The sequence below is a fragment of the Vibrio sp. TRT 17S01 genome (genome assembly GCF_050113695.1).
Classification (GTDB): domain Bacteria; phylum Pseudomonadota; class Gammaproteobacteria; order Enterobacterales; family Vibrionaceae; genus Vibrio.
Window position 1 is genome coordinate 1 of record NZ_JBNJOG010000016.1, and the last position, 57,671, is coordinate 57,671.

General features: G+C 45.4%; 48 protein-coding genes (1 of these 48 running past the window's edge). 26 read left to right on the plus strand and 22 right to left on the minus strand.

What is annotated here, in order from left to right; all coding sequences use genetic code 11:
- Window positions 1-204: 204 nt before the first annotated feature.
- Entirely contained in the window at window positions 205-822 is a 618-nt protein-coding gene (locus ACQEXS_RS18765) for a uracil-DNA glycosylase family protein (RefSeq protein ID WP_427014818.1), read from the minus strand.
- A complete protein-coding gene (locus ACQEXS_RS18770; RefSeq protein ID WP_427014819.1) occupies window positions 797-1,723 on the minus strand; it encodes a D-2-hydroxyacid dehydrogenase in 927 nt (308 codons plus the stop codon). Before ACQEXS_RS18770 ends, ACQEXS_RS18765 begins: the two co-directional genes overlap by 26 nt.
- A gap of 69 nt (window positions 1,724-1,792) precedes the next feature.
- Here ACQEXS_RS18770 and ACQEXS_RS18775 point away from each other — a divergent pair, with 69 nt between their 5' ends.
- A complete protein-coding gene (locus tag ACQEXS_RS18775; RefSeq protein ID WP_427014820.1) occupies window positions 1,793-2,380 on the plus strand; it encodes a YjaG family protein in 588 nt (195 codons plus the stop codon).
- Between the two features lie 30 nt (window positions 2,381-2,410).
- On the opposite strand, the gene ACQEXS_RS18780 is transcribed toward ACQEXS_RS18775, so the two are convergent.
- The gene (locus ACQEXS_RS18780; RefSeq protein WP_427014821.1) at window positions 2,411-3,505 is read right to left on the minus strand and encodes a CNNM domain-containing protein; all 1,095 of its coding nucleotides are present in this window, start codon (window positions 3,503-3,505) and stop codon (window positions 2,411-2,413) included.
- 349 nt (window positions 3,506-3,854) lie between these two features.
- Here ACQEXS_RS18780 and hupA point away from each other — a divergent pair, with 349 nt between their 5' ends.
- Both hupA and ACQEXS_RS18790 read left to right on the plus strand, forming a co-directional pair.
- On the plus strand, window positions 3,855-4,127 hold the full coding sequence (hupA, locus tag ACQEXS_RS18785; RefSeq protein ID WP_367987515.1) for a nucleoid-associated protein HU-alpha: 273 nt from the start codon (window positions 3,855-3,857) through the stop codon (window positions 4,125-4,127).
- Between the two features lie 50 nt (window positions 4,128-4,177).
- Window positions 4,178-4,873: a DUF1481 domain-containing protein gene (locus tag ACQEXS_RS18790; RefSeq protein WP_427011838.1), complete on the plus strand. Its 696-nt coding sequence runs from the start codon at window positions 4,178-4,180 to the stop codon at window positions 4,871-4,873.
- 53 nt (window positions 4,874-4,926) lie between these two features.
- On the opposite strand, the gene purD is transcribed toward ACQEXS_RS18790, so the two are convergent.
- Together purD and purH are read right to left on the minus strand one after the other, a co-directional pair.
- Window positions 4,927-6,216, minus strand: coding sequence for a phosphoribosylamine--glycine ligase (gene purD / locus ACQEXS_RS18795; RefSeq protein ID WP_427014822.1), 1,290 nt, complete (start codon window positions 6,214-6,216; stop codon window positions 4,927-4,929).
- A 284-nt stretch (window positions 6,217-6,500) separates the two neighbouring features.
- Window positions 6,501-8,093 carry a bifunctional phosphoribosylaminoimidazolecarboxamide formyltransferase/IMP cyclohydrolase gene (gene purH / locus ACQEXS_RS18800; protein WP_427014823.1) on the minus strand — a complete coding sequence of 531 codons (1,593 nt, stop codon included), beginning with the start codon at window positions 8,091-8,093 and terminating at the stop codon, window positions 6,501-6,503.
- A gap of 270 nt (window positions 8,094-8,363) precedes the next feature.
- Here purH and zntR point away from each other — a divergent pair, with 270 nt between their 5' ends.
- From zntR to ACQEXS_RS18880, 16 genes are all read left to right on the plus strand, one after another.
- The gene (gene zntR / locus ACQEXS_RS18805) at window positions 8,364-8,762 is read left to right on the plus strand and encodes a Zn(2+)-responsive transcriptional regulator (RefSeq protein ID WP_367987512.1); all 399 of its coding nucleotides are present in this window, start codon (window positions 8,364-8,366) and stop codon (window positions 8,760-8,762) included.
- A 167-nt stretch (window positions 8,763-8,929) separates the two neighbouring features.
- Complete coding sequence (cadC, locus tag ACQEXS_RS18810) at window positions 8,930-10,504, plus strand: lysine decarboxylation/transport transcriptional activator CadC (protein WP_427014824.1); 1,575 nt, start codon at window positions 8,930-8,932, stop codon at window positions 10,502-10,504.
- Between the two features lie 315 nt (window positions 10,505-10,819).
- Window positions 10,820-11,188 carry a hypothetical protein gene (locus ACQEXS_RS18815; RefSeq protein WP_427014825.1) on the plus strand — a complete coding sequence of 123 codons (369 nt, stop codon included), beginning with the start codon at window positions 10,820-10,822 and terminating at the stop codon, window positions 11,186-11,188.
- Between the two features lie 83 nt (window positions 11,189-11,271).
- Window positions 11,272-18,510, plus strand: a complete 7,239-nt coding sequence (locus tag ACQEXS_RS18820; RefSeq protein ID WP_427014826.1) for an RHS repeat-associated core domain-containing protein — start codon at window positions 11,272-11,274, stop codon at window positions 18,508-18,510.
- Between the two features lie 12 nt (window positions 18,511-18,522).
- Window positions 18,523-18,858 carry a hypothetical protein gene (locus ACQEXS_RS18825; protein WP_427014827.1) on the plus strand — a complete coding sequence of 112 codons (336 nt, stop codon included), beginning with the start codon at window positions 18,523-18,525 and terminating at the stop codon, window positions 18,856-18,858.
- 681 nt (window positions 18,859-19,539) lie between these two features.
- Entirely contained in the window at window positions 19,540-19,914 is a 375-nt protein-coding gene (locus tag ACQEXS_RS18830) for a hypothetical protein (RefSeq protein ID WP_427014828.1), read from the plus strand.
- 35 nt (window positions 19,915-19,949) lie between these two features.
- Entirely contained in the window at window positions 19,950-20,291 is a 342-nt protein-coding gene (locus ACQEXS_RS18835) for a hypothetical protein (RefSeq protein WP_427014829.1), read from the plus strand.
- A gap of 37 nt (window positions 20,292-20,328) precedes the next feature.
- Window positions 20,329-20,667, plus strand: coding sequence for a hypothetical protein (locus ACQEXS_RS18840; protein WP_427014830.1), 339 nt, complete (start codon window positions 20,329-20,331; stop codon window positions 20,665-20,667).
- Window positions 20,668-21,065: 398 nt separating this feature from the next.
- Complete coding sequence (locus ACQEXS_RS18845) at window positions 21,066-21,788, plus strand: trypsin-like peptidase domain-containing protein (protein ID WP_427014831.1); 723 nt, start codon at window positions 21,066-21,068, stop codon at window positions 21,786-21,788.
- Between the two features lie 128 nt (window positions 21,789-21,916).
- Entirely contained in the window at window positions 21,917-22,498 is a 582-nt protein-coding gene (locus tag ACQEXS_RS18850) for an acyl-homoserine-lactone synthase (protein ID WP_427014832.1), read from the plus strand.
- 205 nt (window positions 22,499-22,703) lie between these two features.
- Window positions 22,704-23,450, plus strand: coding sequence for a LuxR family transcriptional regulator (locus ACQEXS_RS18855; RefSeq protein WP_427014833.1), 747 nt, complete (start codon window positions 22,704-22,706; stop codon window positions 23,448-23,450).
- A gap of 227 nt (window positions 23,451-23,677) precedes the next feature.
- On the plus strand, window positions 23,678-24,634 hold the full coding sequence (locus ACQEXS_RS18860; protein ID WP_427014834.1) for a hypothetical protein: 957 nt from the start codon (window positions 23,678-23,680) through the stop codon (window positions 24,632-24,634).
- Window positions 24,635-24,778: 144 nt separating this feature from the next.
- Window positions 24,779-25,453: a phosphoribosylanthranilate isomerase gene (locus tag ACQEXS_RS18865; RefSeq protein ID WP_427014835.1), complete on the plus strand. Its 675-nt coding sequence runs from the start codon at window positions 24,779-24,781 to the stop codon at window positions 25,451-25,453.
- Window positions 25,454-25,480: 27 nt separating this feature from the next.
- Window positions 25,481-26,146 carry a uracil phosphoribosyltransferase gene (gene upp, locus ACQEXS_RS18870; RefSeq protein ID WP_427014836.1) on the plus strand — a complete coding sequence of 222 codons (666 nt, stop codon included), beginning with the start codon at window positions 25,481-25,483 and terminating at the stop codon, window positions 26,144-26,146.
- Window positions 26,143-27,057 carry an EamA family transporter gene (locus ACQEXS_RS18875; protein ID WP_427014837.1) on the plus strand — a complete coding sequence of 305 codons (915 nt, stop codon included), beginning with the start codon at window positions 26,143-26,145 and terminating at the stop codon, window positions 27,055-27,057. The genes upp and ACQEXS_RS18875 overlap by 4 nt, the downstream gene beginning before the upstream one ends.
- A 16-nt stretch (window positions 27,058-27,073) precedes the next feature.
- Entirely contained in the window at window positions 27,074-28,159 is a 1,086-nt protein-coding gene (locus tag ACQEXS_RS18880; RefSeq protein WP_427014838.1) for an alkene reductase, read from the plus strand.
- A 35-nt stretch (window positions 28,160-28,194) separates the two neighbouring features.
- On the opposite strand, the gene ACQEXS_RS18885 is transcribed toward ACQEXS_RS18880, so the two are convergent.
- Complete coding sequence (locus ACQEXS_RS18885) at window positions 28,195-28,602, minus strand: GNAT family N-acetyltransferase (protein WP_427014839.1); 408 nt, start codon at window positions 28,600-28,602, stop codon at window positions 28,195-28,197.
- A 320-nt stretch (window positions 28,603-28,922) separates the two neighbouring features.
- On the opposite strand from ACQEXS_RS18885, the gene ACQEXS_RS18890 reads away from it, so the two are divergent.
- From ACQEXS_RS18890 to ACQEXS_RS18905, 4 genes are all read left to right on the plus strand, one after another.
- Window positions 28,923-32,789: an amino acid adenylation domain-containing protein gene (locus tag ACQEXS_RS18890; RefSeq protein ID WP_427014840.1), complete on the plus strand. Its 3,867-nt coding sequence runs from the start codon at window positions 28,923-28,925 to the stop codon at window positions 32,787-32,789.
- A gap of 9 nt (window positions 32,790-32,798) precedes the next feature.
- A complete protein-coding gene (locus tag ACQEXS_RS18895) occupies window positions 32,799-33,035 on the plus strand; it encodes a hypothetical protein (protein ID WP_427014841.1) in 237 nt (78 codons plus the stop codon).
- Window positions 33,036-33,037: 2 nt separating this feature from the next.
- Complete coding sequence (locus ACQEXS_RS18900; protein WP_427014842.1) at window positions 33,038-33,979, plus strand: pseudouridine-5'-phosphate glycosidase; 942 nt, start codon at window positions 33,038-33,040, stop codon at window positions 33,977-33,979.
- A 92-nt stretch (window positions 33,980-34,071) separates the two neighbouring features.
- Window positions 34,072-34,860, plus strand: coding sequence for a 4'-phosphopantetheinyl transferase family protein (locus ACQEXS_RS18905; protein WP_427014843.1), 789 nt, complete (start codon window positions 34,072-34,074; stop codon window positions 34,858-34,860).
- A gap of 24 nt (window positions 34,861-34,884) precedes the next feature.
- On the opposite strand, the gene ACQEXS_RS18910 is transcribed toward ACQEXS_RS18905, so the two are convergent.
- Window positions 34,885-36,252, minus strand: a complete 1,368-nt coding sequence (locus ACQEXS_RS18910; protein WP_427014844.1) for an MATE family efflux transporter — start codon at window positions 36,250-36,252, stop codon at window positions 34,885-34,887.
- A gap of 327 nt (window positions 36,253-36,579) precedes the next feature.
- Between ACQEXS_RS18910 and ACQEXS_RS18915 the strand changes: the two genes are divergently transcribed.
- Window positions 36,580-37,368 carry a helix-turn-helix domain-containing protein gene (locus tag ACQEXS_RS18915; protein ID WP_427014845.1) on the plus strand — a complete coding sequence of 263 codons (789 nt, stop codon included), beginning with the start codon at window positions 36,580-36,582 and terminating at the stop codon, window positions 37,366-37,368.
- A 50-nt stretch (window positions 37,369-37,418) separates the two neighbouring features.
- Here ACQEXS_RS18915 and fis read toward each other — a convergent pair whose 3' ends face one another.
- The 9 genes from fis to ACQEXS_RS18960 all read right to left on the minus strand — a co-directional run bounded on the left by fis (window position 37,419) and on the right by ACQEXS_RS18960 (window position 47,437).
- Window positions 37,419-37,715: a DNA-binding transcriptional regulator Fis gene (gene fis / locus ACQEXS_RS18920; protein WP_000462885.1), complete on the minus strand. Its 297-nt coding sequence runs from the start codon at window positions 37,713-37,715 to the stop codon at window positions 37,419-37,421.
- 153 nt (window positions 37,716-37,868) lie between these two features.
- Complete coding sequence (dusB, locus tag ACQEXS_RS18925) at window positions 37,869-38,831, minus strand: tRNA dihydrouridine synthase DusB (protein ID WP_367989216.1); 963 nt, start codon at window positions 38,829-38,831, stop codon at window positions 37,869-37,871.
- Between the two features lie 286 nt (window positions 38,832-39,117).
- Window positions 39,118-40,005 (minus strand): 50S ribosomal protein L11 methyltransferase, encoded by an 888-nt coding sequence (prmA, locus tag ACQEXS_RS18930; protein ID WP_427014846.1) that lies wholly within the window; start codon window positions 40,003-40,005, stop codon window positions 39,118-39,120.
- Between the two features lie 132 nt (window positions 40,006-40,137).
- Window positions 40,138-41,481, minus strand: coding sequence for an acetyl-CoA carboxylase biotin carboxylase subunit (gene accC / locus ACQEXS_RS18935; RefSeq protein WP_367987498.1), 1,344 nt, complete (start codon window positions 41,479-41,481; stop codon window positions 40,138-40,140).
- 15 nt (window positions 41,482-41,496) lie between these two features.
- Window positions 41,497-41,952, minus strand: coding sequence for an acetyl-CoA carboxylase biotin carboxyl carrier protein (gene accB, locus ACQEXS_RS18940; RefSeq protein WP_427014847.1), 456 nt, complete (start codon window positions 41,950-41,952; stop codon window positions 41,497-41,499).
- A gap of 61 nt (window positions 41,953-42,013) precedes the next feature.
- Window positions 42,014-42,463: a type II 3-dehydroquinate dehydratase gene (aroQ, locus tag ACQEXS_RS18945; protein ID WP_427014848.1), complete on the minus strand. Its 450-nt coding sequence runs from the start codon at window positions 42,461-42,463 to the stop codon at window positions 42,014-42,016.
- A 354-nt stretch (window positions 42,464-42,817) separates the two neighbouring features.
- On the minus strand, window positions 42,818-44,770 hold the full coding sequence (acs, locus tag ACQEXS_RS18950; RefSeq protein ID WP_367987495.1) for an acetate--CoA ligase: 1,953 nt from the start codon (window positions 44,768-44,770) through the stop codon (window positions 42,818-42,820).
- A gap of 199 nt (window positions 44,771-44,969) precedes the next feature.
- Window positions 44,970-45,602 (minus strand): 3'-5' exonuclease, encoded by a 633-nt coding sequence (locus ACQEXS_RS18955; RefSeq protein WP_427014849.1) that lies wholly within the window; start codon window positions 45,600-45,602, stop codon window positions 44,970-44,972.
- 8 nt (window positions 45,603-45,610) lie between these two features.
- Entirely contained in the window at window positions 45,611-47,437 is a 1,827-nt protein-coding gene (locus ACQEXS_RS18960) for a DUF294 nucleotidyltransferase-like domain-containing protein (RefSeq protein ID WP_427014850.1), read from the minus strand.
- A gap of 220 nt (window positions 47,438-47,657) precedes the next feature.
- Here ACQEXS_RS18960 and ACQEXS_RS18965 point away from each other — a divergent pair, with 220 nt between their 5' ends.
- Both ACQEXS_RS18965 and ACQEXS_RS18970 read left to right on the plus strand, forming a co-directional pair.
- On the plus strand, window positions 47,658-48,848 hold the full coding sequence (locus ACQEXS_RS18965; RefSeq protein WP_427014851.1) for a 3-phenylpropionate MFS transporter: 1,191 nt from the start codon (window positions 47,658-47,660) through the stop codon (window positions 48,846-48,848).
- A gap of 123 nt (window positions 48,849-48,971) precedes the next feature.
- Window positions 48,972-52,403, plus strand: coding sequence for a PAS-domain containing protein (locus ACQEXS_RS18970; protein ID WP_427014852.1), 3,432 nt, complete (start codon window positions 48,972-48,974; stop codon window positions 52,401-52,403).
- 43 nt (window positions 52,404-52,446) lie between these two features.
- Here ACQEXS_RS18970 and ACQEXS_RS18975 read toward each other — a convergent pair whose 3' ends face one another.
- The 6 genes from ACQEXS_RS18975 to ACQEXS_RS19000 all read right to left on the minus strand — a co-directional run.
- A complete protein-coding gene (locus ACQEXS_RS18975; protein WP_427014853.1) occupies window positions 52,447-52,935 on the minus strand; it encodes a hypothetical protein in 489 nt (162 codons plus the stop codon).
- Window positions 52,936-53,089: 154 nt separating this feature from the next.
- Window positions 53,090-54,817, minus strand: coding sequence for a sodium:solute symporter family protein (locus tag ACQEXS_RS18980; protein ID WP_427014854.1), 1,728 nt, complete (start codon window positions 54,815-54,817; stop codon window positions 53,090-53,092).
- 12 nt (window positions 54,818-54,829) lie between these two features.
- Complete coding sequence (locus ACQEXS_RS18985) at window positions 54,830-55,093, minus strand: DUF4212 domain-containing protein (protein WP_367987488.1); 264 nt, start codon at window positions 55,091-55,093, stop codon at window positions 54,830-54,832.
- A 302-nt stretch (window positions 55,094-55,395) separates the two neighbouring features.
- The gene (locus tag ACQEXS_RS18990) at window positions 55,396-56,031 is read right to left on the minus strand and encodes a response regulator (protein ID WP_367987487.1); all 636 of its coding nucleotides are present in this window, start codon (window positions 56,029-56,031) and stop codon (window positions 55,396-55,398) included.
- Window positions 56,032-56,201: 170 nt separating this feature from the next.
- Complete coding sequence (locus ACQEXS_RS18995; RefSeq protein ID WP_367987486.1) at window positions 56,202-56,552, minus strand: putative quinol monooxygenase; 351 nt, start codon at window positions 56,550-56,552, stop codon at window positions 56,202-56,204.
- A gap of 73 nt (window positions 56,553-56,625) precedes the next feature.
- Window positions 56,626-57,671 carry the 3' portion of a protein-disulfide reductase DsbD gene (locus ACQEXS_RS19000; protein ID WP_427014855.1) on the minus strand. Its footprint extends 751 nt past the window's final position, so only the last 1,046 of its 1,797 coding nucleotides appear in the window; its start codon lies beyond the right edge, outside the window; the stop codon is at window positions 56,626-56,628.

Below are 57,671 nucleotides of genomic sequence, written 5' to 3' on the forward strand. Positions count from 1 at the left end.
GTAGTTCAGTTGGTTAGAATACCGGCCTGTCACGCCGGGGGTCGCGGGTTCGAGTCCCGTCCGCTCCGCCACTTATTTAGAAACCCAGTCTTCGGACTGGGTTTTGTCGTTTTAGGCATATCGATTTTTCTTTTTAGGAAATGATGCGTCTTGAGCGTAAGCGTCCTGCCCCTTTCCTCCATTTTTCAAACCTTAACAGATATGCTATTTCTTAGGTTCATTTAGCTTTAAGTAGCTATGAACATATTCTCGAATGAAGGGGAGTACTTCTGCCTCAAACCAAGGGTTGTTCTTTAACCAAAGTGTGTTTCTTGGTGAAGGATGAGGAAGAGGTAGGTACGAGGGAGCCCAGGTTTGCCACTGTTTCACCGTTTCAGTAAGCGTTTTAGGTTTCTTATTTAAATAGTAATTTTGCGCATATTGGCCAATTAACAATGTCATACCGACATGCGGCATCATCGATAGTACTTTTTGATGCCAGAGTGGAGCACATTCTTTTCTTGGGGGTAAATCGCCATTTTTTCCTTTTCCTGGGTAACACAGGCCCATCGGCATGATGGCGATATTTTGGCTGTTATAGAAATCGTCTTGGTCCAGCTGAAGCCAATCTCGAAGACGGTCTCCGCTTGGATCATTCCAAGGAATTGATGTTTGATGGACACGTGTTCCTGGCGCTTGGCCGATAATGAGTAATCGTGCAGTCGGGCTCGCTTGAATGACTGGGTTTGCGCCAAGAGGAAGATTTCGGTCGCATACTTTGCACATTCTGACCTGTTTTAATAGTTGTTCCAAACCTTCAATACCCTTTACTGAGATCGACATTGTGCATCAGGCTAAAGCCATCACGCCACAGCAGGTAATTTTCTGAGAAGACCTCGAATGCCTGTTCTGGGAAGCTCAATGCAGCAATATGCGGTGTAACAGTGATGTTAGGATGATTCCAAAGAACATCTTCTGGTTTAAGTGGCTCCTGGCGGAAAACGTCAAGGAAAGCATGGGCTATGTGGCCCATATCTAATGCGTGAAGAAGTTCTTGTTCCTTTAATACGCTGCCACGTCCAACATTAAATAAAACCGTACCCTGACATTCTTTAAGTATCTGGATATCAATCAGAACTTGAGTTTCACTAGTTGCAGGGAGTGTGTTGACCAGAATATTGGCATTGTTTAATGCCAATTTTAGCTCTTGAACGTGAAACACTTGCGAAAAAGGCGACTCTTTGGGAGGGATACCACTTCGGTTGATGCCGATGACTTCAAGGCCAAACACTTGCGCGACCTTAGCCAGATGGCAAGCGATAGAACCAGTACCTAGTATCACCATTATTTTATTATTTAACGACTCATAATCATGAGGCTGCCATTGTTTGCTTTGTTGCTGCTGTTGATAAGTGCTGAAGTGACGATAAAAAGCGATACTATTTCCTAGTACGTACTCAGCGATTTGCTGTCCAAAGATCCCTTTTACGTTTGTCACTTGGCAATTCTGACTAATTTTGACCTGTTGAAGTGCATCAACGCCTGCATAGATAGACTGTAGCCATTGGAGTTTAGGGAAGTCCGCAAGTCTTTGAGCAGCCAATGGCGGCGATGCAAGCAAAATAGTTGCTTCGTGAGGTGAGTCAGTAATTTTTAGATCTGGAAGCTGTGATTGCTCAAGTAACTGCCGGTACTTTTCATTTTGCTCCGTCAGTATATAAACGGTATGTGTGAAATAGTTCATTGGCTTACTTTTTTCCTTACTGGTTATCAAGTACACTTCCGCTGTATTTTCTGCAACCAACGAGTCACTATGCTACAGAATCCACTCCAGCTTCGTCTTGAAAAGTTCGAACCATGGCAACAAATTACGTTCATGGCCTGCTTATGCGAACGCATGTACCCTAACTATGCCATGTTCTGTGACAATACGGAATTCGCTGAGGCACGCATTTATCGCGATATTCTCGACAGTGTTTGGGAGCTTTTAACGGTAAAAAATGCGAAGGTGAACTTTGAACGTCAGTTAGAGAAGCTAGAAGAGATCATCCCTAGCTCGGAGGATTTTGATTTCTACGGTGTTTACCCTGCTATTGACGCGTGTGTCGCGCTTTCAACGTTATTACATGGTTTGCTAGATCGCGATGATCTGTATGACAACATGCACAAAGTGAGTCAGCAATCGGTAGTGACTGTGGCACAACTTGAAGAAGCACAAACGGGTGTGGAAATAACAAATGACAACCAAAAAGAAAATGAAGCGCTATGTGCTGAGTGGGATGTTCAGTGGGCAATTTTTCGGCCACTTAAAGATGCGCAAGAGCGCGATATTGACCTGATCAAAGATCTTCGCTTGGAACTGAGAGAAGAAGGGGTTAGCAATATCGGTATCGCGATTTGATAGAAAGGGAGCTCAAGGCTCCCTTCTTACTTAATTCTCTGACTGCTTTTCGGCAGGTTGAAGGTCATTCTCGTCATCGTCTCGGCTTTCTATTACACCGTGTGTTTTCTTCCACTTCTCCCAGCGTTCAAAAGCAAGCTCTTGCATGTCTGTCGCTTTGTCGGCTTCATCGACAATCTCTTCGCCAAGTAGATGTTCAAATATATCCTCTAGCGTAAGAATACCTTGTACCGTGCCATATTCGTCGACCACCATTGCCAGTTGGAGGCGGTGGGACATCATCTGATCAAATGCTTTTGGAAGTGGAAGTGTGTTAAGCAGCACGTGCACAGGGCGCATCACTGCCCCAAGTTGCTTTTCACCACAGCCAGATTGCTGAAGTTTGAACAGTTCTAATCGGTGAACAAAACCAATGATGTTATCCGTGCTTTGGCTATACACCAAAGGACGGGAAAATGGTGTGTCCCGATGTTCTCTGAGGAAGTCGTTGATTGTGATTTCTGCATCAACGCGGAAAACGACTGGACGCGGCGTCATGACTTGCGTCACGGGAACGTCTTGGATACCAAGAAGGTTATTCAGGATTTTTGACTCACCTTCTGCAAATTCACCACTTTCTTTCGCCAAAATTGCCATAGCAGATAACTCATCACGCATTTTTGGTGCTTGATGACCACTCGCTAAGCGTTTTGTGATTTGTTCTGAGAACCAGACAAAAGGCGTTAGAGCCCAAACCATCCAACGCAATGTTGTTGCTGCCGCTGGCGCTAATTGACGCCAATAAGTTGCACCAATGGTTTTTGGTACGATTTCAGAAAGCACCAAAATTCCCAAGGTCAATACGCCAGAGAATACGCCCAACCACTCGCTACCAAATACAACGGCAGCTTGTGCCCCTGCTGTTGCAGCACCGATGGTATGAGCAATGGTGTTCAATGTCAGTATCGAAGCCAGAGGTCGGTCAATATCTGCTTTCAGTTTTGTCAGCTTGTCGGCTGCCGGATGTTGCTGTTGCCTCAGCTGAGCCAAATAGCTAGGAGTGATACTTAGAAGTACCGCTTCTAGTACTGAACAAATAAAAGATACGCCAATGGCAATGCTGACGTACGCAAGTAACAGAAACATATGAGTCCTATGGAAGTTGATACCGCGACCTAACTTTGCTCCGGTGCAATTATTTGCTCTTTTTAGCAGTTACCGGTATGCCTGGGCATTATTGGTTTGGGTATATAGTGTTCGCTAACAGCCCCGAAATATCAGGCTTCTCGGTCTGTTGGCGATCCATAAATAAGGTCAATTTACCTAAAATACAAGCTTTGTTTTTAATCGGTCGAGTAACAAATTGTGAGTTATTGCTCATATTACGGTTAAAAGTACGTCATGAAAGCGAAAGATCGCTTACAAACCTTTGCCAGATGGGGCATTTATGTTTTAGAGTGAGATGAATTCGATAACATATAAGAAGGGAAACCTAATGAACAAGACCCAATTAATCGACTTTATCGCAGAGAAAGCAGATCTATCTAAAGCACAAGCTAAAGCTGCTCTTGAAGCAACTCTTGAAGGTGTGACTGATGCACTGAAAGAGGGTGACCAAGTTCAACTAATTGGTTTTGGTACATTCAAAGTAAACCACCGTGCAGCTCGTACTGGTCGTAACCCTAAGACTGGTGCTGAAATCCAAATCGCTGCTGCAAACGTTCCTGCATTCGTAGCTGGTAAAGCTCTGAAAGACGCAGTGAAATAATAATTGACGCCAGAGTGATTTATTCATTCTGGCGTACTCGTTTCTTTATGATGAAAAAAATTCTTTTACCTTCACTAATCACTTCTTTTCTTCTTGGATGTTCATCCACTGTCCCAACTTCCAATTTGTCGCAAATTTCTCAATATTCTGGTGGCCAGAACATGGGAGATGCGGTCAGTTTCTATTGGTTTAGTGAGTCTTTAGGCTCCCCATTAGCCTCTGCTGACTATGTCGCTTCAGGGGATTATGGCTGGTATCACACGGATTATCGCTGGGAAGAGAATCGTGTTCGAGAGTTGATTCGTGAAGGCGAACAAGCGAAAGGCAAGCGCGGTATGGTGCCATACCGGGTTCATGTACGCTTTAACAAAGAAGGTGAAGCGGTTTATCAGCAGTACCGTGTTGATGGGAAAGTATTACCTTTGAATCAAGAGCAGTTGCAACGTTACGTTCAAGAAGCGAATGCGACAGCGAACGTCACTAAAAAGCAGGATAAAGAAGGGCTTGAGCTGATACAGGGGTATTGGGATGGCGCTAACTTTGAAACTTGTAGTGGTCAAAGCTATGAAAAAATCGAGTTTAATCAAACATTGCCAAGCTTTGTGGTGAATCGATTGTCGAGCATAGATAGCTATGTTGCTTTCTTGGGTAAGACCCGAACCAATAAAGTCATTGTTGAAGAGTTGTTGATGTTGGCCGACGATGATCATGATTGCATAGAACCTCCTCAATTACTTGAAGAATAATAAAAAGGCGCGTATAGCGCCTTTTTTCTTGAATACGTATAGAACACTTAGTGTTAGCTTTGCTGTTCGCGCTCAATCGCACGGTAGCCAATGTCATTACGATGGAACATACCATTCCAGCTTACTTGCTTTGCAAGGGCATAAGCGCGTTCTTGAGCTTCTGAGACGCTATTTCCTAATGCTGTTGCACACAATACGCGGCCACCGTTAGTTACGACATCGCCCGCTGCATTGTTTGCGGTACCTGCATGGAAAATTTTCTGTCCCTCAGCTTCTGCTGTTGGTAGAGAAATAACATCGCCTTTTGCGTAGTCAGCAGGGTAACCGCCAGCCGCTAGGACAACGCCGATAGACGCGCGCGGATCCCACTTAGATTCTGCTTCATCTAGCTTCTCGTCGATCGCCATCAAGCAAAGTTCAACAAGGTCTGATTCCATACGCATCATGATAGGTTGTGTTTCTGGATCACCAAAGCGGCAGTTGTACTCGATCACTTTTGGTGTACCCTCTTTGTCGATCATCAGACCTGCGTAAAGGAAACCCGTGTATGGAGCGCCTTCGGCATCCATACCACGTACCGTAGGGTAGATCACTTCTTCTAAGATACGCTCATGGATTTCAGGTGTTACCACAGGTGCTGGTGAGTATGCGCCCATACCGCCAGTGTTAGGGCCAGTGTCTTTATCGCCTACGCGTTTGTGGTCTTGGCTGGTTGCCATTGGTAGCACGCTTGCGCCATCCACCATAACGATGAAGCTTGCTTCCTCACCATCAAGGAATTCTTCAATTACCACGCGGCTGCCCGCTTCACCGAATGCGTTACCAGCCAGCATGTCTTTGATTGCGTCTTCTGCTTCTTCTAGCGTCATCGCGACAATTACGCCTTTACCTGCTGCAAGGCCGTCTGCTTTAACAACAATCGGCGCACCTTGCTCGCGAACATACGCTAATGCAGGTTCAATCTCAGTGAAGTTTGCATAAGCGGCGGTTGGGATGTTGTGACGCGCTAGGAAGTCTTTAGTGAAGGCTTTAGAACCTTCTAGCTGTGCTGCTGCTTGAGTTGGGCCAAAGATTGGTAGACCCGCTTCACGGAAGGCATCAACCACACCAATCACAAGTGGTGCTTCTGGGCCGACAATTGTTAGCTCGATTTTCTTTTCTTGTGCGAAAGCAACCAGCTCAGAAATGTTTTCAACGCCGATGTTTACGTTCTCAAGCTTTGGCTCAAGCGCTGTACCTGCATTACCAGGTGCAACGAATACTGTCTCAACGTTTGGGTTTTGTGCTGCTTTCCAGCCTAAAGCATGCTCTCGACCGCCAGCACCAATGATTAATACATTCATTTATTTATCCTTTGATAGCTGCGCCATATTGCTAATCTCTGTGTCGAGCTTGCTCATTTATAGTTATAAACTCCGCGAGCTCTCCTTGACCTTAACAATATGGCTTTGCTCTAAAATAAAAATGTTTAGATTAGGTATCTCAAAAATTACTAATACTTTTACTCAAAGTAGTTGGTGATGTGGCTAGGCAACAATTGAGCCCATCCCCGGGAGCATAACCCGCTATGTGACCGGGGTGGGCAAAAGCAGCTAACGACGTCACAGTGCCAAATACGAAGAGAAAATTAGTGGCGGAAGTGACGCATGCCAGTAAAGATCATCGCCATACCATGTTCATCTGCTGCAGCGATAACTTCGTCATCACGCATAGAACCGCCTGGTTGAATCACACATTTGATGCCAGCTTCTGCTGCTGCATCGATACCATCACGGAACGGGAAGAACGCATCAGAGGCCATTACGCTACCTGCAACTTCTAGACCTTCATCAGCTGCTTTAATGCCGGCAATTTTCGCTGAGTAAACACGGCTCATTTGGCCAGCACCGACACCAATGGTCATATCGCCTTTAGAGTAAACAATCGCGTTTGATTTCACGTATTTCGCTACCTTCCAGCAGAATAGCGCGTCTTTCAGCTCTTCTGCTGTTGGTTGACGCTTAGAAACCACTTTAAGGTCATCGAGGCTTACCATGCCTTGGTCGCGGTCTTGAACTAGTAGACCGCCATTCACGCGTTTCACGTCAAAGCCAGTTGTCTTAGTTGACCATTTGCCACACTCAAGTAGACGTACGTTCTTCTTCGCTGCAACCACTTCAATCGCTTCAGCAGAAACAGAAGGGGCGATGATCACTTCAACGAATTGACGTTCAACGATAGCGGTTGCTGTTTCAGCATCTAGCTCTTGGTTGAATGCGATGATGCCGCCGAATGCGGATGTTGGGTCAGTTTGGTAAGCGCGGTTGTATGCTTCTAGGATGTCTTTACCTAGAGCCACACCACATGGGTTCGCGTGCTTAACAATCACACATGCTGGCTCGCTAAACTCTTTCACACACTCAAGGGCTGCGTCAGTGTCAGCGATGTTGTTGTAAGAAAGGGCTTTGCCTTGGATTTGGCGAGCGGTTGAAACCGATGCTTCTTCTGGGTTTGCTTCAACATAGAATGCAGCTGCTTGGTGGCTGTTCTCACCGTAGCGCATGTCTTGTTTCTTCTCGAACTGCTGGTTGAAAGTGCGAGGGAATTTGCTCTCTTCGTCACCCTCTTTGTTCTCACCGTAAGATGGAACCATAGTGCCGAAGTAGTTAGCGATCATGCCATCGTAAGCCGCAGTGTGCTCAAATGCTGCGATAGCGAGGTCGAAGCGGGTTTCAAGCGTAAGAGATTTGTCGTTCGCATCCATTTCAGCGATAACACGTTCATAGTCGTGTGCATTCACCACAATAGTTACGTCTTTGTGGTTTTTCGCCGCAGAGCGAACCATAGTTGGGCCACCGATATCGATGTTTTCAACCGCATCAGCTAAAGTGCAACCTTCTTTTGCTACCGTTTCCGCAAATGGGTATAGGTTTACCACCACCATGTCGATTGGGTTGATGCCGTGCGTTTTCATCACTTCATCATCTTGACCACGACGACCTAGCACACCACCGTGAACCTTCGGGTGAAGTGTCTTAACGCGACCGTCCATCATTTCTGGGAAACCAGTGTAGTCAGAGACTTCGGTTACTGCGATGCCTTGCTCTGCAAGCAGGCGAGCTGTACCGCCAGTAGATAGGATATCGACACCGCGCTCAGCAAGAGCTTGTGCAAACTCAACAATACCTGTTTTGTCTGATACGCTGATAAGCGCACGGCGAATAGGACGAGCGTTGTTCATGCTTCCATTTCCTCAAATTCATGGAGTTAAACTAAAGATATTTGCCAAAAATGAACTTGTTTTTACCTCTTGGGGTAAAATATTGGCCAGTTTTGGTAAAGACCTTTTCAACATCACCGGATGGTTAGAAAGTAGGCTCCCAATTTGATGGCGCACATTCTAACTAATTTATTACAAAAAAGCTCGCGCAATCGTTTGGCATCTCAAAAATAATTGCAAAAATCTCGATTTATGACGTAAAACGTAACGAGATAGTTAATAAGGACCTTTATGTTTCAGATAGGCGAACTGGCAAAGCGATGTGGTGTTACCACAGATACGCTGCGTTTTTATGAAAAGAATCAGTTAATAAACCCGGCTGGTCGCAGTGAGTCAGGTTACCGGCTCTACAGTGATGAGAATCAAAAGCAGGTTAGCTTCATTCTTAAAGCGAAGGATTTAGGGTTGAGTTTGGAAGAGATCAAAGAGCTTTTGGAGATCAAACTGGAAGCGACAGAGCATAGCTGTGCTGAGGTTAAAGCAATAACATCGGCAAAACTGGCACTGATTGATCAAAAAATTACCGAGCTCACCCGAATTCGAAGTGCATTGAAGAAGATCAATGATGCATGTTGTGGTCATGACAATGATGATGCCAGCCATTGTTCCATTTTAGCCGCACTTGAATAATCGTTGAGCTATTGCTTGGTTTTCTTAACCTAAGATTGCATTTTTAACGGCTTGCTTTAATAGGTTCAGCGCACGATCCCTCTTATAATCTCGCCTTTGGTCGACTCGCATAATTATTCCTGCCGAATGCTGGGTCGATTCCGTCCTACAGATACGAGAGATTCATCATGGTTGGAGTCTATTTTCAGATCAACGACTGGGTATTGAGCGTTGATGAGAATAAGCTGTATCGACAGGACAGGGAGGTTTGTGTTGAACCGCGTCTTATTAACTTACTGCACTTTCTCGCGCAGCATGCTGGTGAAGTCTTTTGTCGTGAAGAGCTGATCCAGTATGTCTGGGATGGTGCTATCGTGACCGACCAAGTGGTCACTCAATCTATTTTCGAACTGCGCAAACTATTGCGTGATGGACGGGAAGAAAATCTCAATTACGTTGTTACCGTACCCAAGCGGGGTTATAAGTTGGTGGCAGATGTTGAGAGGTTGCCAGCGGAAGCATTTCATCATCGACGTGTACTGGAACCCGTAGCTGAGCTGGTCACGACCCCAGAGATAGAAATGCAAGCTGTTGCTGCAGGTTCAGATATAACTTTTCCAGCTGGGCCATTAACGCGCGCCGTTTGCCAGTTATCGAAAGACAATCAAAAGAAAAAGCGAGAAAGCACAGGTCAGCTTAATCGCTGGTGGCTTGGTTTAATTAACTTGATTTGGATTTCGATACTGATCATCGCGACCGGACTGTTCACCTACAAGCAATCCGAAGTCAAGATCACTCAGGTCATTGATACCCATCTTATTGAATTCAAATTTCAAGACGATTTACATCAAGATCGTCTAAGTGATGAATTGGCTGACGGGATTGCACAAAAACTGATGTCGGATATTACGCAGGTGAGCAACTATCGAGTCATGTTGCATAAAACGGCATTTACATCAGGCATAATCCCCGGAAAATCGGTGATTGTTCGAGTACAAAATGACGGGGACAGCCATTTTCTTGAAGTGGAATATCGTAATAACTCGTCAGAGTCGGTCTTATTCAGCCGTCAATATGCCTTGACCCGCAGTCACCTGACTTCGGTGATGCGCCAAGCTTCAGTGGACTTAATGCACGTATTGAAAGTCGATAATATTGAGCACAAAGCAGACGTCCTCAATGCAGGGTTACCTACTGACTCAAAAGCATTGGAGTTATTTGTTCTGGCGAATCACTATCTCAATGTTTCCGATGTGGATCAGTTCCGCCATGGTATTGAGTTGATGGAGCAGATCGCAACCATAGAGCCGGACAATTTATATGTACAAGCTGAATTGCTGATCGCCTACCATGTTCAACATGCATTAGATACTAACCAGCCATTACCGCAACAGCGGATCAACACGCTAAGTTCTGAACTCGATGCAGGCAGTTATCGCTTAGCGGGTAATATCCAACCACGGATTTTCGAAGCATTAGCATTGCATGAAACGGTCAATGGGAACCAAGTGGCCGCAAAACAATACTTACAACGGGCGTTAAAGCGACGGGATTCAGTGTTGTCTTATGTACTGAAGGGCAAACATAACGAGTTGGCCGGAGATATTGATGGGGCGAGTGAAGCATATAGTGAAGCGTTTTACATTGATACTTCAATTGAAACCTACATGTTATGCGAGAACCTTGTTTTTCCGAGTAACCTCAAAGCGATAGATTATGCGATGTATCGTTCAGTACACCCTTCCGTGGTACGTGTTATTTAATTAGTAGTCATCAGCGATTACAGTGCTTCGTTGTTGTATCAAGCCTCTGCTTCGCAGAGGCTTGTTTGTTTCCCTCATTTAAACATCCAATTAGACCTTATTACTCATCACTCAAATCTATTATTAATTGGTACGTCATTCTAAGTGCTTATTTTTAATGACTTTTAATGTGATGAAGCTCGTTTTGTTTGCTTGTTATTATTGATTTGATGATTTTGTGTGATATTCATAGGTTGCAAGAATATTAATGTCCGAATTTCATTTAATTATGAATGGCGGTAGCGTGCCTAAATAACAATATATTGGTGTTGTCTAATGAATAAAATCAAAGGCTTAATTTTGGTTTTGTTGCTCTTGATAACCTCGTTCACGCTGATTCACTATATCAATACAACGTCGTCACCTGATCTTTCCGAATCATCTGATGCTCCTGTGGAGCGCTCTGAAATGGTACAAACCCATACCGAGCCCCAACTTAGCTCAGATGCAAACTTCCCATCGCCAGTTATTCAACTACAACAAGTGGTTGCGCATGGGCTCGTTACCGCGGAAAACCCTAATTTGCCTTTGCTTCAAGGAGAATTAGAGGACTTTTCACAACGTAATATTGATAACAAACAGCACCCTCTTCCGAACGAGCTTGTCGAGCTTAAAAAACGATTAGAAAAGCTACAGTCGCAATAAAAATTATCTATTCAGCGGCAAAAATTCTGTCTATTTAAATAACACTCCTTCAGGAAGAAGGAGTCTATAAGCAGTGGTTTAATATGAAAAATTCCCCAACATATCGTATCTACATCCATTGTATTGCCTCGTTACTTTTGGCAATTTCCTCTTCTTCAGTGCAAGCACTAACGCCAAGTGCAGATAAAGCCATTCAGCTTTCTGGTGAATTTGCAGCGTCTGGCGGACAAGCGACTTACTCTTTGCCGCTTTCCGTATCGCCTGGGCGTGCTGGTCATCAACCCTCTTTATCTCTGGAATACCGAAGTGATTCACCCAATGGTCCTATGGGGATGGGGTGGAGCATTGGAGGGCTTTCCAATATTTCACGTTGTGGTAAAAACTTAGCCAAAGATGGTCGTTGGGGCGGCGTTAACTTTAATGCTGATGACCGTTATTGTCTCGATGGGCAAAGGCTAATTGCGGTGTCAGGGAGAGATGGGGAAAACCTGACGGAATACCGCTTAGAAAATAACGGCTATTCGAAAATTGTCTCTTTTGGTCGCTCAGGCAACGGTCCTTCCTATTTTAAAATTTGGCGTAAGGATGGCTCTGTTTACGAATATGGCGCTACTGCGGATTCTCGCGCTGAGCTGCCAGGGCAAGCGCATGTGTATAAATGGGCTGTCAATAAAATTACCGACACTAGCAAACAAAACCACATCAATATTTCTTATGCGGAAGACAGCACAAATGGTACACATCGTATCAATGAAATGAGTTATGTCGGGGGTAAAGTTAAGTTTGTTTATGAAAGTCGAAGTGATGCCACAACTCAGTATCTCGGCGGTTCACTTTTAAAACGAAATCAGCGTTTATCGGAAGTAAGCACTTATGACAGTGCAGGAAGTAGAATTGGTTCCTATAAAGTCACATATCAGTATTCTGCTGGTACTTCTCGCTCACAAATCAAATCCTTAAAGTATTGCGCACAGTCTAGTTGTTCGACCGACATAAAGTTCAGCTGGAGCGGGCGCGATAAAGTAAGCCTAAATAGCGCAGTAAGCACTGGCTTTAAAGCCCCTCGGTATTTTGATAATGATGGGGATGGCGTGAGTGAAGTTTATGGCACGGTATCTACCCAGGCAGACGGCAAAATGAATGTCAAAGATCTTAGTGGGAAACTATATAACGGGCTAACGTCATATGCATTAACTGGGAACACATTTTCACCGAGTATTGCTAGAGATACCTGTACTTCAAACGTTGCATCATCATTTTCAGATGGTAACGGAAGCTTCGGGAACTACTGTCAGTTTAGCGCTTGCTCAGGAGAGCTGTGTCGTTATGGTTCTAATGGTGTCAATTACGGTGACTTCAATGGGAATGGCACTGAGTCGGCGCAATCAGGCTATTCGGCAGTCGATATTAATGGTGATGGGATTGCTGATAAGCATAAATTTGATATTCCAAATGGTAGTTACCGTTATCAGATAACTGGGAGTTCGTTAAAAACACTTCCTTCTGCTAGTGGACGGGTGCTAAAAGCTTTTTATGACGTCAATAACGATGGTTATTTAGACGTAGTGATGGGGTCGAGCACAACAACTGACAATTTATATCTGTATTTGTTTAATGGTGTGGCATATACCGCACCACAAAAACTAAACCATCAGGTTAGCCACGAAGACTCGATCTATTTTGCTGATATTAATAATGATGGCTACCCAGAACTTGGGTATAACCAGTCATTCTATAAAAATGTAAATGGCACAATTGGTAATACTGTCCTTCTAAATGCTGGAGAAAAAATATTTTCGACGCAAGATATTAATGGAGATGGATGGGTTGATATTCTGACTCGTGCAGATACAACAGTATTGCAACAACAGTCAGATGTAGTACTGGCAGATGCGACAGTACTGCAACCACGTTCAAATATAGCGTTGGCTGGTGAAAGTGTTATTGATCATACGAACGCACATATAAAGCACTCTACCGCCTACGCACAAGACAAGATAACAACGATTGAAGAAGTCGGCGTTGAATTTACTATTAACTATAAACCGGCAGTTGATGAAAGTGTATACACCAAGCCATCAAGTGTAGGTTCATATCCGGTTAAAAATGTCACACCAAAGCGCTACTTAGTGGCATCATTCGAAAAAGCACCGAAGGGCTACGGAAAAACAACGTACAGTTACCAGTATCAAGGTGCAAAAAGCCATCAAAAAGGTCATGGTTTTCTGGGTTTTAACAAGATCACTAAAACCATTTCCGGTGAAGTTACAACCAAAGTAGAAACGGTATTTGTCCAAGACAATCAACTCCTAGCTAATGGTAAACCTCTCCAAGTTAAAGTTTTTAAAAATGACACGTTAATATCTGATACGCAGTATGAATATAACGTCACGACACGTGATGGATACAACGCGAAGTACTATCAGATATATGCGAACAAGGTAACCAAGAAAAAATATGGGTTAACGAAGGGGCAGGTAGAAAAGCTAGAGGAAAAAAGCCGAACTCTAAATCGCTTTGGTAACTTAACACATGAAAGCACCGTTATTTCTAGTGATCTAGAAGGGGCTGGAAAGTTTGAAACTTCCAGCGAATTTAGTTATGTATCGACAGGGGTTAACAAAAACCACCATATCTATGACATAACAAGTGTTAGTAATATTAGTAATCTACCTCAGCTGCTTTCTGGTTATAAAGCGGGTTTAAATAAGTATTGCGCCGCCAACGGGGATATTTATTTTAAACCGAATGACCATATTGTTTTGATTCATAGTGACGTTGATATTCCTTTGGTATTACAGCGATACAATGACTATTACAAATATCAAGTTACGTCACACCATACTGATTTAGATGGGTTGACGGCCTATCAAGGTGAACTGGTTCAAACTACCGCATCAGCCTTTAATTCTGCTAATCCTGTATCTTGTGGTAGTTACACTTATAGTGACTCAGATGGTGACGGGAATATGGAGTTTAGTTCCACTAAATTAACGCGTACCGAGTTAGTAAGTGAAACGGGTGACAACTTCTGGCAAGTTGGCGCTGTGAAAGAATCTAGTACGACAATCAAAGATCTTTCAGGCATTACGCCACTTAGCCGCACTGTAGTTAATCAGTTAAATTACGACTCAAACGGCTTCTTGCAAAGTAGTACCACAACTAGCTCTGATTATGAGTCTGGTTCTTTAAGCAGTAGTGCTAAATCAATCACACAAAGTTTTGAATATGATCAATGGGGAAATGTTACGAAGCAAAGCTCCTCAGGTACTGATCTACCTGAGCGAACAACCAACACCCGCTATGACGAGCAAGGGTTAACTGTTTCATCACTCACGAATGCCAAAGGGCATACAACCAATGTCTCTTATAACGCTCAAGGTCTGATTACCGAAAGTACCAGCCCTTTAAAAGCGAGAAAGACCAGTTTTACCTACGATGAATACTCAAGACAGAGAACCCAAACCCTACCGGGCAAGGGAAATATTAACAATACAGAGTATTGGCTTGCAGATAAGTGCCTGAATGCAACGTCACAAACAGTAAGCTGTGTTGTTACAAAGCCAGCAACCGGTGGGCAAATCATTACTCATTTCGACTATGCTGGTAGAGAGGTTCGTAAGCTTCACTCTGGTTTTAGTGGCAAGTTAGTTGTTTCAGACACAATCTGGGACCGTGATGGACGCAAAATTCGAATGACTCGTCCTCAATTTATTGGTGCCGTAACTCCTGCCCCATATGTCACGTTTAGTTATGATGCTTTGAATCGAGAAATAACGAAGTCAGAGCCTGCAAACCGTGGTGGTCGCGCTGAATTTACAACTCAATATGATGGTTATAAAACCACCATTACAGACGCGCGAGGGTATAGTCATAGCACTGTAACCAATGTGTTGGGACATATTCTTCGAAAAGATGAACCTCTTGGCGCATTCCAAACTTACAACTACTACCCAGACGGCAAACTCCGCACCAGTACAGACTCTGACGGCAATACCACACATATTCGCTACGATAACTTAGGCCATCGTAACTATCTTGATGACCCGGATATGGGGAAATGGTACTACACCTACAATGCTGCCGGAGAGCTGATATACAAGCGCGATGCTAATGGGGTAGAAACCACAATTAGATACGATGCGTTAGGACGTAAAACTGAGCAGAAAGATGGTACAAGCGTTTCGACATGGCGATATGATGAGCGTGGTGCAATTGGAACGCTATCTGGCTTCAGCGGTAACGGGAATCAAACCGACTATTACTACAATGCTCAGGGATTATCAGAAGAAATTACAGTTCGTGTGAACAATGAAAAGTTCAGCACACACTATTTTTATGATGATTACGAACGTGTCTCGAGAGAAGTAAGGCCAAATGGGGTTGATACCACATTAGCAGGCACAGCGACATTGCTGAGAACACAAAATAGTAGTGATCGTCTGGCTGTTGAATATGTTTACAACCCATACGGCTATGTTTCAGCTGTTCGTAGCCCGAAAACCTACGCGGATGACGCATTTACTAGCGCCAGTTTCCGTGAAGATATTAGGCAGCTTTTGAATCAGGCTATTGCACAAGCCCAACAGTATCTAACGAAAGCAGAACGTTACGCTACTCAAGAAAGCTTCTTTGCCAACAAGGCGGCAGAGTATGAACGTGAAACCGTTAACGTTCACAACCTAGATACCTCATCCCAAGCACTACTAGGCAATGGTTATCGCTACAAACAATGGTGTAATACGCAAGGAGAATGCTTCCTTCGCCCTGCGACGTGGGTTATTTTGCACGATGACGTATCCATTCCTTTAGATATCACCTTAGAAGGAGCCATTTACAAGTTAACTACAACACTTGCTAATACCAGTAAGCCCGGTATCCGAGATTATACTGCGACGCTTCACTCTGTTAGTGCCAGTGAGTTTAACAGTTTGCCATTGACCGCAGCGCATGACTTCTTGCTCATGGACTATGATGGCAACGGGCAAAAAGATCTCATGAGCCAACGAGATATTTACGTGGCGAAGGCTGATAACGATACACGTCAGGAATTGTTATTTGCAGCAGACGATCTGTCTGAAGCCGCAACCATTGCGGGTAGTAGCTATAAGTTTTATACCGAGCTTGCAAGCAAACTCATTAACTTATCTGAGGAAGTAGCCAAACTGAGTGGCCTTTATTGTGATTTTGCCAACCAGCTTGGTGGGACACAAATTGATGCATCTTTACGTACTGATTGTGCCAACACACAGCAAGCGAGCCAAGCTGACCACCTCAATACCATTCTGACTCAATCAGAGTTAGAAGCTTCATTAGATAACCCAGCTTACATATATTATTGGCAACGTCGAGAAACCGATGCTTATGATCATACCTTATCGGAAACCTTAGGTAACGGTTTGGTCAATACCTACAACCACGATGCCAATACTGGCAGACCAAACTACATCACCACTCATAAAGGCAACATGCTGTTTGATCCTAAATTATCAGGCAGTACAACCGCAGGAAGAAATATCCGCTTTATTGAATACCGATATGATAATCATAACAACGTGACGTACCGTTATGACGAGCAGCTCGGGATTACGGATACTTGGAGTTATGACGCGTTAGATCGTGTTGTTAACAATAATGTCTCGCTGGCAGATAAAAACAGACATGGCTTAAACAACCCTGACTTCTCTGGTTCCACCACATTCCAATACGATAAGTTGGGTAACATTACCTTCAAATCTGGGATTGGTGATTATCACTATAGTGGGCAAAGTGCAGGCCCACACGCAGTAACCAAAGCCAATGGCCTAAACTACCAGTACGATAAAGCCGGTAATATGCTCAGAGCCTTTGCTGATAATGTCAGTGAAGATGAACGAGTGTTGGAATGGTCTCCATTTAATAAGCCAATCAAAATTACTCGTAATGGGAATACCGTTGAGTTTACTTACGATGCAAACCACAACCGTTATTTGAAGAAAACCAGCGAAGGAATTGAAACATTCTACTTTGGTAAATCTTACGAGCGTGTAACTGACACCAATACGGGGGATGTACAACACAAGCACTTTGTTTATGCAGACGGGAAGCTCATTGCGCTGAATACCCAAGTCAAAGGTGCGGACGATGCTCTTAAAGATAAACAAATACGTTATCTTCATTATGATGCGCTGAATTCCGTTGACATGATCACTGATGGTTATGGGTTGGTGGTTGAGCGGCGAAGCTACGACACTTGGGGTAAGCAACGTAAAGTGGCTTGGCGAGAAGAAGGGCCGCTTGAGGTTGTACAGCAAGCGATCACGAACCGGGGCTATACAGGACACGAAGAGATTGTTGAAGTTGGCCTAGTGCACATGAATGGGCGGGTTTACGATCAAGAATTAGGTCGGTTTATTAGCCCAGACCCTATTGTTCAAGCCCCATTTGTTACCAATAGCTTTAACCGTTATGCGTATGTGTGGAATAACCCACTGAAGTACATTGATCCTACAGGGTATCGATTAGTTGAAGGTGCTGGTAATGGTGATGGGCTTGGCCAATATGAACCGCCAAAAGAAAATGATAATGGTAATGACGATAATGATCCTGAGCCTGACCCTAATCCTCCAAGCGGCGGTGGTGAAGGTGCTGGTGGTAGCGGCTCAGGAGATGATAGACCATCAACCCCACCAGAAGAAAATCAGGAATCTATAGCTGAACCAGAGACACCAGCAACACCTAAATCTCCAGGAATGCCTGATGAAGAAGATCCTAACGCGCCTGAGGTTCCGGAAGAAGTTCCAGAAGAAAGCTGGAGTTGGAGTGATTTCCTTGATGGTGTTAATGAAGTGCTCGATGTTGCAGGACAAATTCCTGGCATTGGTATTGGTGCCGATTTACTGAATGCTGCGGTATACTTAGGTAGAGGGCAAATCGGCAATGCAGCTGTATCTGTTGCAGGTGCAGTTCCTGGATTTGGTAATGGAGCCACAGGGATTCGAATTGCGAATCGGGTTGCGAATCGGGTTACAAAGGGGCTAGAGAGCAGAGGTATACGCCCACAACCTGGAACAAGAGTTAAACCTGAGGGTATTCCAGATAACTGGCGTGTTCGTTCATCAAAATCTAAAGGTGGAGTTAAATACTCAGATCCAACAAACCCTCGCAAAAACGTAAGAGTGGAACAAGGGGTTCCTGACCATCCTCATGCCAACTCTAGAGTTCCACATGTTAGGGACATGAGAAATGGCAGATATGTCGATAAGAATGGAAATCCAGTCCAAGGCGGAAGAAGAGATCCTGCTGGTCATATACCTTTAGATGAATATCGTTATACACCATAACTGAGGTTGACTATGAGTATTATAAATGTTGATAAACAACTCATTATTGAATGCTTAAAAGAGTTAAGTGATACTGACTACCAGCAACGAGTATGGATTGTAGGTTCGCCTGATGAGGTTTCCGGTTTCAACGATGTTGTTGCTGCCCTTTTTGATGACTCGCTCTTGGAGGACGCGCTATTAAAGAACAAAGTTACATTTACGATGGAAGCTGATAATAAGCTTCGTATACTAGGGGAGCTGATAGTATTCCTGCCAGATAATATCACCACTAAGGCCTTGGTATCACAACCAAAATGGAAAGATATCGTCAAATTGTCTGGAGATGTATACAACTTGATTAAGTAGTCGTTACAAAGAAGACAGACACTCTTCAACCTGGTCCATTTGCTAAAGAAAAGTTGAATGGGGTTAGGTCTTGCACTTTGCTATCAAGCTAGATGCTCTGTTGAGTCCCATATCTAAGTTGTAAGATTATACTGTGCAGCATATTCTAAGTGGTTTATTTTTGAACTAGAAATAAACTAGTTAATCCACGTATTAAGTTTAGTTTTAGGAATAAATGGGGTCAGGTCTTGCCTTTTGCCTGTTTATTCTGAGTTAGGCTATATTCTTTCTACTTTTAATAAGTTTGAATCTCGTCATATGGAAATGAATTATATGGACATTCCCTTTATCTAATACTTACTTCGTTGCCAGAAATATTAATTCTCTTGGTAAGATAATTGGTGAATTAACTTTTTTAATTAGAATTTAATTTATATTTCGAAAGAAAGAATGGTTTGAGTATTATTCAATATAAAAAACTCTAATTATTCAGCTATTTCAGAAGATGTTTTATAAGAATCTTATGGTTTATTGATGTCACGAGTCCTATCGGGCTATACAACTGGTGAAGTTGTTTATATCAGTTCGACAACTAAGGTGATTGCGTCGGTAAGCATATTTAAATTAATCGTGAATGTTAAATTAATATAGTTAATATTTTATTTTTGAAATGGAAATAACAAAACACAGTTGGATTATATTATGAAATTAAAACTATTTATTGCTTTATCATTATTACTTAGCACTAATGCTTTTGCTAAAGCCCCAACATGCTCTAGCTCTGGTGGTGGCTATTGTTCTTATTTAGGTATGGTCGAAAGAATTTATGTTAATTCTGGTAATCTGATTCTTGTATATTTTGATGTACCAATGTCGGAATCTGAGCCGGGTAAAGCAGGAATGGATGTATCTAACTATGCAGCAGGAGCCATAAAAATCAATGACAATCCAGATTTTGCTAAGTTATTTTATTCTACTGCACTTGCGGCACAATCTTCAGGAAGAAGAATCTCTATTCAAATGAGAGGTAGCATATCTGGATATCCAAAAATAGATCGTATATGGCTTGAAAAGTAATGTTGTTCATTTCTGTTTTATAAAAGGATATAAAAGTGAAGAAACTATTATTACTATCTCTTGTTTTTATTAGCCAACCTAGTTTTGCTAAAATAACATGCCATGGGAAGGTGAAAAATATATTGCAATATTCAAATGGATTAGTAACTGTACTAACCGATTATCGAAATGATTATACTGCAATGTGTGATATTGATTCCGACAGAGGAACGGTTAGTCCAGAAACCTGTAAGGGAATATTAAGTGTTTTACTTACGGCACATTCTTCTGGCAAAGATATAGTGGTTAACTACTCTGGTGATCAATATGCTTGCAATAACCTACCGGCTTATAGTGCTGCGCCGAATCCAGTATATGTTGGAATAAAAAATCCTTAGTGTCTCTTCTTTTATGTATGGTTAACTGGTGATTCCTATGAAAAAAATCATTCTACTATTAATGTTATTAGCTCCTGCTTTTGTTATGGCAAACAGTACTCGTGAAAGTTCTAGTAGAACAACTATCACGCGTGTGATTTCTTATAATGAGTTTGGTGCCGGTGATGCAGTGTTCCAAGTGGCAAACCCAACTTCTTTGTGCTCAGGTTATTGGATAACAAAAGGGGATCCTGGTTTTGAGGCTAACCTTTCAATGATTATTGCGGCTTATCAAGCCAAGTCGACCGTCATTGTCCATGGACTCCCAGCAGAGAACAAGAAATGGGCAGGGAGTGCTAACCACTGGTGTAAGTTATATTCGATAGAATATCGTTAGCCATACAATATCTACCTCATTACAAAAGCCCGCGTTTATGCGGGCTTTTTTTGATCTTAGCGCCAACGAAACTCAGACAAACACAAATAGGGTTTAGGCGCGTATGGAACCATCGGCATTTATTGTGTTGATAAATATCATTTTAATACTTTGGTTTGCTTGCTGTGTTCTTTACCTTCCTACATGTTTAGTTTTCATCCTTTTCCTACAGCTATTTGCTTGATTCCAATGCGAAAGTTATCTGATGTTTGAGGTTTATTCCACAATAATGATTGATACTTAATTCTAAAGTTACCCTTTAAGGGTTTGATGGTTTAATTTGCATATAAACTTAATCATTATGTGTGATTGTCACGCATAGATTGGAACTGTTATTCCAAAGGATTGGAGAGTCGTTTATGCAGAAAAAACTTCAAACATACCGTCAGGCTCTGGGTTTTCTTTTATTGGGTGCTGTTGGGCTTATTTCTGGCTGCGCAGGCAGTAACGGTCAGCTAGCCAGTACGCAAAGTTCACCAACCACCATTCACTATGAATTTACGGGTATTCCACCGCTGTATTTTGGTTATGGTTCGAGTGTACCTCTGACCAAAGAACTTAGCTTAACGGCTGCGCATGTTGCGAAGCTCAATTTTGCCAATGTTGTGGCTTATCACCCAACCTGCGATCTCGCAATCATTGAATCTGATAATAGTCAGGCGGTGTTACCGACACTTGGTTTTGTGCGTCAGGGGGAGTCGGTCTTTACTTATGGTATGGATGGTTTTGGTGAGATGCTTACGGGCAAAGGCACTTATCATTTAGACCTCACCTTTGCCAATCGTCAATACTTAGAAGATTGCCCAGGTAGTGTGATGGATGCACCTATTCGCGGCGGTATGAGTGGTGGTGCAACATATAACGCACAAGGTGAGCTGGTGGGTGTGATCACGGCGATGGCGAGTAAATGGGATACGCGCTTAGCCAATGGAAAAGAACTACCTTACGATAGATTGAGTTTGTTTGTTTCAATGAACTATGTTCAAGACTGGCTCAATAATGAAGTGCAAAATTATTACTTTGATACCGCCTATGCACTCAACTGGAGTTTAGATTCGACGCAGCTCGTGAATGCTGAATAACAAAAAAGCCTGATTAAAAATCAGGCTTTTCTTTCTTCAAGTTATGTCCTGTCAAATAGTACAGCTAATTATTTTTCGTAACTCTTCCTACACTGAATTTACTTTAACTAAGCATGTAGGGAATCGTTGTGAGCAATATTCAATTCATTAAGAACACTAATCTGCAAGATCCGAGCGTATTACAATCAGCATTTCGTTTGAGAAATGAAACATTTAAGCACCGTCTTGGCTGGGAAGTTTCTTCTCATAATGGATTAGAAGTAGATCAGTTTGATGAGATGAATGTCAGTCATATTGCTATGACGGATCACAATAATGAAGTCATTGGTTATTGGCGAGCACTCCCTACAACAGAACCTTATATGCTTAGTGAAATTTTCCCGCAATTATTACGAGGCGAAGAACTCCCACAAGGAAAGGAAATTTGGGAAATTAGTCGCTTTAACGTAAAAAAGGGGAGCGGTAATCATTCAAATAAAGTCATTAGTCATATTTGCAGTTCGTTGGTTAAATCCTTTTATGATTTTGCTATCGAGAATGGCATTTCATCTTATGTACTCGTGACCACGGTCGCTTGTGAACGAATTCTTCGTTTATTGGGGGTTGAAACTCGTCGTTTAGGAGATGGGGAGGCGATGATGGTTGGTATCGAGCGCTCTGTTGCACTGTGGATTGATGTTGGAGAACACCTAAATATTCGTTGCAACTGATATTACGTGTATTTTTTATAAAAGTACTATCAAAAAATTAAATCCTTATGATGGCATTATTAGTTTTATCAATGAGAGTGTATTGTTGCATATTGCATAAATAATGTTTGGTGCTGATCAAAATAAAAACACAATGCCACACTTTAAATCTTGTTACGATAATGTTTACTTAAGGTTTAATTTTAACTAATGGCTAGTTGTGAGTATGGATACTGCAGAGCTTTATCAATTGATCGATGGACTTGTTGATGCAACACAAAAAGAAAGCATTGAAGAGATTTGTCATAAATTTTGTAATTTAACAGGAATAGAATATTTCTTAATGGGGGTCGTTTCTAACCAGTCACTATACTCTCCAGAGCTGCGTGTTTTAACGAACTACCCTTCAGAGTGGATGGATCTGTATCTTAAAAAAAATAAACGAGATTCTGACCCTGTTGTTAAATACACGCTTTCAAAAAATACGCCTATCTTTTGGAATGATCTGAGTCATCACTTGGTTTCACTTTCTATAGAACAAAAATTATTAATGGCACAGGCGAAAAGCCATGGCTTGGTGACAGGGGTAAGTATTCCAATACATTCTGTTTCTGGGTATTTTTCGGTTTTCAGCTTGGCAACAAAGCGAGATGGGGAAGAAGGAAAACGGATATTAGAAGCGGCATTACCTTATGCGCATATTTTTGCTACCCATTTGTTTGAACGTTATCTAATGGTACTCACAGAACCTTTGGTTGAAAAAACGAATATCAGTTTAACGCGCAGGGAAGAAGAATGTTTATTCTGGGCTTGTGAGGGAAAAACATCATGGGAGATCTCTCAGATTTTAGAGATCAAAGAGCGAACGGTCGTATTTCATCTTAATAATGCCAGTGAGAAGCTTGGGGCAATCAATCGTCAGCATGCAGTAGTGCTAGCAATGAAAAAAGGGCTTGTTCAACCAAATATTTAGTTTCAAATATCCGAAAGTTTGACGATCAATAGGCAGAGTCTCTCTGCCTTTTTTCTTTCCGCTTCATAAGGCCGTCTTTCTAGCCTCTTTTCCTGAATGCATTCAAAACATAAGCCGAGAACATATTTATTTCTGCGGCTTGAGCCTGACTGCCACATTCGACAGTGTTGCCGCTAATTGGATTCTTCTAGCATAGCGTTATTCATTTAAACTTAAGGCCGTTGTTGATGGAAATCGCTTATCATGAAATGCAGAGAGAAAAAAATGCACTCTCTCTTCCTGTCCCATTGTCGTTGGTGCTGGATCGTGCAATCAACACTTCTAAATTTTCAGGAGTGGCTTGGGGGGTACGTAATGGTGATGACGGTAAGCTTAATATTCGTTCAAGTATGATGGGATACTCAGCCTCTCAGCTGATCGAATCCATTAAGGAAGCGGAAGCTGATAGTGAACTATTTTTATCTCATCCGCCTATTTTCCCTTTTTTTACCGATGATCGAATTAATCAAGTACTTCCTCAGTCTCAGGTTCGTGCGGTTTACTATCCTTTGTGGTCTAGTGTATTGAGTCCTGATGCTCGCCAAGCCAAAAATCACTGTGATTGGCACTTTGCTTCGGGTGTTAAACTCCAGCCGATAGAAACGGACTCTTTGGCAGAATCTCTTTTGTATGCAAGCCATGTGTTAGAAAAACATCACCGGCCATGGATAAGTTGTTTTTTATCTGGTCAGTTGAATGGCCGAGATTTAGCGGTCGATAGCCTGCTAGAAGACAGTATTTGTCAGTATCACATCAAACAACATCTTAAACAGAGTCATGCCGTTGTGGTTGATCAAACGATATCAAGCCATCATTTCTCTGGGTTACTTAATAACGCTGGCGCACAACTGCCGATCTTCAATATTGAGCGTGAATCTGAGCTGGAAAACTTGCTTCAAATGATAAGGATGCTTGGCTTAGCGAGCGTCAGTTTAATTGTTGAGCCTAAGATGCTGACTTCTTTACTTCGGCAAAATAGGGTCGACTATATTTGCTATTTTTGCCAGAGCCTTAAGAAGAAGGAGACTGATATCGAGCCATCGCCTCCAGCTTTTGCTTTACCCGACAATGAAAGATGGACCATTCTAGAAACCCAATCTTTCTCGACAGGGATCGTTATCAATATGATTCGAAAAATGAACTGACTTAGGTCAGTTTTTTTGTAACTCATATTCCCCCCCTGACAAATCTACCAGCTAGTTATCTCACCTTTCTAAGCCTAAATTAAATGCGGAAATCAGGAGGAATCTTGATGTCAGTAATCATAAAACGTAATACAGGAGAACGTTGTGAAGAATCTAATTCAGGTAGCAGGAATCATCGATAAAAAGGAAGCGGATCTGATTGTTTCAGAGGGTGTGGAGTGGTTGGGTTTCCCATTGCGCTTGCCATCGGGGAAAGATGATATTTCTGAGCAAAATGCCATCAACATCATTGAAAAGCTAGCGACGCCGCATGCAGGTGTGTTGATCAGCTACCTAACTGACGCGGAAGAAGTGGATGAGTTTTGCTCACTGTTGGGTGTGAAAGCGGTTCAGCTCCACGGTGATATTAGCGTGGCAGAAATGAAAAAGTTGAAGTCACTTCGCCCGGATCTGTACGTTCTGAAAAGTTTAGTCGTGAAAGAAGACAATGCTGAAGAGCTGCTGCAATTGGTTGATGATTGTGCAGATTACGTGGACATGTTTATTACCGATACGTTTGACCCAGCCACTGGAGCTAAGGGTGCAACAGGCAAAACTCACAACTGGAACGTCAGTGCAGAGTTGGTGAAGCGTTCACCAAAGCCGTTGATGTTGGCGGGTGGCCTGAGTGCGGACAACGTTGCAGAGGCGATTCGCGCCGTGAAGCCTGCGGCGGTAGATGCCCATACAGCACTGGAAGGGACGGATGGTCGAAAAGATCTAGCGAAAGTCCGTCAGTTTGTGCAACAGGCCCGTTTGGCGTTCGAAGAGATCGCTTAATCAAGACCGATGATCAAGGAGTGTGTTATGGAATCCCCAGTTAACGTGTATCCACTGGCAAAGAGTAAGCGATTACTGGCTTTAGAGCTACGAGTACGCGACCGCGAGGCAGATAAGTCGTCCTTTACTGGTTACTCTGATCAGATTATCCGCTTGCTACTTGAAAAGGCGATGGAGTTGCTACCATACCGTGAGAAGGTCGTCACCAGTCCGGTTGGCGCTACCTTTGTCGGGCTGGAACTCGATGCTCGAGTCTGCGCGGTGTCTATTGTACGTGCTGGGGAGAGCATGGAGCCGGAGTTCCGCACGCTCTTACCTGACGCTCCGATTGGCAAAATGATGATTCAGCGAGACAAAGTGACCAAGCAGCCCAAATATTATTGCGCCAACCTGCCGGATGACGTGGCGCAGCGTCATGTGATGCTGCTGGAGCCGATGTTGGCCACTGGTGGTTCGGCGACGGTGGCAATTGAGGAGCTGCTTAAACGCGGAGTTCGCCAGGAGCACATTATTTTTGTGAACTTGCTTTGTTCGCCATCCGGCATCGCTGAGTTGGCCGATAAATTTCCGTTGGTGCGCTTTGTGACGGCCTCGATTGAAGAGCGCATGAATCAGCATGCGTTTATGATTCCGGGCATTGGTGATTTCGGTGATCGGTATTTCGGTACCACGGACTCAGGAGCCAGAGTATGAAGTCTGTAACCTTACTGAAAACGTACCTTCTGGCGTGTCTGGTGCCCGTTATCTGGGGCAGTACCTACGTCGTGACGACTGAGTTGCTTCCTGATGACATCCCATTGTTGGCCGCTGTGATCCGTGCACTGCCTGCTGGTTTGATTCTATTGGTGGTGGGGGGAACCCTCCCACGTGGCGAATGGTGGTGGAAAGCTCTGGTACTTGGCACGTTAAACATTGGTGCATTCTTCTATCTGTTGTTTGCTGCGGCCTATTTGATGCCGGGTGGCATTGCAGCGTTGCTGATGTCTTCACAGCCTCTATTTGTCTTATTGTTGGGGGGCGTGTTGCTCAAAGAGTGCATTCACAGCATCAAAATTGTCGCTTGTCTGGTTGGCACTTTTGGAGTTGGGTTACTGGTGGTTCAGCCGCACAGCGCGCTTAATCCGGCTGGAATCATCATCAGTTTATTAGGGGCACTCTCTATGGCTTTGGGGGTGGTATTAACCAAACGCTGGGGCAGACCCGAGAACGTCTCGTTGCTTGGCTTCACTGGGTGGCAACTTACCGCAGGCGGTCTTGTATTGTTACCGATTGCTCTTAGCACTGAAGCGCTGCCTGCATCGTTGTCGGTCAGCAATGTGGTTGGCTTTTTGTACCTGAGCCTGATTGGTGCCTTGTTTGCTTACGTCATTTGGTTTCGTAGCCTGCAAACATTGCCCGCGTTCAGTGTTTCTTTTATCACCATGGCCAGCCCTTTGTCGGCTACGGTATTAGGTTACTTGATATTGGATCAACAATTTTCACTGATGCAAGCAGGGGGCGCACTACTGATTTTGGCGGCTATGGTACTGGCGCAGATAAAACCCGCAGAACGGGCAAAACCATCATCGACTGCTTTTTATCAGGCAGAAGAAAAAGTTAATTAACGTCGAGGGAAAGACAATGAAACCGATTTTTGAAGAAACACGTTACGGCGCAATTCACGCTAAGAACCGTATTGTTATGGCTCCGATGAGTCGAAATCGTGCGACGTACGATGGGGTGCCGACACCCATGATGGCTACCTATTATGCACAGCGGGCCAATGCCGGACTGATTGTAGCCGAAGGCATGCAACCGGATGTGATTGGGCAAGGCTTTATGAACTCTCCCGGTATTCACAATGAAGCGCAGATCGCAGGTTGGCAACAGGTAACCGAAGCTGTCCATCGAGAGGGTGGTAAAATTGTTGCGCAGCTGATGCACGCCGGACGCATTGGTCACCCAGCGCTGTATCCTAGTGCGCACCAGTCTGTTGCGCCGTCAGCTATCGCGGCAGATGGTCAGGCGTTTACACCGGAAGGTCCGGTGAATTTCCCTACTCCTCGTGCGATGACGGAAGAAGACATTGCGCTGACCATTCAAGGTTTTGCGCAAGCGGCGAAAAATGCCATCGAAGCGGGATTTGATGGGGTAGAAATTCATGCGGGTAATGGCTTCTTGCTTCATCAGTTTATGGCCAGTAACACCAACCAGCGAGAAGATGCTTATGGTGGCAGTATCGAGAACCGCATTCGATTTACGCTTGAAGTCACACACGCAGTGACTGAGGCGATTGGCGCTGAGAGAACTGGGATCCGCCTGTCTCCGTCTAATCCGTATAACGATATTGTAGAAGTGGACACGCCGGAGCTGTATCGAGCTTTACTCACGCAGTTACCAACGTTGGCCTTTATCCACATTATGGAAGCGTGCGATCGGGAGAGCACGACATTGATTCGTGAGCTTACTTCATCTCCCTTGATTCTAAATCCGCATCAAACGCCGGAGTCTGGTGTGGTGACGGGGAAGATTGCTGAACAAGTTTTGCAGGCGAAGTTGTGTGATGGTGTTGCTATTGGCGCCTTATTCTTGGCGAACCCCGATCTGATGCATCGCCTTAAAGTTGGCGGGCCATTTAATGAGTTGGATCCGAATACACTCTATGGTGGTGACCAGCGAGGGTACACCGATTACCCGACACTGGAAGACATATTGGAAACCGCTTAACTAAGAAAAGCGATGAGATGGCTCTCATCGCTTTTTTACTGATAGATCACCATGAAATTGTCCGCCTGACTGAACCCCAGTTTGGTGTAAAACGCTTCTTTTCCGGGACGGGAAAACAAAATCACCCGTTTGTGTCCGTTAAGCTGCGTCAGAAAGTGCTGCATCACCGTTTTTCCTAATCCCTGATTTTGCCTGTTCGGGCAGATGGCTACATCACAAATAATGGCGCAGTAGCAACCATCTGCGACCACGCGTCCTGCACCAACTAACTCTTCATCCTGATACAAAAAAACCACATAGCGGCTATTGGAGAAGGCGGTTTGCAAGAGCTCGGGCGCTTTGTTACCCATGCCTGCCCGCGCGTATAAGGCGCTGAGTGCTTGCCAGTCAACGTGCTCCGCGTCGTGGACCCAGCTCAGTTTCTGTTGTTGCAGTGATGACATCCTATCCTCGTAATTATTAAACCTGTCATATATGTCATTCATCTTATGATGGTTTCTATTTAGAAGAACCAGTGGACTTTGTTTTCTTGAAGAATGTCATATATTTCATTGGCTTATCGCTTATTTCTTTCAGTGTTGTCCGACTTTTTTCTATTTAATTCAATCGACCCTGATATATCTAACAACTAGTAGCGGATTGGGTAGGGGACCTATCTTAATGAGGTTGGTAATCGCTCGTTATCCCATTCCATATCGTTATTCGGAGAGAGGGAAAGCGCTTGCCGTATCAATCACAATAAAGGTTTACAGGAACTGACAGGATGGAATTGGAATACGCACATACTCTTCCGTTACCCGATAGCCGGGAAGCGCATCAGGCGGAAGCTCCCAACACTTCGTTATTAACTTTGTTAGAACGCCAGGTCGCGTTGCAGGCTCACCACATTGCGGTTGAAGATCAGCACGTGTCGCTCAGCTATCTTGCGTTTTATCAGCAAATTCAGGCCATCGCGTTTTATCTGGCAGACAAAAATGTGCAGGCGGACAGCTGCATTGGTTTGTTTACGGAAGCTTCGACGCAGATGCTGACAGGGGCTTGGGGCATTCTTGCGTCAGGTAACGCCTACTTGCCACTTTCACCGGAATATCCTGAAGAGCGCATTAAGTACATGGTGAAAGACTCCGGTATTCGCGTGATTTACACACAGGAAGCTTTGAAAGCACAACTGCAGCGCTACGCCCCTGATGGGGTGGTGATTTTCACGGATGCAGATGTTAAAGCACACGCAGAACAGGCGGGTGCCGTGCCGGACATGCCATCAACCCAGCGCCCGACATCATCAAATCTGGCCTACATCATTTATACCTCCGGCAGCACTGGCAATCCGAAAGGGGTGATGATTGAGCACGCCAGCATCGTGAACCAAATGTTGTACCTGCAAGATCGTTTCGGGTTTAACGAGCAAACCGTCATTCTTCAAAAAACGCCGATGAGCTTTGACGCCGCGCAATGGGAAATTCTGGCCCCAGTCTTTGGTGGCAAAGTGGTGGTGGGAGCACCGGGCATTTACCGTGACACGGAAGCTCTGATTGGCACCATCATCCAACGCAAGGTCACTACACTGCAGTGTGTGCCAACGCTGCTTCAGGCTTTGGTGGATGACCCCGGTTTTTACGACTGCTCTTCACTAACTCAAGTGTTCAGTGGTGGTGAAGCCTTAACTGCTCAGTTGTCTCGCCAGTTTTTCGCAGTGCATACCCAGTGCGAACTCATCAATCTGTATGGTCCGACGGAATGCACGATTAATGCCTCGACCCTGATCGTTAATGAGCAAGACGTACGAAACGCTCAGGGCGCCATCGCCATCGGTTATCCAGTCAGTGACACGGCGTATTACATTCTTGATGAGCATGGCGCAGAGGTCGGCACGGGTACCATCGGTGAGCTGTATATTGGGGGCGTGCAACTGGCGCGTGGTTACCTTGGGCAGCCAGAATTAACACAACAGAAATTCATTGCTAATCCGCTAAGCAGTGCCGAACAGTACCCACGTTTGTATCGGACGGGGGATCTGGCCTACTTTGATGAGAAAGGTGCCGTTCATTTTGCGGGTCGCTGCGATAATCAAGTGAAACTGCGCGGTTTTCGTATCGAGTTGGATGAAATCCGCCACGCGGTTGAAGCGCATTCGTGGGTAAAAAATGCAGCGATGCTGATTAAAGATGATGCGCGAACGGGGTTTCAGAACCTCGTGTGCTGCCTCGAGCTAGACGCGAAAGAAGCGGCATTGATGGACCAAGGCAATCACGGCAATCATCATCAATCGAAAGCCAATAAACTGCAGGTAAAAGCCCAGCTTTCTGGTGGTGGCCGACGTGATGATTGGCGCAATGAACTTGCTTGCTCTCTGCCCGGCAAAAACGGTCAGGGTCAGCGAGAAAAAGCGTTTGCCCGTAAAACTTATCGTTTTTACGATGGCGGCCCCGTCACACAAGCAGACTTGCTCGCATTACTGGCTGCGAAACCTGCGGCACCGTGCTCAACCCCTCTTCGTGATTTGAGCTGGGAAACCTTTGGTGAACTGATGGCGTATTTCAGTGAGTTCATCAGCGAAGAGCGTTTGCTGGCTAAGTACGCTTATGCGTCGCCTGGTGCGCTTTATGCCACACAAATGTATCTGGAAATCCATCATCTCTTTGGTTTGGAATCGGGCATTTATTACTACCATCCCGGCGACCACGCCCTGAGCTTGATCGCCCCACTAAGCCGCGCAAATGAAAGCCAACTGACGATTCATTTTTCCGGAAAGAACAGCGCCATTGAGCCGGTGTACAAGAACAACATTCTTGAAGTGCTGGAGATGGAAGTCGGGCACATGCTGGGTTTGTTTGATGACGTTCTGCCCGCATATGGTCTGGCGGTGGTGAACTCAGTCTTTATGCCAGAAGTCAAAGCTAGGCTGAATGTGGATTTACAGGATCACTATTTGGGCAGCTTTGGTCTTGGCTCGGCCAATGACGCATCGGAGCTCAATGATGTGGAACTGCTGGTGCAGTGCCATAACGGTGCGATCGACGGATTGGCGGATGGTCAATACAGCGTCGAACAACACACATTTACTCAGATTTCTGATGCATTGATTGAGAAAAAACACGTGATTGCTATCAATCAGGAAGTGTATCAGCGCAGCAGCTTTGGTATTGCCATGCTGTATCGTGGTCAAGATGAATGGATGCAGTTTATTCAGTTGGGCAGAAAGCTTCAGCAACTGCAGAGTAATGACATCAACATAGGGTTGATGTCGTCAGGGTACAGCTCTAAATCGGGCAACGATCTGCCTTCGGCCAAAACCATGTCTGGTATCTTGCATCAAGCCGGAAAAACCATGGCACCGTTTTACTTCTGTATTGGTGGCCGAATTAGTGATGAACAAAAAGTGCATGAGGGCATGAAAGAAGACACCGTGCACATGCGTGGCCCAACAGAAATGCTCAAGGACGACTTAGCTCTGCAACTGCCATCGTACATGATTCCGAATCAGGTCATCATTGTCGATAAGCTCCCACTGACCGTGAATGGCAAAGTGGATTACAAGGCGCTGGAATCCTGTGATGCCGTGGTGAATGCGACAACGCACAAGCCGTTTGTCGCGCCGGAAGGGGAAACCGAGACGCAAATTGCTGAGCTGTGGAAAGGCGTGATGAAATGGGAATCGGTGTCGGCGACGGATGACTTTTTTGAGTGTGGAGGTAACTCCCTGACTGCGGTGTCACTGGTGAAACAACTTAATCGCACGTTTGATTTGAATCTGCCACTGCAGCTTCTTTTCGAAAAGCCAACGGTGCAAAAACTGGCGCAGTTTATCGATTCGGAAAGTGCCGCATCGTTTTCTCGTTTGATACGCTTGCATACTGGTGAGCAAGATAATGTGTTCTGCTGGCCGGGTTTAGGGGGGTATCCGATGAACCTGCGCTTGCTCGCTAGTCAAGCCAGTGCTGGACGAAGCTTCTACGGTATTCAGGCGTATGGCATTAATGACGGCGAAGTACCTTACGCCACCATTGCTGAAATGGCGCGTCATGACATCGAAGAGATTCGGCGACATCAGCCACAAGGGCCGTACACCTTATGGGGATACTCCTTTGGCGCGAGAGTAGCGTTTGAAGTGGCGTATCAGTTAGAGCAGGCCGGAGAAACGGTGCAGGATCTGCATTTAATTGCGCCGGGTTCACCCATTGTTCAAGGGCTGAAAGAGCAACGCTCAGACAAATCCCCGACCTTTGATAACCCTGCGTTTGTGTCGATTCTCTTTTCGGTTTTTGCCCACAAAATTGATGGACCGGTGCTAGAACGTTGCCTGAACGAAGTAACGACGGAATCTGAATTTGTCACTTTCATTCACGTGCGTTATCCGAATCTCGATTTGGAGCTGATTCAGCGCATCATCGCCATCGTGAAACAGACATATGAGTTTGAGTACACCTTCCGAGAGTTGCAGGAGCGTGTGATTCAGGCGCCCGTTTCGGTATATCGCGCTCAGGGTGATGATTACTCTTTCCTTGAACAGAACCGTGATTTTTCCGTCATTCCCCTTCGTTTGGTCGATCTGGATTCGGACCATTACCAACTGTTAAAAGCTACGGGTGTCGGAGAGCTAACGCAGCGCCTGTACACCGATGAGAACTAAGAGGTAAGCATGCCCCATATCAGTATCAAGCATTTTCCGCGTCATTTGGACGCGGATGCTCAACAAACCATGGCGCAGAACCTGACGCGAATCATCTGTTCGGCACTAGAATGCCCGCCGAATGTGGTGAGCATAGCGATGGAGCCAGTGGCAGAAGCGCAATGGCAACAAGCGGTGGTTGATCCAGAAATTATGGCCAAACGTGCCAGCTTAATCCAATTCCCAAATTACGAACAAGGAAAGTAACGATGAACCAGTTTACGAATGCACTGCTGGTGTTTACGCAAGAAGTTAAAGACGCATTGGTGTCAGGAAAACCCATTGTGGCGCTGGAATCGAACGTGATCACACACGGGCTTGATTACCCACAAAACTACGAGACGGCAAAAGCGGTGGAGCAAGCGGTGCGCGACGGTGGTGCGGTTCCTGCGACCATTGGCATTGCAAATGGCAAGTTGTTGATCGGGATGACGGATGACCAAATCCGAGAGTTCGCCACGCAAAAAAGCATTCCGAAAGTCAGTAGCCGAGATCTTGCTCAGGTATTGGCACAGGGTGGCTTAGGGGCCACTACAGTAGCCAGCTCGCTGGTGGCGGCAGAAATGGCAGGAATCACGTTCTTTTCTTCCGCTGGCATTGGCGGGGTGCATCGTGGGGCTGAAACCAACATGGATATTTCGTCTGATTTGATTCAGTTTACGAAATCGCGGATGACGGTTGTCTGTGCGGGTGCGAAGAAGATCCTCGATCTTGGGTTAACGCTGGAGTATCTGGAAACGCACAACGTTCCTGTAATTGCGTACCAGTCTGAAGATTTTCCAGCGTTTTATTGCCAGTCGAGCGGATTCAAGAGCCCGCAAAGTGTCGACAACGCACAGACGTTGGCGGACATCATTGACACCTATCGTCAGCTACCTGGCGGCGGCAGCGTGCTGGTGACTACGCCAACCCGAGATGAAGATGCCATCGACAGCGATGAGGTGGAACAAATCATTCAACAGGCCGTCATCTCCGCGGAAAAAGAAGGGGTGGTTGGCAATGGCCTGACGAAATACTTGATGAAGAAAGTGGACGCTGCCACATCGGGACGCTCGGCACAAGCGAACATGGCTGTGCTGATTAATACCGCAAAGGTAGCAGGGCAGCTAGCGTACGCACATAACAAAGTGATGGATAAAAGCGTAGCGTAATGTTTTGTATTGATTGTTAAGCAATAAGCCTGAGCGGAGCACAATGACTCCGCTCTTTTATATAACAATTTTAATAATACTCAGGTAAACATGTGGTGAAAGTAACATCCAAAAAGATAGAAACAGGTTTGGCATTAGGTATAGGTGAAACACATATATGGTATTCGGACATTCACATGGTCGTCAGCAGTGGAATGCTTTCTTGTTATACCCTGTTGTTAAACTCAGATGAACGTTCCCGTTTAGAGCAACTCTGTGATGATAAGGTACGATGTCAATACCTAGTAGCGAGAGCGTTATTACGTTCTACATTGACTCTGTATTTTCCATTGGTGTCTGAAACGGATTGGCAATTTTCAACCAATGCTTATGGTAAACCATACATCACTAATGTCGGTTATGAGGACGTATTTTTTAATCTATCGCATACTGAAAAAATGGTGGTGTTAGCGATAGCCCATAAACAAGAGGTTGGAATCGACATTGAGCATTTGGATACGGCGATAGATTGTATGGAAGTTGCCAGTGCTTTTTTTCATCCTGACGAAATCGAAAGGTTAAATGTGTCTACTCCTGAACTTAAAACAAAGCATTTTATTCAAATGTGGACCTTGAAAGAAGCGTACGTTAAAGCGCGTGGAAAGGGGCTATCTCTGCCTTTAAATAGCTTTGCGGTAGACTTAACATTGCCCTATAAACTTGTGAATCACGGTACAAATGGGGCAGTTACCAAGTACTGGCATTTTTGGCAAAAACAATTGGAGCACCGACATATAGTAGCTATGGTGCAGGCCTCTGAAGAAGCATGCTTCATACCACAAGTGAAGATCAGGAAATCAATCCCCCAATTGCAAGCTCGCCAACCATATGCTGCTGATTGATTGAAAACGATGGGGAATTGCTATCTAGGTAAAAATGGGCGATGCATTTTTCCACTTGCCATACCGCCATCGTCTTAAACAGATAGCGCAACGTAAATATTCGTCAATCAAGAGTGCGACCCAAACGCCAATTAAGCCATAGTGCAATGGTACGGCAAACAAGTAGACCAATGGCAGGCAAACACACCACATACTGATGATGGATAGCGACACGGGATAACGCGCATCACCAGAGACGACAAGACTATTGACCACCACCATATTGATGGCTCCAGCTGGGTGACGCAGTAAATCAATGGCCAAAAGAGTGGCTCCTAGTGCAAGGATATCTGGGTTATCGGTAAAGATACGAAAGGCGTAATCTGAGCCTATCCAAATAAGCAGAAGCATTGCCGCACTGCCGGTCACACTGATAAAAATACTTTGTCGGATCTGCTGTTCGATTTGCTGATACGATCGTGCGCCCAGCAAGTGAGAGACGATGATCCGGTTCCCGACCCCGATAGCTTGGGAGAAGATCACCGGGATCAGGATCAGGTTAAGCGTGTAGATACGAGTTGAGATCGCTAATGCACCTAAAGAAATCACAGTGACGGTAATAAAAAAGCGGTTGAGTTCATAAGACATTGGCTCCATGGTCGCGGGAAGGCCAATTTTCAAGCACTGCTTTAGGTAGGTTTTCATATCGCGCCATGAGCCACTAAAGTCAAAGTTGACCTGTTTTTTAACGTGAACAAAATACATCACGAATGCTAAACCAACGAGGTAAGAAATTGCAGACGCGAGCGCAACATATTCCACCCCAGTGAGCCCCAGTCCAACATTGCCAAACAAGAACAGCATATTGAGAAGAATATTCAATCCATTTGCCAACAAGGTGGACAGCATGTTGAGCTGGGTCCAGCCATTCACGTTTAAGATACTGCCATAGCCAATTTGAACAGCTTTGATCAACAATGCAGGGGTGAAAATTAGTAAGTATGCGGCGGTCAGGTGGTTCATTTCATTGTTCAGACCCATCCAACTACCAATATGTTGGTGCAGCATTAAGTAAGCCGCCATGACGGCCAAACCCACAATGAAATTGAATACCACGGTATAAAGATAGTTTTTAGGCAACTGCTGATTGAGATTAGCTCCGAGCATCTGCCCCAAAACACCGGTTGTCCCGATAGAGAGTGAATGCAAGATCACGATAGGAATGACGATGACGGGCATTAATGTTCCGATGGCTGCCGCAGACTGCTCTGAAATCTGGTTGAGAAATAGCACATCAGTGAAGTTGATCAGATAGGTTAGCAAGACTTCGAGAAAAATGGGCCAGGTGATCCGTATCAGCCCTTTCTCCACGGCCTCAGTATTATGTAGTGGCTTCACGTCCTTATATTTCACATTGGCTCTCTTTATTGTGGATAGCAGATAAAGATTTTATTCAATAAAAGAGGATGAATAACAGGTTGGAAAGTAACAGTTTAGTTGATAAATAGTGATCGCTTTCTTCGGTTTCGATTACCAACAAAGGCAACATTTGTCGTGAGATAAGCTGAGAATTGTCCCGCATTGATGAACTAATGCCTTGCTTAACTGATTAATTGGTAAGGGAATTCATATAGTATTTGGATGGTACATTCCAAGATGTAGGGAATTCTGTTGGACTATTTTTGTTTTGAAAAGATAAACGCCATATCGTCACCGCAGCGCTTGTATATCGATAGCTCGATGTTTGCTAAGCAAATGGGATTGAATCTGATTAAATACCGTAAAGCGACGGTGAGTAGCCAATCTTTAATGGCGAAAGCATTTGGTGTTTCTTTAGCGCAATATCGGAAGTATGAAAAAGGGGTCGATCTTCCTAAAATGCATTCTGTGGCGCGTTGGTCCATCATTACTGGTGCTCCAGTGTATTTACTGCTCTCTGATACTGAATACGCGCCGTATCTCAACCTGTCTCATTGTTATTGGCAGCACTCGCCATTCTTTTGCACTGTTTCGCACGCTAATGAAAACACGTTCCAGTCGCTGCTCAGTTTAAGCAAGGAGATCATGGGAAATCGAGAGGTTAGTGAGCCTTACCCACACAAGGTTCCGAGTTTGCTGGATGTTTTACAGGACATTGATAGCCACTATTACGTCAAAGTCGCACGTAATATGAAGTTCATTCGCCAGCACCTTGAGCTGACTCAAGAGCAGGTGTCAGAGTTGTTGGATATTTCTGATACCACTTATCGCCAATACGAAAAAGAAGTGAATCAACCGCGCATCCCTTTCTCATTTTTTGCCTTATCCCACGCAATCTTCCAACTGGATGACCAATGGAATAAAACCGGCTCTTCAGATTTTGCTCGTTTTAATCACCGGAAGCACTGGCGTTTAGAGCAGCTTATTCCTTTGATTAACCAAGCAGACAGCGATCAACTTGAAAAGGTCAAAACCTTATTTAACTCTGTGGCGAAAGGGTTGATTGAAGAGCAGTTGCAACATTCATTAAGTGAGTATTGTCAGACATAAAAAAACGGCGCATTACGCGCCGTCTTTTTATGTGCTACTGCAGGAACTAATTAGTTCATGCCGTATTTTTTCAGTTTCTTGCGAAGAGTACCGCGGTTGATACCCATCATAGTTGCTGCGCGAGTTTGGTTACCGCGAGTGTACTGCATGATGGTGTCTAGTAGTGGCTGTTCAACTTCAGCTAGAACTAATTCGTATAGTTCTGTTACTTCCTGGCCGTTTAGTTGTGCTAGGTAGTTTTTAAGAGATGCTTTAACAGAATCACGTAAAGGCTTTTGAGTGATTTGATCTTGTGACGTTACTGTAGTTACTGTTAATGCTTCTGAAGTCAGATTTTGTTCGAACATATTCGGTCTAGCTCTTCTCTAATTATGATGCAACGTTATGCCTGTCATATTTGTCGTTGCAGCGTTGTTGACTGGATAAATGCCTCTATTCAAATAGAAAACCTATGTTCATAGAGCTGAATTTATTTGTCGCCTCGCTGAAACTTCAACTATCTAGGCTAAATCAAAGTAACCTTCTAACGCTTCAAGTTGCAGCTCTGCTGCGTCAATAGCGTTGAAGGTACGGCGAAACTCACTCGCTTGTTCATGTTCTTTTAGGTACCAGCCAACGTGCTTACGCGCGATGCGAGGACCCAAATACTCTCCATAAAAGTCATGCAGAGCGTTTACATGGCCAAGCAGTATGCTTTTCACTTCCTCTAAAGGAAGCTCAGGCATAGTGGTGCCGTTTTCCAAATAGTGTTGGATTTCCTGAAAAATCCACGGACGACCTTGGGCAGGGCGTCCAATCATTAAAGCGTCTGCACCGGTGTACTCCAGTACAAATTTGGCTTTTTCCGGGCTATCGATATCACCGTTAGCAATAACCGGGATGGAAATCGCCTGTTTTACCGCTTTAATGCTGTCGTATTCTGCCTCTCCTTTGTACATACAGGCTTTGGTTCTGCCATGCAGAGCAAGCGCTTGTATGCCGCAGTCTTCGGCGAGTTTAGCGATTTGGACACAGTTTTTATTTTCTGTATCCCAGCCAGTTCGGGTTTTGAGTGTCACAGGGACATCCACTGCTTCTACTACCGCTTTCAGCACCTGTTCAATGATGTCTGGAAACTTGAGTAGTGCAGAGCCGGCTAGCTTCTTATTCACTTTTTTAGCTGGGCATCCCATGTTGATGTCGATGATTTGCGCACCGTTTTCAACACTGAACTGAGCAGCCTCAGCCATTAGCTTTGGATCAGAACCCGCAATCTGTACCGAGCGAATGCCCGATTCACCCTCATGTACCATGCGTTGTTTTGATTTTGATGTTTTCCACAGCTTAGGGTTCGAGGACATCATTTCACTGACGGCCATTCCCGCACCATAGCGAAGACACAACTCACGAAACGGTCTATCGGTGACGCCGGCCATTGGGGCAACGATGAGATTATTCTTAAGTTGATAGTTTCCGATTTTCAAAACATCAATCACAGTTCTGTACCAGCAAGGGCGCGCATTTTACGCATTTTTTTACTGCGTGAAAAGACTATTATTTGAGCATTTACAATTTGTTTTTGTAAATTGTATGAATTTCAAACAATTATCCGTTATCGCGATCCATGCAATTTAATAAACTGATGGCTGAAACGTAAAAATTGCCAATAACAGAGCAAAAAATGCCAATTTGTGGTAGCACAAGAAATAAGCATTTTATGCTGTCATTGGCACTAATTCGTAGCCAATTACATGGTTAGTCAGGGGTGTATTACGCGTTTTTTTGACCTGAAATTCGACACCATTCGCTTTGTTCAACGATTGGGTCAATGGTCATTTCATCGCGGTAATAGTTAGCGACATCTTCTGCTTGAGTGTCTAAGACACCAGACATTGCCAATTGGCCATTTGGTTTGACAAGGCCTTTAATGATAGGAGAAAGCTCACGTAGTGGCCCTGCAAGAATGTTGGCAACCACGACATCGGCAAGCAAACCTTCCGGTTGATCTTGTGGTAGGAATACTTCTAATTGCTCAGCAACGCCATTGCGCTCTGCATTATCTTTTGAAGCCAGCAGTGCTTGCGGATCAATATCGATCCCGATCACTTTAGCGGCGCCAAGTTTGATCGCTGCGATCGCGAGGATGCCTGAGCCACAGCCGAAGTCGATTACGGTTTTACCAGACAGATCTAAGCCTTCGAGCCACTCAAGACAAAGTGCAGTAGTTGGGTGTGTTCCAGTTCCAAATGCTAGACCAGGATCGAGCATCACATTGACAGCATCTGGCTCAGGGATATCACGCCAGCTTGGGCAGATCCACAGACGTTCACCAAACTTCATTGGGTGGAAGTTATCCATCCATTCACGTTCCCAATCTTTGTCTTCCAGTTGCTCCACCTTAAAGGCGAAGCCTTCAGGAAGTAACTGGCTGAGCTTGGCTTGTTCAATGATGAAATCAGTGTCCGCTTCCGCGTCATACAGAGCCAAGATATCGGTATCACCCCAAAGGCGAGTTTCACCCGGAAGTGGTTCAAATACTGGCGTGTCGTGAGCGTCTAGGAAAGTGACAGACAAAGCGCCCGTTTCTTCCATTAACATATCGCCGATCTGTTCAGCATTTTCATTGGTCGCATTGAGTTTGATTTGAATCCAAGGCATGAGTATGAGCTCTTAACAATTAACTTTGGCGCAGAGTGTAGCAGAAGTGCACTCGTTGTTTGAGTCTAAGGTGGTGACAAAATAAAAAATGCCCACCGAAGTGGGCATTTTGAGTAAGAATAACAGTAACGCTTACTGTAGACCGAGTTTCTTCTCTAGGTAATGAATGTTGGCACCACCGTGTTGGAAGTTTTCATCATTCATAATGCTTTCTTGTAGAGGGACGTTCGTCTTAATACCTTCAACAATCATCTCACCCAGTGCGTTTTTCATGCGTGCAATCGCAACGTCACGGTTCTCACCGAATGTGATCAGTTTACCGATCATTGAATCGTAGTGAGGTGGCACTGTGTAACCCGTGTAGATGTGTGATTCCCAACGAACACCCATACCACCTGGAGCGTGGAAGCGTTCAATCTTACCTGGTGATGGTAGGAAGCGCTCTGGGTCTTCTGCGTTGATACGACACTCAATCGCATGGCCGCGGATCTTAATGTCATCTTGAGTGAACGACAGAGGTTGCCCCGCTGCTACGCGTAGTTGTTCTTTGATAAGGTCAACACCAGTTACCATTTCTGTTACTGGGTGCTCTACCTGAATACGGGTGTTCATTTCGATGAAGTAGAACTCGCCATTTTCGTATAGGAATTCAAAAGTACCTGCACCGCGGTAACCGATCTCGATACATGCACGAGTACAACGTTCACCGATGTACTTACGCATCTCTTCAGTGATACCTGGAGCTGGTGCTTCTTCAACAACCTTCTGGTGACGACGCTGCATTGAACAGTCGCGCTCACCTAGGTGGATTGCACCACCTTGGCCGTCAGCAATCACCTGAACTTCAACGTGACGAGGGTTTTCTAGGAATTTCTCCATGTAAACCATGTCGTTGTTGAATGCCGCTTTTGCTTCAGCTCGAGTCATTGCGATTGCTTCAACCAGTTCACCTTCAGAGCGAACAACACGCATACCACGACCACCGCCGCCGCCAGAAGCTTTGATGATTACTGGGTAGCCAATACGTTTAGCGTGTGCTTTGTTTTTCGCTTCGTCGTCGTCCAGTGGACCGTCAGAACCTGGTACACAAGGAACGCCCGCTTTCTTCATTGCAGTGATTGCTGACACTTTGTCACCCATCATGCGAATGGTGTCAGCTTTAGGGCCAACGAAGATGAAGCCGCTGCGTTCAACTTGTTCTGCAAAATCTGCGTTTTCTGACAGGAAGCCGTAACCCGGGTGGATTGCTACTGCGCCAGTCACTTCTGCAGCAGAAATGATGCGAGGAATGTTTAGGTAGCTGTCGATACCACGAGCAGGACCGATACAGATTGCTTCGTCTGCAAGCAGTACGTGTTTTAGGTCACGGTCAGCTGTTGAGTGAACAGCGACCGTTTTAATGCCTAATTCTTTACATGCGCGAAGAATTCGAAGTGCAATTTCACCTCGGTTCGCGATGACTAATTTATCTAGCATAAGAGAGAGCCTCTATTATTCGATAACAACAAGTGGTTGGTCGAATTCAACTGGCTGGCCGTCTTCAACTAGGATAGCGGTAACAACACCAGACTTGTCAGCTTCGATTTGGTTCATCATTTTCATTGCTTCAACGATACATAGCGTGTCGCCAGCGTTAACTGATTGACCAACTTCGATGAAAGATTTCGCGTCTGGACTTGGAGAACGGTAGAAAGTACCTACCATTGGAGAAAGAACTTGGTGGCCAGTTGGAGCCGCCGCTGCAGGTGCTGCTTCTGCTACCGGTGCTGCCGCCGCAGTTGGTGCTGGTGCCGCTACAGGTGCAGGCGCGTACTGAACAGGTGCCGCCGCTGCAGCTACACCATTACGGCTGATGCGTACAGACTCTTCACCTTCAGAGATTTCTAGCTCAGCAATGCCAGACTCTTCAACTAACTCGATAAGCTTCTTGATTTTACGGATATCCATGTTTCTTTCTCTTTTATCTTGTGAATAAGACAGCCCTTACTGGGCTGCAGAGTGTGTTGTGTTACTGTGCCTGCAAATGGTTTATGGCAGCAGACAGAGCGAATTCATAACCTTGTGCGCCCAAGCCGCAAATCACTCCTTGCGCTTTATCAGACAGGTAGGAGTGATGACGAAATGGTTCACGGGCGTGCACATTCGATAAGTGCACTTCGATAAATGGGATAGCAACACCAAGCAGGGCATCACGTAATGCAACGCTGGTATGGGTAAAAGCGGCTGGATTTATAATAATAAAATCGGCTTTACCATAATTGGCATGGATTGCTTCAATCAGTTCATACTCACGATTGGACTGAAGATGGTCTAATTCAACATCGGCCTGATTCGCTTGTTCTTTTAGCTTGTCGATGATCTGATCAAGAGTTTGAGAACCATAATGTGTCGGTTCGCGTAACCCTAAAAGATTAAGATTAGGACCATTTAGGACAAGAATTCGTGATTTTGCAGCCATTGTGTCGACAACTTCCTATTTCGTGATACGAACTGGAATATTCCCATATTATCGGGTATTCAGGCTAATTTTTTGTATTAAAAGTTAGCCAATATTACTAAATAGACCCAGATTATAGCTAATTCAACGCAAATCGCAGCAAATTACTGGTCTAATCTCCCGATTGCAGAGCTGATTTTTGTAACCAAGATAACAAAAAAACAATTAACCATGACTAATGTGTGGTTAAAAATGTGCGAAAGTGGGAATTATTCTTAAGGAGTAGACAGTTAGTGTCAGTATGACGGTAAATTGCGGAAATAAAAAAGCCGCCACATGAAGTGGCGGCATGACAGGAGCGTGATGCTCTTTGATTTAAACCAGTTCGGCTTTCTCTGCGATCAGTTTATCAACCACACTTGGGTCTGCCAGCGTTGAGGTATCACCCAAGTTACTGGTATCACCGGTTGCGATCTTACGTAGGATACGACGCATGATCTTACCTGAACGAGTTTTTGGTAGAGAGTCAGTCCAGTGCAGGACGTCTGGTGTTGCAATTGGGCCTATTTCTTTACGTACCCAATCTTTTACTTCCTTATGCAGCTCTGCGCTTGGGATCTCGCCATCATTCAGTGTGATGTAAGCGTAGATCGCCTGACCTTTAATATCGTGTGGGATCCCGACGATTGCTGCTTCGGCAATTTTAGAGTGTGCCACCAGCGCTGATTCAATTTCAGCCGTACCCATACGGTGACCTGAGACATTCAATACATCATCAACACGACCTGTGATCCAGTAGTATCCGTCTTCATCACGGCGTGCACCGTCACTGGTAAAATACATGCCTTTAAAGGTTGAGAAGTAAGTCTGTTCAAAGCGTTCATGGTCACCATAAACCGTGCGCATTTGGCCAGGCCATGAATCAAGAATGACCAAGTTTCCTTCTGCTGCGGTCTCTTCGATGATGTTGCCCATGTTATCGACAAGTGCTGGCTGAACACCAAAGAATGGACGTGTTGCTGAGCCCGGTTTTAGATCCGTTGCCCCTGGTAGTGGCGCAATCAAAATACCACCCGTTTCGGTTTGCCACCATGTATCAACAATCGGAGATTGCTCATTACCTATGGTTTTGTAGTACCACTCCCACGCTTCAGGGTTGATGGGTTCACCAACCGAACCCATGACACGTAGGCTAGAACGAGATGTTCCTTCAACAGCTTCATTGCCTTTTGCCATCAGAGCGCGAATCGCGGTTGGAGCCGTATAAAGGATGTTCACTTGGTGTTTATCGACCACTTCACTCATGCGAGCGGTGCTTGGGTAGTTTGGCACGCCTTCAAACAAAATAGTTTTTGCGCCATTGGCGAGTGGACCGTAGATGAGGTAAGTGTGGCCTGTGATCCAGCCAACATCAGCAGTACACCAGAATGTTTCCCCTTCTTGATAATCGAAAACATACTTAAACGTCATTGTAGCGTAAACCAAGTAGCCACCCGTTGTGTGCAGTACGCCTTTTGGCTTACCTGTTGACCCTGACGTGTACAGAATGAAAAGTGGGTCTTCTGCTTTCATCTCTTCTGGTGGGCAATCTTCAGAAACATTCGCTGTTGCTTCATGCCACCAAACATCGCGGTGTGAATGCCACTCAACGTCACCACCGGTGCGTTTCAGTACCACAACTTTGTTGATGGTTTTAACTTCTGGGTTGGTTAGCGCTTCATCTACGTTCTTTTTCAAAGGAACGGCACGGCCACCACGAACCCCTTCATCGGCAGTGATCACGACTTTCGCATCGGAGTCGATGATACGACCGGACAGTGCTTCTGGTGAGAAACCACCGAAGACCACCGTATGTACAGCGCCAATACGGGTACATGCCAACATGGCAATCGCTGCTTCAGGCACCATTGGCATGTAAAGGCAAACCACGTCGCCTTTGTGTACCCCTTGCTCTTTCAGTGCGTTCGAGAATTTACACACTTCTTTGTGCAGCTCATTAAATGTCAGCGTTTTATCGTCTGCTGGATCATCGCCTTCCCAGATGATAGCAACATCATCGCCACGCTCCGCGAGATGGCGGTCGATACAGTTTGCTGACACATTTAGAGTGCCGTCTTCAAACCAGCGAATATCAACGTGACCTGTATCGAATGAGGTATTTTTGACTTGGGTGAACGGTTTAATCCAATCAACGATTTTTCCATGCTCGGCCCAGAAGCCCTCTGGATCACGCACAGACTGTTGGTACATGGCTAGATAAGTTTCATTATCCGCGTGGGTGTTTGCTTTAATATTTTCTTTTACCGGATAAACGTGGGCTTCACTCATTGCTTCTCTCCTTGTGCCGAATGCCTTGTGAACTGAGCAAGTTTCCTGATGGCTTGATGCGCATCCTCGGAATGTCCATATGGGTATAACTCTCTGCCACACGGCATGAATCCACAATTAGACTTTAGGATGAGAGAGAGGAATATGCTGGAAATATAAAGAGTTATGCTTTGTTCTGAGACGCAGATCGGATCTGTTGTTAGCGGGTATAAGGGAAGTTTATGTGGGGAAGATCACCTTTTGTTAGGCGGACAAAGACCAAAGCGGCGGCAATAGCATCTTGCAGTGCATCGTGTTTGTTTTGTAGTGGTAGGTCGAGATGTTTACAAATTGCGTCCAGACTTAAATCAAAATAGGCATTGGGTAGATGACGTTCGAGCTTGTCATGATAAATCTGACTCACTTCTACCAAGGGGTTAGGTAATGGGAAGCCTAAATGACGACGACAAGCGAGATCGAGGATCTTTTTGTCATAACGAATGTGGTAGCCGACTAAAGGACGATTGCCAATAAATGCCAGTAGTTGAATTAAGGCTTGTTTCTCATCAATTCCATCCACTAGGTCTTGGTGCCGTATATGGTGAATTTTGACCGAGCCAGAGTCGAGTGATTGCGGCGCGCGCAGATGGACTTCAAATGGGGCGCTGGTGATGATGCGATTATCGATAATTTTGGTGGCGGCAATGGTTACCAGTTCGGCTCGGTTAGGGTCCAAGCTGGTGGTTTCACAATCGAGTGAGACATATTCACCCTTAGCGACGGCCCCAAATAATGGGCGATATGGTGAGTTTTTGAGTTTGAGATACCAAAGTTTTCTTGTCAGCCAATTCATAAAGTACCTCAATCACGAATTTGATAGTGGTAACCAAGGAACTGTTTGAATTTCTTCACGACGTGCAGACTATGACGCAGTAAGTCACGTTCAGTTCGTTCCAGTGTTTTGAGGTCGATGCGGTTGTGACTGTGTTGATGAGACAGTTGTTGTGCAAGGCGCAGCTTGAAAAAGAGTTTCAGTGCTTCGCTGAGGTTATCGGCAGTGTCCGGTTCAAGAATTCGTTTCTGGCGCAATACTTCAATTCGGTCGAAGGTGTTTTTCTCACTCACCGCATATTCCAATGCTAGCGCACGGATGCCATGTACTATCGGGAAAATCCCGCCACGTTTGAGATCCAGTCCCTCTTTGTCTTTTTTGACGTTACCAAACAGTGTCAATGGAATCGAGAATTGCAGGGCAGGGCGGGTGAATTCTTGTAGTACCAACATTTTATTGGTCATTAACTGGTGCAGGTGTTGACTGATTGGGGTCAGCAAGTCTCTGTTACCTGCGACTGCGTGGGCGTCTGCAACGATGGCGAGATCCATCACCTGATCGGGTGCGGCGGCCTGCACCCAGCCAGAGATGGTGGACATCCATTCACGTTGAGATTTAACCCATTTAGGATTGTTGACCATGACATTACCAGGGCAAAGCGGGTAACCCAATTGTTGAAGCGTATGGGTAAAGTTATCCATGATCTGAGCACACTGCGGCCACTCTAAACCGTCTTCGATGATCAGCGCATTGTCTTGGTCAGTTTTCAAAATTTGCTCCCCTCGGCCTTCTGAGCCTAAAACGATCAAACAACAGTGATCGTGAAGGGCCGGGGGAACAATGAGTTCAAAAGCTTTCTCGATAATTTGTTCATTAACGGCAGAAATGAGTTCCATGATAAAGCGTGTGCGGATGCCGTTAGAGAGTAGGCTTTCGACGAGTTGGCGCTGTTTGTTCGAGGCTAATGCCAATTCCTCAATGCTGCTGGCCCTTGCAATGCTCAGAGTTAATACATGGGAATGGGTTGAGAAAGCACTGAGGATCTGGGTCATATCGAGCATGCCCACAGCTTCTTTACCATCACAGACCATAACGCGCTTCATCCGATTTCGAGTCATGGTGATCATGGCATTGAATAGGAAGTCACCATCATCGACATGAAAAACTGGAAACGTTGCTATCTCTCCTACGGGAGTATCAAGAGGGCGCTGATCCAGCATCACCGCATGTAACATATTGGTTCGCGTAACGATGCCATACGGGAGCTCATTTGGGTGTTGCAAGATACGCGGATCATTCGAATCCAGCTCTATCAAGGCGGAATCGACACCGTTCTCTTTTAACTGGCGCGTGACGGCATTGATCGGCTCTTGATGGGAAAGGATCATCGGTGGGTGATAAATACTTTTATCCACCTTAGTTAAAATAAACTCGGCTAGATTTTGCTGTTGTTGCGCGGCTTCGATTAACTCTTGTCGGCGTGCTAGGTTGTTGTCGAAATACGCAGCGAATTGGCCGTTTTCATTATATAGATCGAGAAAAATCGACTTAGGCAGCAAATAGGATAAGGTATCTTCTAGCGCAATATAATGGTGCCGGCTTGCGCCTTCAAAAAGGGAACGTACATCAAATAAATCATCATTGGCGTAGTGGGCGAAGACTTCTTTTCCAGTTTCATCGCGTTCTTCGACTGCGCCTTTGATCAGAATGTGTAGATGTTGACTTTCTGCACCGGTCATCAGGATCACGTCTTTTTCCCGATAGTAGGCGACATCCAACGACGAACGCAGCTTAGTTTGTTGTGCCTGCGTGAGTCGATCGAATGGAGGGGACTGCATGTTAAATTTATCTGGCATTCTACACGCTCCGGTGATGTAACGACCGTTTCCATTAGTGTGACAAATTATGCTTGTCTTACCAGACGACTTTGGTCGAATTAGTCGCGTAAAAAAGGCAAAAAAATAGTGTTTGTCTGAATAAGGAAACACTCATCTGAGTTTTATTCCCTTTTTATCCACTTGCACAAAGAGGATAATACCGCCGTTTTTTATTCGTATAATTTATGTAGGTTGGCTGATGTTCTCTCCTTCTCCGTATGGCTGGATATCCCAGTACTTTCTCGGCTTCTTTTTTTCCTATGGCGTGTATTTGCCATTTTGGGCGCTGTGGTTTGAAGACCAAGGCGTATCAGCCACTGATATTGGTGTGCTAATTGGTATTGGCTTTGCGACGCGTTGTGTGGCGAATATGTTGATCACGCCACGTATTCACAAAGTAGAACATCTGATGCCTGCGTTGCGTTGGTTTAGTCTCGCGTCGCTGATTTTCATCGCATTCCACTTCTTCACTGGTGGTAGTTTCTGGCTAATGGCATTGGCTACCATTTTATACAACCTGTGTGTTGGCCCGATTGTTCCGTTGTCAGACTCAATGGCGAACTACTATTCCCGCTTAAAAATGCTGGACTATGGCCGCACTCGTTTGTGGGGTTCCGTTGCCTTTATCGCAGGTTCGACGGTAGTTGGTTTTATGGTGGCGAAATACGGCACAGACATGATCATCTACACGGCGTTAGCGGGTGTTGCATTTTCTATTCTGGCGTCATTGCGCAACACCAACCCAATGCCGAAAAGTGCTGCTGAAGGTAATGTAGAGCGTCCGAAGTTATCCCAGCTTCTACGTGAATGGCCGATTGTAAAGTTCCTGATCTTGGTTGCTTTGATCCAAGGTAGTCACGCTGCTTACTACAGCTTCAGCTCCATTTACTGGAAAGAAGCGGGTCATTCAGAAGACATCATCGGTTACCTATGGAGCCTTGGTGTGGTGTCTGAAGTGGCTATTTTTGCCTTGAGTAAGCGTCTATTTGGTGGCTGGTCAATGCGCGCGCTGTTTGTGGCGGCATCGATTGGTGTGATCGCTCGTTGGGGGTTGATTGCCTCGACAACTGCGTTACCTGCACTGGTTGTGATTCAGTTACTGCATGGTGTGACGTTTGCAATGGCGCATATCGCAGCGATTCAGTACATTCAAAACTCAGGAGAGCGCAAGATTGTGGCTCTACAGTCACTCTACAATGCCATTCCGCTTGGCGCGTTTATCGCGTTAATGACAACCTTGAGTGGTTGGGGTTATGAGCACTATGGCTCAAGTGTTTTCTGGGCGATGGCGGCAATGGGTGTGATTGCACTGTTCATCAAAGTGGACCCGCAACCTTCGTCAGTCAGTGATATTGATCTGACAAAAGCGGAGCCGAAAGCACAGAATTAAGCTCAACCATCTGAGATTAAAAACTAACCTTTGTCTCAGTTGCAAATAAATAGTTAAATGAAACCTCTCCTTTACGCTGAGATTTGGGAGAGGTTTTTTTATGGAAGAAAACTGGGGTATCAAATGCAAGGATGGATAGTGATTCCCGTATCACTGCTTTATTTGGGCGTGCTGTTTTTTATCGCTTGGTATGGCGATAAACGGAAAGGATGGTTAGCGAAATGGCGACCATGGATCTACAGTTTATCGATCGCTGTGTATTGTACCTCGTGGACGTTTTACGGCACGGTAGGGCAAGCCAGCTCCAACCCTTGGTCTTTCCTGCCTATCTATATTGCCCCGATTTTAGTCTTTACCTTTGGTTGGCGAGTGTTAGCACGTCTTATCTTAGTCGCCAAACGAGAGCACATTACCTCTATTGCTGACTTTATCGCTGCCCGCTATGGCAAATCTCAAGGGTTAGCGGTTGTGATCACCTTAATTGCGGTGGTTGGCATTTTACCTTATATCGCCTTACAGCTGCGTGGTATTACCATGGGGCTGGAGATCATTGCTCCAGAGTTACCCGTTCAGTTTGAGCAGAGCGGTTTCGATGTCTCTTGGTTTGTGGTGTTGGCACTGGCGGTTTTTACCATGTTATTTGGTACGCGCCATATTGATAATACCGAACATCACCGCGGGATGATGATGGCCATTGCGTTTGAATCCATCATCAAGCTGGTGGCGTTTTTGGTGGTCGGCTGCTTTATTCTCTATCTTGCTTTAGAACGTCCTGACGTTGAACTGTCTCAAATTGCCGCTCAAACTTATCAGTCGCCGAACGTGGCAACCTTGCTGATCCACACCTTATTGACCATGATGGCGATCGTCTGTTTACCGCGCCAATTCCATACCATGGTGGTGGAGAACGAACGCGCTCAGGATTTACATACAGCACGTTGGCTGTTCCCGTTGTATCTGGTGTTGATGGGGCTGTTTGTATTGCCTATTGCATGGGTTGGACAAGCGCTGCTTGGTTCAGGTTCTGCCGACACTTATGTGATCAGCTTACCGATGTCGGTCGGCGCCAATGATATTGCGCTGTTGGCATTTTTAGGTGGTACATCGGCGGCCAGTGGTATGGTGATTGTGTCAACCATCGCGCTTGCCATCATGGTTTCGAACGATTTAGTTATGCCGTTGTTGCTGCGCCGGATGCGTTTATCTCAACGCAATCATCGTCATTTTTCTGGTCTGTTACTGGTGATCCGTCGTGGCTTAATCTTGTTGCTTTTACTGGGAGCGTGGGGCTTTTATCAGGCCTTGGGTAGCATTCACTCGCTGTCGGCGATTGGTTTTCTCTCTTTTGCCGCGATTACCCAATTCGCTCCGGCATTGTTGGGAGGCATGTACTGGCGCCAAGGGAACCGAAAAGGGGTTTATGTCGGCTTAGCTTTCGGCTTTACCTTGTGGCTCATCACCCTAATGAGCCAGACCGATATGCTGGCAGGGGATGCCAGTAATAACTTCCTGCTTTGGCTTATCACGCCACCACCATTTTTCCATGAAATGGGAATCCAAAGCTCAGACTGGGGCATGTTGCTAAGTATCACCCTCAACGCTGTCTGCTATATCGTGGTTTCTATGTTTACTCGTTCCAGTTTAAGTGAGCGGCTGCAATCGGCATCGTTTATTGGTACGCCACTGCCTGAAAGCGAGAACATGAGCCTATACCAAAGCCGCGTGACAGTTGGGGAATTGGAAATGTTGGCGTCGCGCTTTGTCGGGCGTAATCGGGTACGTAATGCGTTCAACCAGTACTGGGGACAACAACGGGAAACCATGCTGCCTAACCAGCAAGCGCCATCGACCTTGATCCGTCATACTGAGCGGGTATTGGCTGGGGTGTTTGGCGCGTCTTCGGCTAAGTTGGTGCTTACGTCTGCACTGCAAGGGCGCAATATGCAGCTTGAAGAAGTCGCCACTATTGTCGATGAAGCCTCTGAGCTGTACGACTTTAGCCGTGGGTTATTACAAGGTGCGATTGAGCACATTGGTCAAGGCATTGCAGTGGTGGACAAGCAATTACGCCTTGTCGCCTGGAATCAACGTTATCTCGAGCTATTCACCTTCCCAGTGGGCTTGATCCAAGTAGGACGGCCGATCGCAGATGTGATCCGACATAATGCACAGCAAGGGTTATGTGGACCGGGCGATCCGGAAGATCATGTGCGACGTCGAATTTTCCATTTAGAGCAAGGGACGAGGCATATCTCGTCCCGAGTGCGGCCTGATGGTCGTGTGATTGAAGTGCAGGGGAATCCTATGCCCGGTGGTGGCTTCGTCATGAGCTTTACCGATATCACGGTTTTCCGAGACGCGGAAAAGGCGCTCAAAGAGGCCAATGAAACCTTGGAAGAACGTGTCCATGCTCGGACGCAAGAACTTGAGCAGTTGAATAAGCAGCTGGTTGCCGCAACACAGCGTTCTGAACATGAATCGCAATCCAAATCTCGTTTCTTAGCAGCAGTGAGTCATGACTTAATGCAACCTCTCAATGCTGCTCGCCTGTTTGCTTCATCGCTGTCTGAAGTCGCGACGGATGATGAAACGCGCAAGTTATCTACCCATATTGAAAGTGCGCTAGGGGCTGCGGAGGACTTGATTGGTGATTTGCTCGATATTTCGCGGCTTGAGTCAGGGAAGTTAGATATCAACGTACATGGTTTTGCTCTCAATGATGTGATGGCAAATCTCAACGCCGAGTTTAGCGCGTTGGCTAAACAACAAGGGATTGAGTTCACTATGATCCCAAACCGATTATTTGTTCAATCCGATCCTAAGTTGCTGCGCCGTGTGGTGCAGAACTTTTTGACCAACGCATTTCGTTACAGCCCAAAAGGCAAGGTTGTACTCGGTGCGCGCCGTTACCAAGGTAAGGTGAGAATCGATGTGTGGGACAATGGCATGGGCATTGATGAAGACAAGCAACAAGAGATTTTTGAAGAGTTTAACCGTGGGACTCAGGTGCGCTCAGACCAAGGACTTGGGCTGGGCTTAGCCATTTCGAAAGGGATCGCCCATGTATTGGGTCATCAAATCACTATGCGTTCATGGCCAAAGCAAGGCAGTGTATTCTCATTGGTGCTGAATCGAGTCGATGAGATCGTGCCTCAACCTGTGGTGAATACGCCTGCGGCCAGTTCTGATCTGAGTCATTTGAAAGTGCTGTGTGTCGATAATGAAGCCGATATTCTGGTTGGGATGGAGAACTTATTGGCACGCTGGGGTTGTGATGTGCGAACAGCCATGGATATCGTGCAGAGCCTCAAAGCTATTGATGAAGAGTGGTTGCCTGATGTGATTTTGTCTGACTACCGTCTTGATAATGGACGAACTGGGCTAGAGGTACTTCAGCAGTGCAAGCTACGGTTCGGTGACCGTTTTATCGGTGTGATCATCAGTGCTGATCGAACGAAAGATATGATGGATGGCATTGAATCTAACGGATTTAGCTTTATCCCTAAGCCAGTAAAGCCATTGAAATTGCGGGCGATACTCAATCGGGTAGCATAAAACAAAAAAGAGCCGCATTTGCGGCTCTTTTTGTTCAACAACACTATTCGGCTTTGTTGAGTAAGGTTTCATAAACCACAAACTTGGTTTGTGTATCACCATAGTACAAGGTGTTATTAGATTGGATCACTACACGCAACCAGCTTTGATCGGATGCTGGAGCGGCAAGGGTCAGTCGCCAATGTTTACCCGTACTGTCGCTGGCTACCATATCAACCGGATTGCCACGCTCATCTTCAGAATTGACCAGTGACAGCTTAATGCCTTCCAGTGAGTGAGCCGATTTTAGTGACAGTTTAAGTTCTGTTTTCGTCAACTTTTCAGAGCGAAACTGCACTTTAAAATCACCGTTTTCCATGTCGCATAATCCGCTGGTATAGCGGCAATTCGACTTGCTGACCAACTTGTAACTTTCCCCTTCTTTTGCAGCATGAGGTTTTTCGCTTAGCGCAATATCAGTGCCGAAATAGGCGATCAGTGAGAGGACTGGGGCAATCAATAAAGCAACCACGATGTGCTTGTTTTTAAACATATAGGCTTCCTTGCAACGACAACATTAATACCCATTTGGATAAGCGACTGTTTATTATTTTCAATGGCTTATCTCAATCTGTATCCGCTAAAGATAACGTATTGAGGTGAATAAAAAAGCCCCCGAAGGGGCTTTTGTGGGTTTGATTGTAAACTTAGTGGTCTACTGCATCACCGGCACCAGCTGGAACGCGGACGTGCTCAACCAGATCTTTCACTTCTTGTGGTGTTTCAGCCGTTACTTTCGAAACTGCAAACGCTACAGCGAAGTTAAATACTGCACCAATCGCACCAAAGGCGTTTGGCTCAATACCTAGGAACCAGTTGCTGCCCCAGCTTTGTAGGTATTTCCAGTCAGCGACAAAGAGGATGCCTTTGTGCTGGAATACGTAGAACAACGTGATAGTAATACCTGCAATCATACCTGCAATCGCACCTTCCTTGTTGATGTTCTTACTGAAGATCCCCATCATCAAGGCTGGGAAGATGGAGGATGCCGCCAGACCAAAGGCCAGTGCTACCGTACCCGCGGCAAAGCCGGGTGGATTGAGTCCGAGGTAGCCTGCCACGGCAATGGCGACGGCCATGGAAATCCGGCTGGCGAGTAGCTCTTTCTTCTCCGAAATATTCGGATTAATGACCCCTTTGATTAAGTCATGAGATATGGCTGATGAAATCGCGAGTAGCAAGCCAGCTGCGGTTGAGAGTGCGGCAGCTAAGCCACCTGCAGCAACCAGTGCAATGACCCAGTTAGGCAGTTTTGCGATCTCTGGGTTCGCCAGCACCATGATGTCGCGGTCTACTCTTAGCTCGTTTGTTTCTGCATTTGAGGTGTATTGAATTGCACCATCGCCGTTTTTATCTTCAAAGCCAAGTAGGCCTGTTGTTTCCCAGTTCTTGAACCAATCAGGACGCTCATCATAGATAAGATGTTGCCCTGGTGCTGGGTTCACCGTATCCATTAGGTTTAGACGTGCCATCGCTGACACAGCTGGTGCTGTCGTATAAAGAATAGCGATGAATACTAATGCCCAACCTGCTGAGGTACGTGCATCACGCACTTTCGGCACGGTAAAGAAACGGATGATAACGTGAGGAAGACCCGCCGTACCAATCATCAGTGACATGGTGTACACGAACATGTTTAACGTATCGCCCCGAACCGCGGTGGTGTACTCAGTAAATCCGAGTTCGGTGACGACTTGATCGAGCCGATCAAGCAGATAAACATCACTGCCCGTCATAGTACTACCCAAGCCGATTTGTGGAATTGGGTTACCAGTAAGCTGAAGCGAGATAAATACTGCTGGAATAGTGTAAGCAAGAATGAGGACACAGTATTGCGCAATCTGGGTGTAAGTGATGCCTTTCATGCCGCCCATAACCGCGTAGATGAAGACGATACACATACCGATCAGAAGACCTGTCGAGTAATCCACTTCAAGGAAACGGCCGAATGCAACGCCGACACCTTTCATCTGTCCGATAACGTAAGTTACCGAGGCGATGATCAGACAAGCTACTGCTACAACCCGCGCCGCATTTGAGTAAAAGCGCTCACCCACGAATTCTGGTACGGTAAATTTACCAAACTTACGTAGGTAAGGAGCGAGCAATAGTGCCAGCAATACATAACCGCCAGTCCAACCCATAAGGAAGACACTACCACCGTATCCCATGAAGGCAATCAAGCCTGCCATTGAGATGAATGATGCTGCTGACATCCAGTCAGCTGCGGTTGCCATACCATTGGCGATAGGGTTGACGCCCCCACCAGCAACGTAGAATTCTTTGGTTGATCCCGCGCGGGCCCAAATAGCGATACCGATATACAAGATAAAGGTTGCGCCTACAACGAGATACGTAATCGTTTTCAAATCCATCTGACCAGCTCCTTACTCGTCTACATTAAATTCGCGGTCTAGTTGGCGCATTTTCCACGCGTAGTAGAAAATAATGCCTAAGAAGGTGTAGATAGAGCCTTGCTGAGCAAACCAGAAGCCCAGTTTATAGCCGCCAATTTGAATCTGGTTGAGGACATCTACGAATAAAATACCGCAGCCGAAAGATACGACAAACCAGATCACCATGAGGTTGATCATCAGTTTTACGTTCTTATCCCAGTAGGCCTTGGCTCGTTCCTGACTTTCAAACGCCATTGCCGTCTCCTTACGATGTTTGGTTGTTAATAAAATGTTTCAGAATTTACAATAGCAAGGTGTTGGCAAGAACTCTTTTCAACTTTAGTCGTGGCGTTAAAAACTAAAAGCGACCGAATATCGGACGCTTAGCGTTTTATGTAGAGAAAAGTGTGATGTTAATGGTGTGTTAAATTAGCCAAAGGTCTAACGTTTTAAGCACATATATTGTGCTTTTTCATCATAAGCGGTCAGTATTTGATTGACGGAGAATGAATAAAGGCCGCATTTGCGGCCTTTAAAATATGAAGCAAGGGTGGAGCTTACTGCTCAGGTTCCATTTGCTGCAGTAAGATGACCGCTTGAGTGCGATTCTTAACGCCAAGCTTACGGAAAATAGCTGTCATGTGCGCTTTGATGGTGGCTTCAGAGACATTTAACTCATAGGCAATTTGCTTATTGAGTAGGCCATCGGACAACATGCCCAATACTTTATATTGCTGCGGGGTTAATGCCGCCAGCTTATCGGCAAGTTCATTACATGCAGCGCTGTTGGTGATGGAGCCTTCAGGGAAGAAGGGTTCACCATTGAGTACCTGATTCAAGGCACTAACCAGCTCGCGCATATCACTGGATTTTGGAATAAAACCAAACGCACCATGGCTTTTAACTTGCGTGACTACCGCTGGCTCTTCGCTGGCAGAAACCACGACGATGGGCAAGTCAGGGTATTCGGCGCGTAGCTGAATTAGGCCAGACATGCCATTGGCACCCGGCATTTTTAAATCAAGCAGCAGCAGATCCGGCTCTTCTTCTTTAGCTAACAAGTTGAGCAAAGCTTCCAGTGAATCCGCTTCTAACAGGTTGGCACCACTAACCGCCATATGTACTGATTGAAACAGCGCATTGCGAAATAGGGGGTGGTCATCTGCAATAATGATGGTGTAACTCGAGTCCATGAAATCTACACTTTTAACAGATTGTTAAGATTAGTATTACCATTTGCTGATAAATACAACAACCGGTATCAAAAGATTATTAGTGGTTTCTTCACAAAATGTGAAAGAGCCGAGCATAACAATGTCGCTGAAATGCGCGGCTTATATCGTTCAGGTTGATTGGTTCTGGTTTACGAAAAAATTGGAGTGTCGTAGTGATAACCTTCGTCACTGTATGCGGTGACAATGGCGTCTGCCACTAAGCCTGATTCAGCTTGAACTTGGGTTTCGAAGAAGTGTTGGATCTGTTTACGTCGACCATGTGCAGCCCAACTGTCTGCGTCACTCCAGATTTCGTTAAAGACAATAGAATAATCAGTGCGCGTCGCACTAGGGTGGTCTATCTGACGTGTTAAGACGTATTGAATGCAGCCGTCTTCACGCACTGAGTCAGGCTCAAGTGCTTTTAGTATTTCAAATAATTGTTCTTCTTTATTTGGCTTCGCTTTAAACTGCGCCAATACATAGACTTTACGTGACATGGGAATCCTTTTCGTGTCGTTGTATATAAAAAAGCCGTACGTTACAGTACGGCTTCTTGCAGCTTAGCGACTTTTATTCGCTGAGAAAATGCTCAATATGGGAAAGGAAAGGCTTCGCTTCCATAAAGCCAGTGATGCGTGCTCCAGCAACGCGGTTGCCTTCTTTATCCCAAAACTCGATGGTTGGTAGACCCAGCACATTCATGTGTTGCAGTAGCGCGATGTCTTTAGCTTGGTTTTTCGTCACGTCAGCTTGCAGCAAGACAAAGTTTTGCAACTTAGCGGCGACATCTGGTTGGTGGAAGGTGTACTTTTCAAACTCTTTACACGCCACACACCAATCAGCATAAAAATCGAGCATGACGGGCTTGCCTGATTCTTTTGCTGCTTGCAGTTGCAGCTCTAAATCATCGACTGTATTAATTCGAATAAACTCAACCGACGTTTGTTGAGAATGCGTTTGTGGTCCAAACCAATAATTAATTATGGGTTGGGCAGAGACAAACAGACCGAGTACCGCAATGATCCCCACCGCACTTTGTTTCCAGCCACCAAATGGCAGATTGTTCTTGCTGTGATAGAGCCAACCGAAAGCTGCAATTCCGAGAGCTGACCATAGTCCAGTTGCCCAAACTTCAGGTAGGATGCGTTCAAGTAAGAAAATTGGAGCCGCGAGTAAGATGAAGCCAAACAGGGTTTTCACTTTGTCCATCCAACTGCCTGCTTTTGGTAGCAGTTTGTTGCCAAATACTGCGGCTAGCATCAAAGGAATGCCCATACCTATTGCCAGTGCATACAGAGCAACACCGCCGGTCAGTAAATCGCCACTTTGTGCGACGTAAAGCAGCGCACCTGAGAGTGGGGCAGTGGTACAAGGTGAACACACCAAGCCAGAGATCGCGCCCATGGCAAAAACACCTGCGGTATTGCCACCTTTTTGTTGGTTACTGAGGTTATTGAGCCAAGTCTGGACGCTGCTTGGTAGTTGCAGGGTGTATAAGCCAAACATCGAAGCCGCTAACGCCACAAACAGTACACTTAAGCCAATGAGAACGTATGGATGCTGCATAGCCGCTTGGAATTGTAGCCCAGCGGATGCCACCACTAAGCCTAGCAAGG

What these genes read in the sequence shown, in the direction of transcription:
- ACQEXS_RS18775 (WP_427014820.1), top strand. Translation starts at nt 1,793, where the DNA reads ATGCTACAGAATCCACTCCAGCTTCGTCTTGAAAAGTTCGAACCATGG.
- ACQEXS_RS18900 (WP_427014842.1), top strand. Translation starts at nt 33,038, where the DNA reads ATGAACCAGTTTACGAATGCACTGCTGGTGTTTACGCAAGAAGTTAAA.
- ACQEXS_RS18975 (WP_427014853.1), bottom strand. Translation starts at nt 52,935, where the DNA reads ATGTTTAAAAACAAGCACATCGTGGTTGCTTTATTGATTGCCCCAGTC.
- ACQEXS_RS18790 (WP_427011838.1), top strand. Translation starts at nt 4,178, where the DNA reads ATGAAAAAAATTCTTTTACCTTCACTAATCACTTCTTTTCTTCTTGGA.
- fis (WP_000462885.1), bottom strand. Translation starts at nt 37,715, where the DNA reads ATGTTCGAACAAAATCTGACTTCAGAAGCATTAACAGTAACTACAGTA.
- ACQEXS_RS18955 (WP_427014849.1), bottom strand. Translation starts at nt 45,602, where the DNA reads ATGAATTGGCTGACAAGAAAACTTTGGTATCTCAAACTCAAAAACTCA.
- ACQEXS_RS18880 (WP_427014838.1), top strand. Translation starts at nt 27,074, where the DNA reads ATGAAACCGATTTTTGAAGAAACACGTTACGGCGCAATTCACGCTAAG.
- ACQEXS_RS18915 (WP_427014845.1), top strand. Translation starts at nt 36,580, where the DNA reads ATGTTTGCTAAGCAAATGGGATTGAATCTGATTAAATACCGTAAAGCG.
- ACQEXS_RS18855 (WP_427014833.1), top strand. Translation starts at nt 22,704, where the DNA reads ATGGATACTGCAGAGCTTTATCAATTGATCGATGGACTTGTTGATGCA.
- ACQEXS_RS18885 (WP_427014839.1), bottom strand. Translation starts at nt 28,602, where the DNA reads ATGTCATCACTGCAACAACAGAAACTGAGCTGGGTCCACGACGCGGAG.
- ACQEXS_RS18985 (WP_367987488.1), bottom strand. Translation starts at nt 55,093, where the DNA reads ATGGCGTTTGAAAGTCAGGAACGAGCCAAGGCCTACTGGGATAAGAAC.
- ACQEXS_RS18840 (WP_427014830.1), top strand. Translation starts at nt 20,329, where the DNA reads ATGAAAAAAATCATTCTACTATTAATGTTATTAGCTCCTGCTTTTGTT.
- ACQEXS_RS18860 (WP_427014834.1), top strand. Translation starts at nt 23,678, where the DNA reads ATGGAAATCGCTTATCATGAAATGCAGAGAGAAAAAAATGCACTCTCT.
- ACQEXS_RS18995 (WP_367987486.1), bottom strand. Translation starts at nt 56,552, where the DNA reads ATGTCACGTAAAGTCTATGTATTGGCGCAGTTTAAAGCGAAGCCAAAT.
- ACQEXS_RS18830 (WP_427014828.1), top strand. Translation starts at nt 19,540, where the DNA reads ATGAAATTAAAACTATTTATTGCTTTATCATTATTACTTAGCACTAAT.
- ACQEXS_RS18825 (WP_427014827.1), top strand. Translation starts at nt 18,523, where the DNA reads ATGAGTATTATAAATGTTGATAAACAACTCATTATTGAATGCTTAAAA.
- cadC (WP_427014824.1), top strand. Translation starts at nt 8,930, where the DNA reads ATGGTTGGAGTCTATTTTCAGATCAACGACTGGGTATTGAGCGTTGAT.
- acs (WP_367987495.1), bottom strand. Translation starts at nt 44,770, where the DNA reads ATGAGTGAAGCCCACGTTTATCCGGTAAAAGAAAATATTAAAGCAAAC.
- ACQEXS_RS18980 (WP_427014854.1), bottom strand. Translation starts at nt 54,817, where the DNA reads ATGGATTTGAAAACGATTACGTATCTCGTTGTAGGCGCAACCTTTATC.
- ACQEXS_RS18765 (WP_427014818.1), bottom strand. Translation starts at nt 822, where the DNA reads ATGTCGATCTCAGTAAAGGGTATTGAAGGTTTGGAACAACTATTAAAA.
- accB (WP_427014847.1), bottom strand. Translation starts at nt 41,952, where the DNA reads ATGGATATCCGTAAAATCAAGAAGCTTATCGAGTTAGTTGAAGAGTCT.
- aroQ (WP_427014848.1), bottom strand. Translation starts at nt 42,463, where the DNA reads ATGGCTGCAAAATCACGAATTCTTGTCCTAAATGGTCCTAATCTTAAT.
- hupA (WP_367987515.1), top strand. Translation starts at nt 3,855, where the DNA reads ATGAACAAGACCCAATTAATCGACTTTATCGCAGAGAAAGCAGATCTA.
- ACQEXS_RS18780 (WP_427014821.1), bottom strand. Translation starts at nt 3,505, where the DNA reads ATGTTTCTGTTACTTGCGTACGTCAGCATTGCCATTGGCGTATCTTTT.
- ACQEXS_RS18845 (WP_427014831.1), top strand. Translation starts at nt 21,066, where the DNA reads ATGCAGAAAAAACTTCAAACATACCGTCAGGCTCTGGGTTTTCTTTTA.
- ACQEXS_RS18875 (WP_427014837.1), top strand. Translation starts at nt 26,143, where the DNA reads ATGAAGTCTGTAACCTTACTGAAAACGTACCTTCTGGCGTGTCTGGTG.
- ACQEXS_RS18965 (WP_427014851.1), top strand. Translation starts at nt 47,658, where the DNA reads ATGTTCTCTCCTTCTCCGTATGGCTGGATATCCCAGTACTTTCTCGGC.
- ACQEXS_RS18890 (WP_427014840.1), top strand. Translation starts at nt 28,923, where the DNA reads ATGGAATTGGAATACGCACATACTCTTCCGTTACCCGATAGCCGGGAA.
- ACQEXS_RS18770 (WP_427014819.1), bottom strand. Translation starts at nt 1,723, where the DNA reads ATGAACTATTTCACACATACCGTTTATATACTGACGGAGCAAAATGAA.
- ACQEXS_RS18895 (WP_427014841.1), top strand. Translation starts at nt 32,799, where the DNA reads ATGCCCCATATCAGTATCAAGCATTTTCCGCGTCATTTGGACGCGGAT.
- ACQEXS_RS18970 (WP_427014852.1), top strand. Translation starts at nt 48,972, where the DNA reads ATGCAAGGATGGATAGTGATTCCCGTATCACTGCTTTATTTGGGCGTG.
- prmA (WP_427014846.1), bottom strand. Translation starts at nt 40,005, where the DNA reads ATGCCTTGGATTCAAATCAAACTCAATGCGACCAATGAAAATGCTGAA.
- upp (WP_427014836.1), top strand. Translation starts at nt 25,481, where the DNA reads ATGGAATCCCCAGTTAACGTGTATCCACTGGCAAAGAGTAAGCGATTA.
- zntR (WP_367987512.1), top strand. Translation starts at nt 8,364, where the DNA reads ATGTTTCAGATAGGCGAACTGGCAAAGCGATGTGGTGTTACCACAGAT.
- purH (WP_427014823.1), bottom strand. Translation starts at nt 8,093, where the DNA reads ATGAACAACGCTCGTCCTATTCGCCGTGCGCTTATCAGCGTATCAGAC.
- accC (WP_367987498.1), bottom strand. Translation starts at nt 41,481, where the DNA reads ATGCTAGATAAATTAGTCATCGCGAACCGAGGTGAAATTGCACTTCGA.
- ACQEXS_RS18960 (WP_427014850.1), bottom strand. Translation starts at nt 47,437, where the DNA reads ATGCCAGATAAATTTAACATGCAGTCCCCTCCATTCGATCGACTCACG.
- ACQEXS_RS18990 (WP_367987487.1), bottom strand. Translation starts at nt 56,031, where the DNA reads ATGGACTCGAGTTACACCATCATTATTGCAGATGACCACCCCCTATTT.
- purD (WP_427014822.1), bottom strand. Translation starts at nt 6,216, where the DNA reads ATGAATGTATTAATCATTGGTGCTGGCGGTCGAGAGCATGCTTTAGGC.
- ACQEXS_RS18815 (WP_427014825.1), top strand. Translation starts at nt 10,820, where the DNA reads ATGAATAAAATCAAAGGCTTAATTTTGGTTTTGTTGCTCTTGATAACC.
- ACQEXS_RS18820 (WP_427014826.1), top strand. Translation starts at nt 11,272, where the DNA reads ATGAAAAATTCCCCAACATATCGTATCTACATCCATTGTATTGCCTCG.